Origin of the sequence: Erwinia sorbitola, assembly GCF_009738185.1 — a bacterium.
GTDB classification, from domain to species: Bacteria; Pseudomonadota; Gammaproteobacteria; order Enterobacterales; family Enterobacteriaceae; genus Erwinia; species Erwinia sorbitola.
Genome location: NZ_CP046509.1, coordinates 1 through 57,671 on the forward strand (window position 1 = coordinate 1; position 57,671 = coordinate 57,671).

Annotated in this window: 52 protein-coding genes (1 of these 52 running past the window's edge); 21 read left to right on the top strand and 31 right to left on the bottom strand. The window is 53.6% G+C overall.

The features are described 5' to 3' along the window. Positions 1 to 315: 315 nt before the first annotated feature. The 4 genes from dnaA (at position 316) to gyrB (ending at position 6,500) form a co-directional block, all read left to right on the top strand. On the top strand, positions 316 to 1,707 hold the full coding sequence (gene dnaA / locus GN242_RS00005; RefSeq protein WP_156286689.1) for a chromosomal replication initiator protein DnaA: 1,392 nt from the start codon (positions 316 to 318) through the stop codon (positions 1,705 to 1,707). Positions 1,708 to 1,709: 2 nt separating this feature from the next. Then, positions 1,710 to 2,810: a DNA polymerase III subunit beta gene (gene dnaN / locus GN242_RS00010; protein WP_154753259.1), complete on the top strand. Its 1,101-nt coding sequence runs from the start codon at positions 1,710 to 1,712 to the stop codon at positions 2,808 to 2,810. Between the two features lie 178 nt (positions 2,811 to 2,988). Next, the gene (gene recF / locus GN242_RS00015; RefSeq protein WP_154753260.1) at positions 2,989 to 4,074 is read left to right on the top strand and encodes a DNA replication/repair protein RecF; all 1,086 of its coding nucleotides are present in this window, start codon (positions 2,989 to 2,991) and stop codon (positions 4,072 to 4,074) included. 17 nt (positions 4,075 to 4,091) lie between these two features. Further along, complete coding sequence (gene gyrB, locus GN242_RS00020) at positions 4,092 to 6,500, top strand: DNA topoisomerase (ATP-hydrolyzing) subunit B (protein ID WP_154753261.1); 2,409 nt, start codon at positions 4,092 to 4,094, stop codon at positions 6,498 to 6,500. Positions 6,501 to 6,592: 92 nt separating this feature from the next. Here gyrB and GN242_RS00025 read toward each other — a convergent pair whose 3' ends face one another. Continuing rightward, positions 6,593 to 7,804 carry a CDP-glycerol glycerophosphotransferase family protein gene (locus GN242_RS00025; protein WP_154753262.1) on the bottom strand — a complete coding sequence of 404 codons (1,212 nt, stop codon included), beginning with the start codon at positions 7,802 to 7,804 and terminating at the stop codon, positions 6,593 to 6,595. A gap of 241 nt (positions 7,805 to 8,045) precedes the next feature. Between GN242_RS00025 and GN242_RS00030 the strand changes: the two genes are divergently transcribed. From GN242_RS00030 to GN242_RS00055, 6 genes are all read left to right on the top strand, one after another. Further along, positions 8,046 to 9,254, top strand: a complete 1,209-nt coding sequence (locus tag GN242_RS00030; protein ID WP_154753263.1) for a PfkB family carbohydrate kinase — start codon at positions 8,046 to 8,048, stop codon at positions 9,252 to 9,254. Between the two features lie 44 nt (positions 9,255 to 9,298). Further along, positions 9,299 to 10,222, top strand: a complete 924-nt coding sequence (locus GN242_RS00035; RefSeq protein ID WP_154753264.1) for a dihydrodipicolinate synthase family protein — start codon at positions 9,299 to 9,301, stop codon at positions 10,220 to 10,222. Positions 10,223 to 10,304: 82 nt separating this feature from the next. Further along, complete coding sequence (locus tag GN242_RS00040) at positions 10,305 to 10,796, top strand: NanQ anomerase/TabA/YiaL family protein (protein ID WP_154753265.1); 492 nt, start codon at positions 10,305 to 10,307, stop codon at positions 10,794 to 10,796. Further along, a complete protein-coding gene (locus GN242_RS00045) occupies positions 10,793 to 12,094 on the top strand; it encodes an MFS transporter (protein ID WP_154753266.1) in 1,302 nt (433 codons plus the stop codon). The genes GN242_RS00040 and GN242_RS00045 overlap by 4 nt, the downstream gene beginning before the upstream one ends. Before the next feature lie 92 nt (positions 12,095 to 12,186). After that, positions 12,187 to 12,996 (top strand): sugar-phosphatase, encoded by an 810-nt coding sequence (gene yidA / locus GN242_RS00050; RefSeq protein WP_156286690.1) that lies wholly within the window; start codon positions 12,187 to 12,189, stop codon positions 12,994 to 12,996. An 84-nt stretch (positions 12,997 to 13,080) separates the two neighbouring features. Continuing rightward, positions 13,081 to 14,349, top strand: a complete 1,269-nt coding sequence (locus GN242_RS00055) for a YidR family protein (protein WP_156286691.1) — start codon at positions 13,081 to 13,083, stop codon at positions 14,347 to 14,349. Here GN242_RS00055 and GN242_RS00060 read toward each other — a convergent pair. Further along, a complete protein-coding gene (locus tag GN242_RS00060) occupies positions 14,330 to 14,704 on the bottom strand; it encodes a YceK/YidQ family lipoprotein (RefSeq protein WP_154753269.1) in 375 nt (124 codons plus the stop codon). The genes GN242_RS00055 and GN242_RS00060 overlap by 20 nt on opposite strands. Before the next feature lie 430 nt (positions 14,705 to 15,134). On the opposite strand from GN242_RS00060, the gene ibpA reads away from it, so the two are divergent. After that, complete coding sequence (gene ibpA / locus GN242_RS00065; protein ID WP_154753270.1) at positions 15,135 to 15,557, top strand: small heat shock chaperone IbpA; 423 nt, start codon at positions 15,135 to 15,137, stop codon at positions 15,555 to 15,557. A 62-nt stretch (positions 15,558 to 15,619) separates the two neighbouring features. On the opposite strand, the gene GN242_RS00070 is transcribed toward ibpA, so the two are convergent. Continuing rightward, positions 15,620 to 16,870: a valine--pyruvate transaminase gene (locus GN242_RS00070; RefSeq protein WP_156286692.1), complete on the bottom strand. Its 1,251-nt coding sequence runs from the start codon at positions 16,868 to 16,870 to the stop codon at positions 15,620 to 15,622. 364 nt (positions 16,871 to 17,234) lie between these two features. On the opposite strand from GN242_RS00070, the gene GN242_RS00075 reads away from it, so the two are divergent. Further along, positions 17,235 to 18,443 (top strand): aldose 1-epimerase family protein, encoded by a 1,209-nt coding sequence (locus tag GN242_RS00075; protein WP_156286693.1) that lies wholly within the window; start codon positions 17,235 to 17,237, stop codon positions 18,441 to 18,443. A 59-nt stretch (positions 18,444 to 18,502) separates the two neighbouring features. On the opposite strand, the gene ghrB is transcribed toward GN242_RS00075, so the two are convergent. The 4 genes from ghrB to GN242_RS00095 all read right to left on the bottom strand — a co-directional run bounded on the left by ghrB (position 18,503) and on the right by GN242_RS00095 (position 22,566). After that, the gene (gene ghrB / locus GN242_RS00080) at positions 18,503 to 19,468 is read right to left on the bottom strand and encodes a glyoxylate/hydroxypyruvate reductase GhrB (RefSeq protein WP_156286694.1); all 966 of its coding nucleotides are present in this window, start codon (positions 19,466 to 19,468) and stop codon (positions 18,503 to 18,505) included. 39 nt (positions 19,469 to 19,507) lie between these two features. Next, complete coding sequence (locus GN242_RS00085) at positions 19,508 to 20,791, bottom strand: MFS transporter (protein WP_154753274.1); 1,284 nt, start codon at positions 20,789 to 20,791, stop codon at positions 19,508 to 19,510. A gap of 69 nt (positions 20,792 to 20,860) precedes the next feature. Further along, on the bottom strand, positions 20,861 to 21,814 hold the full coding sequence (locus tag GN242_RS00090) for a sugar kinase (RefSeq protein ID WP_154753275.1): 954 nt from the start codon (positions 21,812 to 21,814) through the stop codon (positions 20,861 to 20,863). Next, positions 21,811 to 22,566 carry a sugar phosphate isomerase/epimerase family protein gene (locus GN242_RS00095; protein WP_154753276.1) on the bottom strand — a complete coding sequence of 252 codons (756 nt, stop codon included), beginning with the start codon at positions 22,564 to 22,566 and terminating at the stop codon, positions 21,811 to 21,813. Before GN242_RS00095 ends, GN242_RS00090 begins: the two co-directional genes overlap by 4 nt. Before the next feature lie 247 nt (positions 22,567 to 22,813). Between GN242_RS00095 and GN242_RS00100 the strand changes: the two genes are divergently transcribed. Beyond that, positions 22,814 to 23,050, top strand: coding sequence for a hypothetical protein (locus tag GN242_RS00100; RefSeq protein ID WP_154753277.1), 237 nt, complete (start codon positions 22,814 to 22,816; stop codon positions 23,048 to 23,050). A gap of 61 nt (positions 23,051 to 23,111) precedes the next feature. Here GN242_RS00100 and GN242_RS00105 read toward each other — a convergent pair whose 3' ends face one another. The 11 genes from GN242_RS00105 to fdnG form a co-directional block, all read right to left on the bottom strand. Further along, entirely contained in the window at positions 23,112 to 24,143 is a 1,032-nt protein-coding gene (locus GN242_RS00105) for a LacI family DNA-binding transcriptional regulator (RefSeq protein ID WP_156286695.1), read from the bottom strand. A 59-nt stretch (positions 24,144 to 24,202) separates the two neighbouring features. Further along, positions 24,203 to 25,189 carry a LacI family DNA-binding transcriptional regulator gene (locus tag GN242_RS00110; protein ID WP_154753279.1) on the bottom strand — a complete coding sequence of 329 codons (987 nt, stop codon included), beginning with the start codon at positions 25,187 to 25,189 and terminating at the stop codon, positions 24,203 to 24,205. Positions 25,190 to 25,317: 128 nt separating this feature from the next. Beyond that, on the bottom strand, positions 25,318 to 25,977 hold the full coding sequence (locus tag GN242_RS00115; RefSeq protein WP_154753280.1) for an OmpA family lipoprotein: 660 nt from the start codon (positions 25,975 to 25,977) through the stop codon (positions 25,318 to 25,320). Positions 25,978 to 26,091: 114 nt separating this feature from the next. Then, positions 26,092 to 26,655, bottom strand: a complete 564-nt coding sequence (locus tag GN242_RS00120; protein WP_154753281.1) for a DNA-3-methyladenine glycosylase I — start codon at positions 26,653 to 26,655, stop codon at positions 26,092 to 26,094. A gap of 36 nt (positions 26,656 to 26,691) precedes the next feature. Next, positions 26,692 to 28,530, bottom strand: a complete 1,839-nt coding sequence (gene selB, locus GN242_RS00125; protein WP_154753282.1) for a selenocysteine-specific translation elongation factor — start codon at positions 28,528 to 28,530, stop codon at positions 26,692 to 26,694. Beyond that, the gene (gene selA / locus GN242_RS00130; protein ID WP_156286696.1) at positions 28,527 to 29,906 is read right to left on the bottom strand and encodes an L-seryl-tRNA(Sec) selenium transferase; all 1,380 of its coding nucleotides are present in this window, start codon (positions 29,904 to 29,906) and stop codon (positions 28,527 to 28,529) included. The genes selB and selA overlap by 4 nt, the downstream gene beginning before the upstream one ends. An 8-nt stretch (positions 29,907 to 29,914) precedes the next feature. Next, positions 29,915 to 30,526, bottom strand: coding sequence for a glutathione S-transferase (locus GN242_RS00135; RefSeq protein ID WP_156286697.1), 612 nt, complete (start codon positions 30,524 to 30,526; stop codon positions 29,915 to 29,917). 3 nt (positions 30,527 to 30,529) lie between these two features. After that, positions 30,530 to 31,456, bottom strand: a complete 927-nt coding sequence (gene fdhE / locus GN242_RS00140; protein ID WP_154753285.1) for a formate dehydrogenase accessory protein FdhE — start codon at positions 31,454 to 31,456, stop codon at positions 30,530 to 30,532. Further along, on the bottom strand, positions 31,456 to 32,106 hold the full coding sequence (gene fdoI, locus GN242_RS00145) for a formate dehydrogenase cytochrome b556 subunit (protein ID WP_154753286.1): 651 nt from the start codon (positions 32,104 to 32,106) through the stop codon (positions 31,456 to 31,458). Before fdoI ends, fdhE begins: the two co-directional genes overlap by 1 nt. After that, on the bottom strand, positions 32,103 to 32,990 hold the full coding sequence (gene fdxH, locus GN242_RS00150) for a formate dehydrogenase subunit beta (protein WP_156286698.1): 888 nt from the start codon (positions 32,988 to 32,990) through the stop codon (positions 32,103 to 32,105). Before fdxH ends, fdoI begins: the two co-directional genes overlap by 4 nt. A 3-nt stretch (positions 32,991 to 32,993) precedes the next feature. Beyond that, positions 32,994 to 36,041, bottom strand: coding sequence for a formate dehydrogenase-N subunit alpha (gene fdnG, locus GN242_RS00155; RefSeq protein WP_156286699.1), 3,048 nt, complete (start codon positions 36,039 to 36,041; stop codon positions 32,994 to 32,996). 174 nt (positions 36,042 to 36,215) lie between these two features. Between fdnG and fdhD the strand changes: the two genes are divergently transcribed. Continuing rightward, positions 36,216 to 37,010 carry a formate dehydrogenase accessory sulfurtransferase FdhD gene (gene fdhD / locus GN242_RS00160; RefSeq protein ID WP_374189550.1) on the top strand — a complete coding sequence of 265 codons (795 nt, stop codon included), beginning with the start codon at positions 36,216 to 36,218 and terminating at the stop codon, positions 37,008 to 37,010. Here the strand turns inward: fdhD and GN242_RS00165 are convergent. After that, positions 37,007 to 37,783 (bottom strand): DeoR/GlpR family DNA-binding transcription regulator, encoded by a 777-nt coding sequence (locus tag GN242_RS00165; protein ID WP_154753485.1) that lies wholly within the window; start codon positions 37,781 to 37,783, stop codon positions 37,007 to 37,009. The genes fdhD and GN242_RS00165 overlap by 4 nt on opposite strands. A gap of 181 nt (positions 37,784 to 37,964) precedes the next feature. Between GN242_RS00165 and GN242_RS00170 the strand changes: the two genes are divergently transcribed. The 5 genes from GN242_RS00170 to GN242_RS00190 all read left to right on the top strand — a co-directional run bounded on the left by GN242_RS00170 (position 37,965) and on the right by GN242_RS00190 (position 44,135). Then, positions 37,965 to 39,305, top strand: a complete 1,341-nt coding sequence (locus GN242_RS00170) for an aspartate aminotransferase family protein (RefSeq protein ID WP_156286701.1) — start codon at positions 37,965 to 37,967, stop codon at positions 39,303 to 39,305. A 324-nt stretch (positions 39,306 to 39,629) separates the two neighbouring features. Continuing rightward, the gene (sodA, locus tag GN242_RS00175) at positions 39,630 to 40,247 is read left to right on the top strand and encodes a superoxide dismutase [Mn] (protein ID WP_154753290.1); all 618 of its coding nucleotides are present in this window, start codon (positions 39,630 to 39,632) and stop codon (positions 40,245 to 40,247) included. Between the two features lie 289 nt (positions 40,248 to 40,536). Beyond that, entirely contained in the window at positions 40,537 to 42,042 is a 1,506-nt protein-coding gene (locus GN242_RS00180) for a sugar ABC transporter ATP-binding protein (RefSeq protein ID WP_156286702.1), read from the top strand. After that, entirely contained in the window at positions 42,039 to 43,043 is a 1,005-nt protein-coding gene (locus GN242_RS00185) for an ABC transporter permease (RefSeq protein ID WP_156286703.1), read from the top strand. The genes GN242_RS00180 and GN242_RS00185 overlap by 4 nt, the downstream gene beginning before the upstream one ends. A 24-nt stretch (positions 43,044 to 43,067) precedes the next feature. Continuing rightward, on the top strand, positions 43,068 to 44,135 hold the full coding sequence (locus GN242_RS00190; RefSeq protein WP_154753292.1) for a sugar ABC transporter substrate-binding protein: 1,068 nt from the start codon (positions 43,068 to 43,070) through the stop codon (positions 44,133 to 44,135). Positions 44,136 to 44,201: 66 nt separating this feature from the next. On the opposite strand, the gene GN242_RS00195 is transcribed toward GN242_RS00190, so the two are convergent. Both GN242_RS00195 and GN242_RS00200 read right to left on the bottom strand, forming a co-directional pair. Continuing rightward, complete coding sequence (locus GN242_RS00195) at positions 44,202 to 44,522, bottom strand: FidL-like protein (RefSeq protein ID WP_197094749.1); 321 nt, start codon at positions 44,520 to 44,522, stop codon at positions 44,202 to 44,204. A gap of 158 nt (positions 44,523 to 44,680) precedes the next feature. Continuing rightward, positions 44,681 to 45,481, bottom strand: a complete 801-nt coding sequence (locus tag GN242_RS00200) for a winged helix-turn-helix domain-containing protein (protein ID WP_156286705.1) — start codon at positions 45,479 to 45,481, stop codon at positions 44,681 to 44,683. A gap of 373 nt (positions 45,482 to 45,854) precedes the next feature. Here GN242_RS00200 and GN242_RS00205 point away from each other — a divergent pair, with 373 nt between their 5' ends. After that, on the top strand, positions 45,855 to 46,130 hold the full coding sequence (locus tag GN242_RS00205) for a FaeA/PapI family transcriptional regulator (protein WP_156286706.1): 276 nt from the start codon (positions 45,855 to 45,857) through the stop codon (positions 46,128 to 46,130). Positions 46,131 to 46,279: 149 nt separating this feature from the next. On the opposite strand, the gene GN242_RS00210 is transcribed toward GN242_RS00205, so the two are convergent. From GN242_RS00210 to GN242_RS00245, 8 genes are all read right to left on the bottom strand, one after another. Further along, positions 46,280 to 48,121 carry an FKBP-type peptidyl-prolyl cis-trans isomerase N-terminal domain-containing protein gene (locus tag GN242_RS00210; protein WP_156286707.1) on the bottom strand — a complete coding sequence of 614 codons (1,842 nt, stop codon included), beginning with the start codon at positions 48,119 to 48,121 and terminating at the stop codon, positions 46,280 to 46,282. Further along, positions 48,118 to 48,543, bottom strand: coding sequence for a YuaE family lipoprotein (locus GN242_RS00215; protein ID WP_154753297.1), 426 nt, complete (start codon positions 48,541 to 48,543; stop codon positions 48,118 to 48,120). The genes GN242_RS00210 and GN242_RS00215 overlap by 4 nt, the downstream gene beginning before the upstream one ends. An 80-nt stretch (positions 48,544 to 48,623) precedes the next feature. Continuing rightward, positions 48,624 to 49,121 (bottom strand): helix-turn-helix transcriptional regulator, encoded by a 498-nt coding sequence (locus tag GN242_RS00220; protein WP_230320719.1) that lies wholly within the window; start codon positions 49,119 to 49,121, stop codon positions 48,624 to 48,626. Between the two features lie 481 nt (positions 49,122 to 49,602). Continuing rightward, positions 49,603 to 49,965 (bottom strand): YibL family ribosome-associated protein, encoded by a 363-nt coding sequence (locus GN242_RS00225; protein WP_154753299.1) that lies wholly within the window; start codon positions 49,963 to 49,965, stop codon positions 49,603 to 49,605. A 73-nt stretch (positions 49,966 to 50,038) separates the two neighbouring features. Then, complete coding sequence (gene mtlR / locus GN242_RS00230; protein ID WP_230320723.1) at positions 50,039 to 50,575, bottom strand: mannitol operon repressor MtlR; 537 nt, start codon at positions 50,573 to 50,575, stop codon at positions 50,039 to 50,041. Between the two features lie 86 nt (positions 50,576 to 50,661). After that, entirely contained in the window at positions 50,662 to 51,810 is a 1,149-nt protein-coding gene (gene mtlD, locus GN242_RS00235; protein ID WP_154753301.1) for a mannitol-1-phosphate 5-dehydrogenase, read from the bottom strand. 98 nt (positions 51,811 to 51,908) lie between these two features. Then, positions 51,909 to 53,840 carry a PTS mannitol transporter subunit IICBA gene (locus tag GN242_RS00240; protein WP_156286708.1) on the bottom strand — a complete coding sequence of 644 codons (1,932 nt, stop codon included), beginning with the start codon at positions 53,838 to 53,840 and terminating at the stop codon, positions 51,909 to 51,911. A 461-nt stretch (positions 53,841 to 54,301) separates the two neighbouring features. Beyond that, on the bottom strand, positions 54,302 to 55,018 hold the full coding sequence (locus GN242_RS00245; protein WP_154753303.1) for a DUF3053 domain-containing protein: 717 nt from the start codon (positions 55,016 to 55,018) through the stop codon (positions 54,302 to 54,304). Positions 55,019 to 55,349: 331 nt separating this feature from the next. Between GN242_RS00245 and GN242_RS00250 the strand changes: the two genes are divergently transcribed. Then, positions 55,350 to 55,643 (top strand): HTH-type transcriptional regulator, encoded by a 294-nt coding sequence (locus tag GN242_RS00250; protein ID WP_154753304.1) that lies wholly within the window; start codon positions 55,350 to 55,352, stop codon positions 55,641 to 55,643. Between the two features lie 48 nt (positions 55,644 to 55,691). Here the strand turns inward: GN242_RS00250 and GN242_RS00255 are convergent, their stop codons facing one another. Then, positions 55,692 to 56,738 (bottom strand): NAD(P)-dependent alcohol dehydrogenase, encoded by a 1,047-nt coding sequence (locus GN242_RS00255; RefSeq protein ID WP_154753305.1) that lies wholly within the window; start codon positions 56,736 to 56,738, stop codon positions 55,692 to 55,694. A 136-nt stretch (positions 56,739 to 56,874) separates the two neighbouring features. After that, positions 56,875 to 57,671: the 3' end of a glycine--tRNA ligase subunit beta gene (gene glyS, locus GN242_RS00260; protein ID WP_154753306.1), read on the bottom strand. It continues 1,273 nt past the right edge of the window; 797 of the gene's 2,070 nt are visible here — the last part of the coding sequence; its start codon lies off the right edge, out of view; the stop codon is at positions 56,875 to 56,877.

Consider the following 57,671-nt stretch of genomic DNA (forward strand, 5'->3'; position numbering starts at 1 on the left):
TCGACGAATGCAGACGATCCTGAATGCCTTTTGCTCAGGGTGGCGTAAACTTATCCCCGCTGTACATGCCTGTGGATAAATTGGATCATTACTGTGTAGAAAGTGAAGATCTCTGCTGCGCTTTACGCTATGATCCGCCCTTCCGCTAACGATCCTCCGGGTCGATCCTACCCCTAAAGCATTAGATTTGCCGGGGACGGGCGGAGTAACCGTGGATAGCGGTTCGCATGTGTCTCATCGGCATGCGTCAACAATGATGAAATTATCGCTTCAGCGCTTTTATTTCTTATCGAATTTTTTCGAGTGGAGTCCGCCGTGTCACTTACGCTTTGGCAACAGTGTCTTGCCCGCCTGCAGGATGAGCTACCTGCCACAGAATTCAGCATGTGGCTGCGCCCCTTGCAGGCCGAATTGAATGACAATACGCTGGCCTTGTATGCACCAAACCGTTTTGTACTCGATTGGGTTCGGGATAAATACCTGAATAATATCAATGCCCTGCTAAATGAATTCTGCGGGTCGAATGCGCCTTTACTGCGTTTTGAAGTGGGCAGCAAACCGGTTGCGCAGACCATCAGCCAGCCGGCGATGGCTACGGCACATGCCAGCTCGCCAGGTATTATCAGCCGCCCGGCGCCAATGCGCCCAAGCTGGGATAACATGCCGGCACCCGCAGAGCTGTCTTACCGCTCAAATGTGAACACCAAGCACAATTTCGACAACTTCGTTGAGGGTAAATCAAACCAGTTGGCACGTGCGGCGGCACGTCAGGTGGCTGATAACCCGGGCGGAGCCTATAACCCCTTATTCCTTTATGGCGGGACGGGTCTCGGTAAAACGCACCTGCTGCACGCGGTAGGTAACGGGATCATGGCGCGCAAGCCAAACGCGAAAGTGGTGTATATGCACTCCGAGCGCTTTGTGCAGGATATGGTAAAGGCGCTTCAGAACAACGCAATTGAAGAGTTTAAACGTTACTATCGCTCAGTTGACGCATTGTTAATCGATGATATTCAGTTCTTTGCCAATAAAGAGCGATCGCAGGAGGAGTTTTTCCACACCTTTAATGCGCTGCTGGAAGGTAATCAGCAGATCATTTTGACCTCGGATCGTTATCCGAAAGAGATCAACGGAGTGGAAGATCGTCTGAAATCACGCTTTGGCTGGGGCCTGACGGTGGCGATCGAGCCGCCTGAGCTGGAAACCCGCGTAGCGATCCTGATGAAAAAAGCAGATGAAAACGACATTCGCCTGCCGGGTGAAGTGGCGTTCTTTATTGCCAAACGTCTGCGCTCTAACGTGCGTGAGCTTGAAGGTGCGTTGAACCGTGTAATCGCCAACGCTAACTTTACCGGCCGTGCTATCACGATCGATTTTGTGCGCGAAGCATTACGCGACCTGCTGGCATTGCAGGAGAAGCTGGTAACCATCGATAATATTCAGAAGACCGTTGCTGAGTATTATAAAATTAAAGTTGCCGATCTGCTGTCGAAGCGACGCTCCCGATCGGTTGCCCGCCCGCGTCAAATGGCGATGGCGATGGCCAAGGAGCTGACCAACCACAGCCTGCCGGAAATCGGTGATGCTTTCGGGGGTCGTGACCACACTACAGTGCTACATGCCTGCCGCAAAATCGAGCAGTTGCGTGAAGAGAGTCATGACATTAAAGAAGATTTCTCAAATCTAATCAGAACATTATCTTCCTGACTATGAAATTTATTGTAGAACGTGAGCGTTTACTCAAGCCGTTACAGCAAGTTAGCAGCCCATTAGGCGGTCGTCCGACGCTGCCCATTCTCGGCAACCTGTTATTGCAGGTTAATGAAGGTACGCTGCTGCTGACAGGCACCGATCTGGAAATGGAAATGGTTGCCCGCGTTGCGCTGACGCAAGACCACGAGCCAGGTGCCACCACCGTACCCGCGCGAAAATTCTTTGATATCTGCCGTGGTCTGCCGGAAGGCGCTGAGATCACGGTGATTCTGGATGGCGAAAGAATGCTGGTGCGCTCAGGCCGCAGCCGTTTCTCGCTCTCCACGCTGCCTGCCAGCGACTTCCCGAATCTGGATGACTGGCAGAGCGAGGTTGAATTTACCCTGCCACAGGCGACAATGAAGCGTCTGATAGAGGCCACGCAGTTCTCAATGGCGCATCAGGACGTGCGTTATTATCTGAACGGTATGCTGTTTGAGACAGAAGGCGAAGAGCTGCGCACGGTGGCTACCGATGGTCACCGCCTGGCGGTTTGTTCAATGCCGGTGGGCCAGCAGTTGCCAAGCCATTCGGTGATCGTTCCGCGTAAAGGGGTCATTGAGCTGGTGCGTCTGCTGGACGGTGGTGATACGCCATTGCAGGTGCAGATAGGCAGTAACAATATCCGCGCACATGTGGGTGACTTTATTTTCACCTCAAAGCTGGTTGATGGTCGTTTCCCGGATTATCGCCGTGTATTGCCGAAGAATCCGGATAAAACCCTCGACGCAGGCTGTGATTTGCTGAAGCAGGCATTTGCCCGGGCAGCGATCCTCTCGAATGAGAAGTTCCGTGGAGTTCGCCTCTATATCAGTGAAAATCAGTTGAAAATCACTGCAAATAACCCGGAACAGGAAGAAGCGGAAGAGATACTCGATGTGACCTATGGTGGCACCGATCTTGAAATCGGCTTCAACGTAAGCTATGTACTGGATGTTCTGAACGCGCTGAAGTGCGAGAACGTGCGGCTGCTGCTCACCGATTCGGTTTCCAGCGTACAGATTGAAGATGCGGCAAGTCAAAGCGCTGCCTACGTCGTCATGCCGATGAGGCTTTGATATATCGGGCTAACTTGCTTGCCATTTTGCCCCCGGGCAGTGCTCGCCATCCTCTCGTAATTCAGTACGCTGCGGTGGCTGTGCACTGGCCGTTAGCAAACTGCCTGCGCCGTTGACGCCCTGGCTGGTAGCGAAAAGCAAAAATCCTCTGGTTCACTGTTCGCGGAATAACTTCTTTATGGCTTTAACCCGCCTGCTTATCAAAAACTTCCGTAATATCGAAAACGCGGATTTGGCACTTGCCCCCGGATTTAACTTTCTGGTTGGGCCGAACGGCAGCGGTAAAACCAGCGTGCTGGAAGCGATTTACACCCTCGGCCATGGCCGCGCCTTCCGCAGTTTGCAGGCGGGCAGAGTCATTCGTCACGAGCAGGATGCCTTTGTACTGCATGGGCGCATTGCCGGGGCGGAAAGAGAAGTGTCAGTGGGGCTGACGAAAAACCGCGTCGGTGACAGCCGGGTGCGGGTAGACGGCAGCGACGGCCATAAAGTGGCCGAACTGGCGCAGATGCTGCCAATGCAGCTGATCACGCCGGAAGGTTTTACCCTGCTGAACGGTGGGCCGAAATATCGGCGCGCCTATATAGACTGGGGCTGCTTTCACAATGAACCGGGTTTTTTCATCGCCTGGAGCAACCTTAAGCGCCTGTTGAAACAGCGTAATGCTGCTCTGCGTCAGGTCTCGCGCTATCAGCAGATCCGCGCCTGGGATCAGGAACTGGCACCGCTGGCCGAACAAATAAGCCAGTGGCGTGCGGCCTACAGCGAGGCGATAGCGGCGGATATTAATGCCACCTGCGCGCAGTTTTTGCCGGAGTTCCAGCTGAGTTTCTCTTATCAACGCGGCTGGGACAAAGAGAGTGATTATGCCGAACTGCTCGAACGTCAGTTTGAGCGCGATCGCGCATTAACCTATACCGCCAGCGGTCCTCACAAAGCGGATTTTCGAATTCGCGCAGAGGGAACGCCGGTGGAAGATTTGCTATCACGCGGCCAGTTAAAGCTGCTGATGTGCGCCCTGAGGCTGGCGCAGGGTGAGTTTCTCACCCGACAGAACGGGCGACGTTGCCTGTATCTGATAGATGATTTTGCCTCTGAGCTGGACGAAACGCGTCGCCACCTGCTGGCTGCGCGTTTAAAAGCCACTCAGGCCCAGGTTTTTGTCAGTGCCATAGCATTCGAGCATGTCTTCGATATGACTGATGAAAAGGGCAAGATGTTCACTGTAGAACAAGGTAAAATAGTGGTTCAACCTGAAGATTAAACGAGCGAGAAAAGTTGATGTCGAATTCTTATGACTCTTCCAGTATCAAAGTTCTCAAGGGGCTGGATGCGGTACGCAAGCGCCCGGGTATGTATATCGGCGATACGGATGACGGTACCGGTCTGCATCACATGGTATTTGAGGTCGTGGATAACGCCATTGACGAAGCACTCGCCGGTCACTGCTCCGATATTGTTGTCACTATTCATGCAGATAACTCTGTGTCAGTACAGGATGACGGACGCGGTATTCCAACCGGTATCCATGAAGAAGAAGGCATTTCTGCCGCTGAAGTAATCATGACCGTGCTGCATGCGGGCGGTAAATTCGACGATAACTCGTATAAAGTTTCCGGCGGCCTGCACGGCGTTGGTGTTTCCGTGGTTAACGCCCTGTCGGAAAAGCTGGAACTGACTATTCGTCGTGATGGTAAAGTACATCAGCAGATCTACGTTCACGGCGTGCCTCAGGCCCCGCTGGCGGTTAGCGGTGAAACCGAGCTGACCGGTACACGCGTGCGTTTCTGGCCAAGCCATCAGACCTTTACCAATGTCAGAGAGTTTGAGTACGAAATTCTGGCAAAGCGCCTGCGTGAGCTGTCATTCCTGAACTCTGGTGTTTCCATCAGACTGGAAGATAAGCGCGATGGTAAAAGCGACCACTACCACTATGAAGGTGGTATCAAAGCGTTTGTTGAGTATCTGAATAAGAACAAAACCCCGATCCACCCGAATGTGTTCTATTTCTCCACTGAGAAAGACGGCATTGGTGTGGAAGTGGCGCTTCAGTGGAACGATGGTTTCCAGGAAAACATCTACTGCTTTACCAACAACATTCCTCAGCGTGATGGTGGTACTCACCTCGTCGGTTTCCGTACCGCGATGACCCGTACCCTGAATGCTTATATGGACAAAGAAGGCTACAGCAAAAAAGCCAAAGTCAGCGCCACCGGTGACGATGCGCGCGAAGGCCTGATTGCTGTTGTCTCAGTGAAAGTTCCGGATCCGAAGTTCTCCTCACAGACCAAAGACAAACTGGTCTCTTCTGAGGTGAAAACGGCGGTTGAGCAGCAGATGAACGAACGACTGGCTGAGTATCTGCTGGAACATCCGGGCGATGCCAAAATCGTTGTGGGTAAGATCATTGATGCAGCCCGTGCCCGTGAAGCGGCGCGTCGCGCACGTGAAATGACCCGTCGTAAAGGTGCGCTGGATCTGGCTGGCCTGCCAGGTAAACTGGCTGACTGTCAGGAACGCGACCCGGCACTCTCTGAAATCTACCTGGTGGAAGGGGACTCTGCGGGCGGCTCTGCCAAGCAGGGGCGTAACCGTAAAAACCAGGCAATCCTGCCGCTGAAAGGTAAAATCCTTAACGTGGAGAAAGCGCGCTTCGACAAGATGCTTGCTTCGCAGGAAGTGGCAACGCTTATCACCGCGCTGGGCTGCGGCATTGGCCGTGACGAATACAACCCGGACAAACTGCGTTATCACAGCATCATCATCATGACCGATGCGGACGTCGATGGTTCGCATATCCGTACGCTGCTGCTGACCTTCTTCTATCGTCAGATGCCAGAAATCATCGAACGCGGCCATGTGTATATCGCACAGCCGCCGCTGTATAAGGTGAAAAAAGGTAAGCAGGAGCAGTACATCAAAGATGATGACGCAATGGATCAGTACCAGATCTCCATCGCACTTGATGGTGCGACGCTGCACGCTAACGCCAGCGCTCCGGCACTGGGCGGTAAGCCGCTGGAAGACCTGGTATCAGAGTTCAACAGCACGCGTAAGATGATCAAACGTATGGAGCGCCGTTATCCGGTCGCCCTGCTGAATGCGCTGATCTACCATCCGACGCTGACTGAACTGGCCGCTGAAGCGCCGGTGCAGGAGTGGATGGACGGGCTGGTGAAATATCTTAACGACAACGACCAGCACGGCAGCAGCTACAGCGGTCTGGTACGTGAAAACCGCGAACTGCACATTTTTGAGCCAGTGCTGCGCATCCGTACTCACGGTGTGGATACCGATTACGCGCTGGATACTGATTTTATGCTCGGCGGCGAATACCGTAAAATCTGTGGCCTGGGTGAAAGCCTGCGTGGTCTGATCGAAGAAGATGCGTTTATCGAACGTGGCGAACGTCGCCAGCCGATTGACAGCTTCGAGCAGGCAATGGAGTGGCTGGTGAAAGAGTCACGCCGTGGTCTGACGGTTCAGCGCTATAAAGGACTGGGCGAAATGAACCCGGATCAGCTGTGGGAAACCACCATGGATCCGGACAGTCGTCGTATGCTGCGCGTTACCATTCGTGATGCAGTCGCTGCTGACCAGCTGTTCACTACCCTGATGGGCGATGCGGTGGAACCACGCCGTGCCTTTATCGAAGAGAACGCCCTGCGCGCGGCGAACATCGATATTTAATCGTCAGTGACGGTATCATCAGAGAAAGCAGACCTTCGGGTCTGCTTTTTTTTCGTCCGCGATCCTTAATAACCCCCCTTATGCTTAGTGCATCAATACTGTTCAACCGTAAACTGCTGGCTGGCATCAACTGCCGTTTTTACTTCACTCTGCAAGAATCGTATCAGCGATGAACTGGATTGCAGCACCTCGGTTTCATACAGCGCGGCGGCCATCTTTTGGCGATCAGCCTGTTTAACATCGTTTTCCAGAGCCTGTTTAAACACCTGTTCAATATTTTTTTTGTTAAACTGGTAGGCGAAGTCAATGTCTGGTACCAGACTGAAATCCGGCTCATACCTTCTATGTTCGCCGCTATTGATCTCTAGCCGAAGAATAGGTTTTTCGGTTAAAAGGAAATCGAACAGAATAGATGAGTAATCTGTGATCAATAAATCAAATTTATTTAAATGAGGGTAGATATCTAATGAAGCATTGAGGAATGTTATATTTCCTGGGAGTTTTCTTGTCTTGTCATCATTAATAATCATTGGGTGTGATTTAATAAATAGTTCCGCATTGTTTTTTTTACACAATATAGCCACCTTCTTCAGAAAATCGGGATCTGAAGTAATCAAATTCGACTCTTCACGCTGCCAGGTCGGGGCGAAAAAAACCTTTTTCAGCGTGCTGTTTTCCAGTGTTTTCAACACCGAAGGTGGCAGCTCACTGCCTATTAACTCATGCTCAGTGGCTGGCCTTTTGATCACTTCATTGCGTGGGTAGCCCGCTCTGACAATGCGTTTACAGCCAAAAAAGGCGTTAAAGTGGCGATCAAGGTGTGATGAAGTACTTAATATGCAGTCTGCTTGTGATGCAAAGTCAACTGACCTGCGGAAGTCATAATCCATTAAATTCAGATGTGGCGTTAAAGTTAATAAGAGATGTTTAACTGAAACGCCATGCCATAGCTGAAAGTGTTTCGCTCCCTGAAGGGCTGAAAATATCTCTTCACTACCATATAAACTCTGTGATGGATTAACAGAAAACAGTGCCACAGCGGCAGATAAAAATAAATTGATTGTTTCCTGGAATGTATCATTACTAATGAGGTGGCAGGGGAGGTTTTTTTCTTTTAACGTTGCTATTAAAGTTTCCTCACAGCTACACCATATGCATTGAAAGTCAGATTGTTCTTCCAGAGCCTTCAGATATAAGTATTTCGTGTTGTCACTAAAAGTCTCTCGCCCAAAAAAAAGCACGATTTTCTTTTTAACGGTCTTTTTAGAGATGTTGCTTATGCGAAGATAAAATTCATGGTTCATAACTATCCCGGGATTTAAACGTTAAGGTTAACCAGGAAAAGCGACCCAAAGAGGTAGAAAATTAAGCCTGCTGAAGTTTTTTTTGCATAGTCTGCCGTCTGTCTCACCTGTAATTGGCGCTGTCTGTGGATAACCTTTTGGTTTCTCTTCCGTTTGCTTCCGTTTTTACCCGTGCGCTATGACCGCTATCACTTTTAAACTATCCGTGCTCCCTTAGGCTACTCCTTAGCAAGAGGTCACTATGTATCTGGAACAACGGCGTAACAGCATTCTTGATTATCTCGACCAGCATGACAGCCTGAGCGTTGCCTGGCTTGCCACCGCGTTTAGCGTCTCTAAAGAGACTATCCGGAGCGATCTGGCGGCACTGGCAACGCAGGGGATGATCCAGCGCTGTCATGGTGGAGCGATGGTAATACGTCGCAACCTGCAGGCAAAACTGATTTCGGAAACCGGCGGCAACTTTGAGGTGCTGTTGCAGCGGCTGGAGGGCCAGCGTCAGCGGTCGGCACCGCGTGATAGCACCCGGACTAAGGGCCGGGTATGTATTCTCGGTTCATTTAACGTCGATATCGTGGCGAAAGTGGCGCGCTTTCCGAAAGGAGGGGAGTCGCTGCTGGCACTGGGGAGCACCCTGGGGCCGGGAGGAAAAGGGGCAAACCAGGCAATGGCAGCCAGCCGCGCCGGGGCGCGCGTGCACTTTGTCTCTAAAGTGGGCACCGATCAGTTCAGCCAGTTCGCTTTCGACCATCTGTCGGCGTCTGATATTCACTCTTTCAGGCTGTATCAAAGTGAAGTGGAGCCAACGGGTAACGCGATTATCTATGTGTCGCAGCAGGATGGCGAAAACATGATCGCTATCTATTCCGGCGCGAACAAAACCCTGACGGATGGGGAAGTGGCGGAGATGACCCACGAACTGGCCGCATCTGATGTGCTGCTGGTGCAGCTGGAAAACAATTTTTCCGCAACGCTGAATGCCATGAAACTGGCCACCACCCTCGGCGTGCGCGTGATTATGAATCCGGCACCCTTCTCAGCAGATGCGCTGGCGTGCCTGCAATATGTGGATGTACTTACGCCAAATGAAACCGAGGCCTCGCTGCTCTCAGGGGTGGAGGTTAATGACCTCGACAGTGCGAAAGAAGCGGCCCTGGCGATAGTGCGGCAGGGCGCAAAGCGGGTAATTATCACCATGAGTTCACGCGGCGCGCTGATCCTTGAGAACGGGCAGTTTCAGCATATTGCCGCGTTTCCGGCACTCAGCGTAGATACCACCGGTGCCGGCGATGCCTTTAACGGTGCTTTCGCTGCGGCCCTGGCGAACGGACAAACTATTGCGCAGGCGGCCACCTATGCCGCGGCGTTTGCTTCACTGGCGGTAGAACGCGAAGGGGCATCAAATATGCCCGATCACCCTCAGGTGGTTGCGCGACTGGCGCAGCGCTAAAGCCGACTGACTTTTATGCAGCATTGCTGCTTCAGGAGATCCAAATGAAGAAGATTGAAGGCATTGTTCCGGTCATGCTAACGCCGTTTACCCCTGACAACCAGATTGACTACCCGGGCCTTGAGCGGCTGATTAACTGGTATCTGACGCAGGGCGTGGATGCACTGTTTGCCGTTTGCCAGTCAAGTGAGATGCAGTTCCTGACTCTGAGCGAGCGCGTGGATCTGGCGAAGTTTGTGGTGGAAAAAGTGCAGGGGCGTGTGCCGGTTATCGCTTCCGGTCATATCAGCGATGCGCTGGATGCGCAGATTGAAGAACTGAGCGCAATGGCGTATACCGGCATCGATGCCCTGGTGCTGGTGACCAACCATCTGGATCCGAAAAATGAGGGCAGCGAGGTCTTCTTCTCCACGCTGAATGCGTTGCTGGAGGCGCTGCCGGTCAGTATGCCGCTGGGTCTGTATGAGTGCCCTGCGCCATATCGTCGTCTGCTGACCGATGAAGAGTTCAGCTTCTGTGCCAACAGCGGGCGCTTTGTGGTGCTGAAGGACGTGAGCTGCGACCTGCCAACCGTGCAGCGCCGCGTGAAACTGGCCGAAGGCACGCCGTTCAATATTATTAATGCCAACGCCGCCATTGCCTGGCCAGCCATTCAGTCCGGCTCAAAAGGGTTCAGCGGGGTATTTACCAACTTCCATCCTGAGCTGTATCACTGGCTCTACCATCACGGCGCAGAGCAGCCTGAGAAAGCCCAGGAGCTGTCGCTGTTCCTGTCGCTGTCTGCGGTAACCGAAACCCTCGGCTACCCGAAAAACGCCAAAGTTTATCACCAGCAGCTCGGAACCTTCAGCAGCGAGTTCTGCCGCGTCAACAAAGATAATGTGCTGGAAAAATTCTGGGGCCTTAGCGTACTGCTGGATCAAATCCGGCAGGGTACTGCGCTGTGGCAAAAGAAAATCGCGGGCTAACCTTCGCGCCGGGCAGCGCTACCAGGGCTGCCCGCTGTACCTCACAACCCGCTAATTAAATAACAATACGGGAATTACCATTATGATTTTTTGCGATCGCAACGACTGGGCGAGGGAGAGTCATACCCTGCATCCGGTGATTAACCAGGCTGTGGAATGGATTATCAAAACGGATTTTTCAACGCTTGAACCCGGTAAGTTCGAGATTCTGCCCGATAACAAAATGTTCTGCCTCTATCAGACAATGGAAACCGTTCCGGCCAGCGAGATGCGCGCCGAATCGCATTTTCAGTATGCTGATATTCAGTATCTGCTCTCCGGTGAAGAGACCATCGGCGTGGCGCGTGCGCATCCCGATCATGTAGTGGTCGACGATCGCGCAGCGCAGCACGATATTGTTTTCTATCAGCACACCCATAATGAATCGATGATTGCGCTGGAAGCTGACACTTTTGTGGTGCTGTTTCCCCATGATGTTCATCGCCCCTGTTGCCAGACCCACGGTGTTTCCCGCATCCGCAAAGCGGTTATAAAAATCCACCTGAGCCTGTTTACTGACGAGAAATCATCATGAAAGACACCTCTGTTACTGCCACCGGCGCACAGCCGCTGACCGCTAACCCGCCGCAGATCTCGCGCCTGCGCTGGGGCATTATTCTGATCCTGCTGCTGGCTGCGGTGGTGAACTACCTTGACCGCGCCAACCTCAGTATCGCCAATACCACCATCGCCGCTGAATTCGGTTTCTCGCAGACGGAGATGGGGCTGCTGCTCTCCGCCTTCCTCTGGCCCTATGCGCTGGCAAATCTGCCTGCGGGCTGGCTGGTGGATAAATTCGGCCCCAAACGGATGTTCTCCTGGGCGCTGGGGCTGTGGTCGGGCTTCACCTTCCTTGCTGCCTTTGTAAACAGCTACTCGGTGTTTTATGGCCTGCGCATGCTGCTGGGGATCTCCGAATCGCCGTTCTTTACCTCGGGCATTAAGATCACCCATCGCTGGTTTGGCGATAAAGAGCGCGGCCTGCCGACGTCGATCATCAATACCGGCTCGCAGATTGCTAACGCCGTAGCACCGCCAATCCTGACCGTGCTGCTGCTGAGTTTCGGCTGGCGCGGCATGTTTATGGCAATTGGGCTGATGGGCCTGCCGCTGATGCTGGCATGGTGGAAATTCTACCGCGACCCGGACGCTCGCGAAGATGCGCTGATTCATGCCGGTCACCGTAGCGTGACCGCTGCGGGGGAAAAACAGGTAAAAACCAGCTGGGGCGCCCTGTTTAAGCATCGCACTACCTGGTTTATGGTGATCGGCAACTTCTCAATAATGTTCACCATTTGGGTCTATCTTACCTGGCTGCCAAGCTATCTGGAGAAATCACTCGGTTTCAGCCTGAAGCAGACCGGCTGGATCGCCTCGATTCCTTTCTTTGCCGGGATTCTCGGCGTGCTGGTGGGGGGAATGCTCTCCGACAAACTGGTACGCAGCGGGATGAAAGCAATTCATGCACGTAAGATACCGATTGTTGCCGGTGCAGCGCTGGCAGCCTGCTTTGTGGCGCCAATTCCCTTCGTGGACAGCACGCCGCTGGCAATTACTCTGCTTTCGCTGGGCTATTTCTGTTCACAGATGCCGCAGGGCGCTATCTGGACGCTGGCAACCGATATTGCACCGAAAGATCAGGTTGCTTCGCTGGGGGCGATTCAGAACTTCGGCGGCTTCCTCGGTGCGGCAATGGCACCGATTGTCACCGGGGTGATTCTGGATATGACCGGTAAATTTACCAATGTGTTCCTGCTGGGGGCCGGGTTACTGATGCTGGGTGCTATCAGCTACGGCTTCTTTGTGAATAAACCGCTGGCGACGCGTCACTGATAAGCGCGGTACCGTTCATTCGGTTATCAGGCTGGTCTTCGTGAACTGAATCGCGCTAGCATGGTAACAAACTGTTAGCTAACGAGGGTGGTATGGCGATTAAACTGATTGCGATTGATATGGACGGCACGCTGCTGAACCCGCAGCACGAGATTACGCCGCGAGTTAAACAGGCCATTCAGGCGGCACGCGACAAAGGCGTGGCGGTGGTGCTGGCAACAGGCCGGCCTTTTATCGGTATCCAGCGCTACCTGGAAGAGCTGGGTCTGCGACAGGAAGGCCAGTATTGCATCAGCAATAATGGTGCGCTGGTACAAAAAGCCGATACCGGTGAGTGCGTGGCGGAAGTGGCGGTCAGCTTTGACGACTATCTTTATTACGAGCAGATGGCGCGCGATCTCGGGGTACATTTTCAGGCGCTGACGCAGACTCATCTGTATACCGCCAATAAAGATATCAGCCGCTACACCATTCATGAAGCCAGTCTGACCGGCATCCCGCTGCGTTATCGCCCGGTGGAAGAGATGGATGCGTCCATGACCTTCCCGAAGATAATGATGATTGATGAGCCGGAACTGCTGGATGCTGCGATTGCCCGGATCCCTGAGGAGGCGCGTTCGCGCAATACCCTGCTGAAAAGCTCGCCTTATTTCCTGGAGATTTTGAATAAACAGGTGAATAAAGGGGCCGGGGTAAAAGCGCTGACCGATCTGCTTGGTTTGCAGCCAGAGGAGGTCATGGCGCTGGGCGACCAGGAAAATGACCTCGCGATGCTGGAATTTGCCGGTACCGGCGTGGCAATGGGCAACGGTATCGACTCCGTGAAAGCCATTGCGCAGTTTGTCACTAAATCCAACCGTGAAGATGGCGTTGCTGTCGCCATTGAGAAATTTGTCCTGTAATTTTCCCCTGCCCGACAGACGGCGGATACCCTAAATCCGCCGAATGCATTACCCTGAACAAAACCGTGTTAAGGGCTTCCTGCCATGAAAGAAAAACAGCTTACCTTTGCTCCGCGTCATCATCAGCTGACCAATATTAACGTCTGGACAGCTGACAGCCAGTGGCTGGTTTACGATGTGCGCCCGAGCGGTGCCTCCTTTACCGGCCTGACTATCGAGCGGGTGAATGCCCGGACTGGAGTGACGGAAGTGCTGTATCAGGCGCGCGACGGTGCTCATGTGGGCGTGGTTACGGCCAGTCCCGACCTGCCTGCACGCTATGTCTGCATCCATGGGCCTGAACACCCGGACGCCCGGTGGAAATATGATTTTCACCACCGTCGCGGTGTGATTATTCAGCAGGGTGTGGCGGAAAATCTTGATGCCTGTGATATCACCCCGCCGTTTACTGCGGGTGCCTTACGCGGCGGTTCTCATGTGCATGTGTTCAGCCCGGACGGCTCGCGTCTGAGTTTTACCTACAACGACCATGTGATACACGAGTGGGATGCGACGCAGGATCTGCGTAACGTAGGGGTGGCGGTGCCGCTGCATGCGGTCTGCCCGCCAAAAGATCATCCGCGCGAATATGACGGCAGCCATTACTGTGTGCTGGTCAGCCGAACCACCGCGCAGCCGCAGCCGGGCAGCGATGAGATCAATCGTGCTTATGAAGAGGGCTGGATTGGCAATCAGGGCTATCTGCGCAGTGACGGCAGCCGCCAGCGCTGGGCACTGGCTTTTATTGGCGATACGCGGTCACCCGGCGGCGAAAAAGTCCCGGAGGTGTTTATTGTTGATCTGCCGGAAAATAACGCTGCGTTCGCCATTGCGGGTGATGAGCCGCTGGAAGGGACACCAACGCGTCTGCCCGCTCCCCCGAAGGGCGTACAGCAGCGTCGTCTGACCTTTACCAGTCATCGCCGCTTCCCGGGTCTGGCTAGCCAGCCACGCCACTGGCTGCGCAGCTCACCGGACGGTAGCGCTATAGCGTTTCTGATGCAGGATGATACAGGAGTGGTGCAGCTGTGGACGGTATCCCCGCTGGGCGGTGAGCCACGCCAGATAACCCATAGTGAGCATGATATTCAGTCGGCTTTTAGCTGGCATCCTGACGGGCACCAGTTAGCATTTGTCTGTGATAACAGCATCACCCTGTGCGATGTCGCCAGCGGAGCACTGCGGCGCATCACCGCACGCAGTGAGGTTGCGCCGGTAGCCGATGCGGTGGTGTTCTCCCCCGACGGACGCTCGGTGGCCTATCTGCGCGACGGCAGCGACTATCGCCAGATATTTACGGCGCAGGTGAATTAGCGGCGTAAGGTGCCATGGTCTGCGACATCACTTCGTCGGTATGATTCGCCTGCTCGCTGCGGCGAACACGTTCACGCGGTGAGTCGCTGTCGTTATCATTATTGCCCGCACGGAAATAATCCAGCGGCAGTAACAGGGTATCCAGCACGGCTGAGAAAGGCAGATCGATAGCGGCCAGCGGCTTCATCACCCAGCCGCTATCTTTTTCGGTCAGCACTCTGGCGCTGGCACGTGTTCCGGGATAATAGCCGTCGCTGGGGCCGCTGTGCATCATTACGCTTGAGCAACCGCTGCTACTGACCAGCGAAATACAGGCAACCATTCCGGCAATATGACACTTCTTCAATGCTTTCATCTCTATCATCCCTTCAGTCATGGCAAGCCTGGCTGAGATTCTTTACCGGCGTGTAGATTAACTCTGGCCACTCTGCGGCGGCTGACACGATGACCCGGTGAACTCATCCCTGAGTGTATGACATCCGCTGCATTCAGGTTAAAAAAATCGCAATTTTGACCCTTGAAAGTATTGGATTCATCACCATTTTATTTTTAAGGACAGCAAAACCTGTGCCGACAGGGCAGTGTTTTCTGATCCGGCGACCCGTCCATTGTGGAGGGCCGATAACACTAACAGTTACCCAAACTATTTTGGGTGGTAGACAGGCAATCAGGCTGCAAGCCCCGGGAAACATAGATAATTATGTGACCGGAGGCGAGTGAAACCAATGCCGCTACCACTTGAAACAGGACGGGTAGAAAACTCGCTGATTATCAGGAGCTATAATATGCGTAACTTTGATCTTGCCCCACTTTATCGTTCATCCATTGGCTTTGACCGTCTGATCGACCTGCTGGAATCCAGCCAGAGCCAGGGCAATAACAATGGCGGCTACCCACCGTACAACGTCGAGCTGGTGGGCGAAAACAACTACCGAATTACAATTGCTGTTGCTGGTTTTGCTGAGAATGAACTGGAGATTACTTCCCATGATAATCTTCTCAGCGTACGTGGATCGCATCCGGACGACCAGCAGGAGCGTACTTACCTCTATCAGGGCATTGCTGAACGCAACTTTGAGCGCAAATTCCAGCTGGCAGAGCACGTACATGTGCGCCACGCAAAACTGGAAAACGGCCTGCTGTATATCGACCTGGAGCGTGTAGTACCAGAGTCGCATAAACCTCGCCGTATCGAAATCCTGAAGTAACAGGGTGTTGCTACCGGGTCGCCTGCGGGCGGCCCGTGTTTTATCTGTTTCTCTTCAGCACGTTACCCTTCGCGGTGCGCCCGCTCAACCTCTTCTGCCAGAATCGTAATTCCCTGCTCTATTTTATCGCTCTCCGGCACATAGTTCATGCGCATGCACTGATGCGTATGCGGCCATGCCTGTTCCAGCCCCGGGAAGAAGAAGTGCCCTGGCACCATCAGTACGCCGCGTTTTTTCAGACGCTGGTAAAGCACTTCGGTGGTAATCGGCAGATCTTTAAACCATAGCCAGAGGAAAATAGCCCCTTCGGGTTTATGGATCAGGCAGCGTTCGGGTGACAAATGGCGACGAATAACCGCGATTGTCTCGGTAACGCGCTGCTGGTAGAACGGTTTAATCACCTCTTCTGACAGACGCAGCAGGTCACCGCGCTGGATCATCTCATTGGCGATTGCCGGCCCTACGCTACCGGGGGCCAGACTGATAATGCCGTTCATATTGCTGACGGCAGTAATGACCTTTTCATCCGCAATAATAATGCCGCAGCGCACCCCTGGCAGGCCGAGTTTCGACAGGCTCATACACAGAATAATATTCGGGTTCCACAGCGGACGCGCTTCGCTGAATATAATCCCCGGGAACGGTACACCGTAGGCATTATCGATCAGCAGCGGAATGTCATGCTGCTGTGCCAGCGCATCCAGCTTGAGTAATTCTTCATCGGTGATCACGTTACCGGTAGGATTGGTCGGGCGCGACACGCAGATCAGGCCTGTATCTTCTCCGATATGCAGGTGTTCAAAGTCAACATGATATTTGAACTGCCCTTCCGGCAGCATTTCGATATTTGGCCGCGTAGATACAAACAGGTCTTCATCCAGACCGGCATCGGCATAGCCGAGATACTCAGGAGCCAGCGGGAAGAGGACACGTTTTTTGCTGCCGTCTGTCCGATAGCCAGCGTAAAGGTTAAACAGATAGAAGAAGGCGCTTTGACTGCCGTTGGTCAGCGCGATATTTTCCGGTGCGATCTCCCAGCCCAGCTGTTCGCGCAGCAGAGCGGACAGCGAATCCAGCAGAGAGGTTTTGCCACGCGGGCCATCATAGTTGCACAAAGCCTCTGCCAGCTTGCCTTCATCCAGCATCTGTTGCAGCAGCTGATGGAAATAGTCGTTCATCTCCGGGATCTGGGCGGGGTTACCTCCACCCAGCATCACGGCGCCAGGGGTACGCAAACCTTCACCCATATCCTCCATCAGACGTGCGATACCTGAATGGCGTGTAAATTTGTCACCGAATGCCGAAAAGCTCATACCCTGTTAATCACTTGTTATTTACCACGGAAGACCACCTTAACGCCTGCACCCGTGGCATTGCAATATTCAGCGGATGGGATCGCATTTGTTCATGGTGGCCTCTCTCTTTTTTTTCCTGTGCTGCAAGCGCGGTAGCATCAAAGCTGAATCGTTTTAATTTCCGCTGGCAGATTACTGACGACTATCACGATAAATAATAATTCTTAGCCATATAACGCAAAATTTAGTGACCTGCTGCACGTTTAAATAAGTAAAAGCGCTGAAAAAAGCAGTCGGTGATGGCTGTCACGTTTTTATTGCGCGCTGGTTTGTAGTCTTAGCTCCCACAAAGCTTAATCAATTCAGCTAAAGGACGATAACCATGAAAAAAACACTTCTGGCAGGGGTAGTAATGGCGCTGATCAGCGGCCAGGCAGCAGCACAAACCTGGCTGCTGACGGATGCTGAAAGCAGTACGGAAAAGGGAAACTGGCAAATGAACAGCCAGCAGCTGAAGCTGGGGGGAGAAAGCTTCAGCATTGAGCAAAAAGTCCTGCACGGCGGCAAGCAGGAAGGTTCCAAAGTCCTGACAATCACCAGTAAAAATGGTCTCACCATCAGCCTTAGTCCGACCCGCGGCATGGATCTGTTAAAAGTCACCGGCCATGGCGTGCGCCTCGGCTGGGATTCTCCGGTACAGGAGGTGGTTAACCCGGCTTATATGAACCTTGAAAGCCGTAACGGCCTGGGCTGGCTGGATGGTTTTAATGAGATGATGGTGCGCTGCGGCTTTGAGTGGACCGGACACCCGGTAACTAAAGACGGCATGATCTATACGCTGCACGGTAAAGCGGGCAATACACCGGCATCAAAAGTCGAAGTGATCGTTGATGATAAAGCTCCCCACGAGATCCGTATCCGTGGGCTGCTGAAAGAGACCACCTTCAAAAAAGCGAAACTCGAAACCTGGACGGAGCTGCGCTATGTACCCGGTTCAGATGCTTTTACCGTGCATGATGTGCTGACCAACCAGGCGGACTACCCGCACGACTACCAGATTATTTATCACAGCAACTTTGGCACACCGATCCTCGAAAAAGACGCACGTTTTATCGCGCCGTTGAAATCCGTATCACCATTTAATGATTACGCGAAAAAAGGGTTGGATGGCTGGAATGTCTACGGTGCACCGACCAAAGATTTTGATGAGATGGTGTTTAACCTGACGCCGAAAGCAGACAGTAATGGCAAAACGGTAGCTGCGGTAATTAACAGCAAAGGAGATAAAGGGGCGTCGATTGAGTTTGATACTCACCAGCTTCCGCTGCTGACCATGTGGAAAAATACCGACACCCTGAAACAGGGCTACGTTACCGGGATTGAGCCAGGTACGAACTATGCTTATCCGGTCACTATCGAGAAAGAGCAGGGGCGTGTTAAACAGCTGCAACCGGGCCAGAGCACTGAATTTACCCTGACCTATACGCTGCTGAAAGATGCCAGCGCAGTGCAGAAAGTGGAACAGCGTGTGAAACAGATTCAGGGTGATGAAACCGTCGCCATCGACGAAACCCCTATCGCGAAAGAGTAACCTCAGGCAGATCCGGCGTGCCTGGCCCCTCACATTTTGCTGGGGCCAGGCAGGGCTTTCTAACGCGGATTAACGCAGTTTTTCTCTACTTTTCCGCTTAACGCGGCAATCAGATTCTCCACCGCATCCTGCGCCATACCGTAGCGCGTCTCATGAGTGGCCGAGCCGATATGCGGCAGCGCCACCACATTACGCAGCTGTAATAGCTCCGAGCTTACCGGCAGGGGTTCCTGCTCAAACACATCCAGACCAGCGGCATGAATAGTTCCGTCTTTCAACGCGGCAATCAGTGCCTGCTCATCAATAACCGGGCCACGTCCGGCATTAATCAGCACCGCGCTTTTCTTCATCTTCGCCAGCTGTTCGCGACCGATCAGATGATGAGTCTGCTCCGTCAGCGGCAGGCTGATGCAGAGGAAATCGGACTCAGCCAGCAGCGTATCGAGATCGCAATACTGCGCATCGAAACGCTGTTCAGCTTCCGCATGCTGTTTACGGGCGTTGTAAAGGATGGGCATACCGAAGCCGAGATGAGCACGCTGCGCCAGCGCCAGGCCGATGCGCCCCATGCCGAGGATACCCAGCTTCTTATGGTGAACATCTATGCCGAACCAGTCGGGGCCGATGCTTTTTTGCCACTCGCCAGCTTTAACGCGTTCCGCCATCTCAACCACCCGGCGTGCCGAGCTGAGTACCAGAGCCATCATGGTATCCGCCACGGTTTCTGTCAGTACCGTTGGCGTATGCATCAGCAGAACGCCACGGTCATTCAGCGCGGCCACGTCAAAGTTGTCGTAACCAACGGAAACTGTCGAGGCGACGCGCAGCTTTGGCATATGCTGCAAAAATGCAGCATCCACTTTGCCACCTGAACCCAGAATACCTTCGGCCTCGCTGAATGCAGCGGCGTGAGCTGAGATAGTCTCCGGGCTTAAGTCGTTCACTTCAGTAACACGACAATGTTCGTCCAGCCGTGCGCGCAGATCCTCAGGTAACGATTTATACAGCACTACATTCGGTTTCATTCGATTCTCTCTGTCTGTTCTGTTCAGGTCGTCGATGGATTAAGCGTGTTTCGCGCCATCGGGCAGCGGCGTCTGTTTATTCTGGGCCGGTTTCACAATCAGCGTCAGCCAGACGGCAACCAGTAATGCGCTGCCCATAAAGATATAAGAGGCTGACGGGTTGCCGGTGGCACCGTTGAGGTAGCCCACCACCCAGGAACCGAGGAAGGAACCCAGCGCACCCATCGCATTGATCAGCGCCATGGCCCCGCCGGAAACGTTGCGCGGCAGCATTTCCGGGATAATGGCAAAGAATGGCCCGTAAGGGGCATACATCGCAGCCCCGGCGATCACCAGCAGGGCATAGGAGAGCCAGAAATTACCCGGCCCTACCAAATATGAGCCTAAAAAGGCCAGCGCACCAATCAGCAGTAACGGCCAGACAAACAATTTACGGTTTTGTAACTTATCCGATGCCCAGGAGACCACAATCATGGCGATAGTTGCCGCCAGGTATGGCACCGCCGACAGCCAGCCCGCCTCCACCATTCCCATCTGCGTACCGTTACGCAGAATGGACGGCAGCCACAGTACAAAACCGTAAACGCCAATGCTCCAGGCAAAATACTGGGCACAGAGGATAATGACATTGCGTGATTTAAACGCTTCAGCATAGTTACGAACCGCTTTCAGGTTCTCCTGCTCTTTTTGTAACTGCGCCTGAAGTGCGGCTTTTTCGGCATCACTCAGCCATTTGGCCTGCGCCGGTTTATCCTGCACCAGGAACCACCAGGCCACAGCCCAGATCACCGCCGGGAAACCTTCGATGATAAACATTTCACGCCAGCCGAAAGCGTTAATCAGATAGCCGGAAACTACGGACATCCACAGCACGGTAACCGGATTACCGAGGATCAGAAAAGTATTGGCGCGCGAGCGTTCTGATTTGGTAAACCAGTTGCTGATGTAGATCAGCATCGCGGGCATTACAGCCGCTTCCACCACGCCCAGCATAAAGCGGATCGCCGCCAGCATCGGGATATTACTCACCAGCCCGGTCAGCGTGGCACAGACGCCCCATAAAATCAGGCACCAGAACACCAGTTTTTTAACGCTGCGTCGTTCAGCATAAATCGCTCCCGGGATCTGGAAGAAGAAGTAGCCGAGAAAGAACAGCGCACCCAGCAGCGAAGAGACGCCTTTGGTAATGCCCAGGTCTTCATTGATGCCCGCCGCAGAGGCAAAGCTAAAGTTTGCACGATCCAGGTACGCCAGGCTGTAGGTGATAAACACGATGGGCATGATATACCACCAGCGTTTCGGCGCGATTGTCTGATTTTTCATGAGTCTTCCTCGGTGGCCGCATTCTGTAGTAGGGGTCGATGCGGTTTGTTTTTCCGGGTCGTGATGGCGTTAGAAATCACCCAGCGCGGCGCGCGTCGGTAATCCTTCGCTGTCACCGATGGCCTGAATGGCCAGCGAACCAATTTTGTTCCCGCGCAGTATCGCCGCAGGTAACGATTTTCCTTCCAGTAAGGCGCTGATCAGGCCAACGGCAAAGCCATCTCCGGCACCCACGGTATCCACAACATTGTCGGTTTTGACTGCGGCAACCTGGCCGCTGTCACCGTCGGCGGTTTTATACCAGGCACCGTCGCTGCCGGTTTTAATCACCACCGCTTTGACGCCCATCGCCAGGTAAAAATCAGCAATGGCCTCTGGCTGAGTGAAGCCAGTCAGAATCTGTCCCTCTTTAATGCCCGGCAGCACCCAGTCAGCAAACTGCGCCAGGCCGTTGAGCTGTTTCACCATCTGCTCTTTACTTGACCACAGCACCGGGCGCAGATTGGGATCGAAGGAGATGGTTTTACCCTGCGCTTTCATCTCTTGCGCTGCCTGCTGTAACAGCGCCAGCGAGCTGTCGGAGAGGGCTGCTGCCACGCCGCTGAGATGCAGGTGACGCGCGGAGGTAAAGTAATCAACATCAAAATCGGCGGCGGAGAGATGGCTGGCGGCAGAGCCTTTGCGGAAGTACTCCACCAGCGGATCTGATCCATCGTCGACTTTAGATTTCAGTTGGAAACCGGTGGGATAACGCGAATCGGTGGTCACCAGACGACGATCGACGCCCTCCAGATCCAGCTGCTGACAGGTAAAGCGCCCAAAGGCATCATCACCAATACGGCTGACCCAACCCACTTTCATTCCCAGACGTGTCAGACCGATCGCCACATTGAGTTCAGCTCCGGCAATACGCTTGCTGAAATGGCTGGCACTGGCGAGATCGCCACACTCGTTGGCAACAAACATCGCCATTGCTTCGCCAATGGTGACGACATCCAGCGGGCTTTTAGCATCAATACTCATAATTTTTCCTCACGCAGCAGGTCAACATAGTGGCGGGTGACGGCCACCAGATCCGGCCCTTCCAGCGGAAATTCAATGGCGCGTGGTACGTCTGACGGCAGCAGGGCAAGCGTTTCGCGCCACAGGTTATCGGCCTCATCCAGCGCTACGGCGCGCCAGCCATCACCATGAGGGACGGCGGCTTTGACATGGATATAGCTGACGTAATTGCTCAAGTGCCGGGCGGCTTCCAGCGGTCGATCGCCGACCCAAAGCCAGTTCCCCATATCAAACGTCATGCCGTTACAGGTGCGGCTCTCTCCACACGCGTGAAAGAAGCGGTCAAGAGCTGAGAGTTTCCCGCAGTCTGTCTGATCGTTTTCCACCACCAGATGCACTTTCTTCCCGGCGAGTTTTTTACGCAGTTCGTCGCATTCGAAAGCAGGCTGGTAGTGGCCCAGTGAATATTTTAGTAGCTGGGCGTTAAGCTGCTCTGCTTCGGCAAAGTGCTGATCGAGCCGTGGATTTAATGAGCCATCTTCCATAAACAGTGCTTCGGGAACCGAATAGAAGGCCACCAGCCTGGCGTCGCGAATGGCCTGTGCCAGCGCGGGTAATGCTGTCAGCTGCTGTTCGCTAAACAGTTCACGGCGCAGTTCCACACCGTCGGCACCGGCGGCGGCAATAATCGGCAGCAATGCCTGCTGACCGCCCATGGCTGCAACCTGCTTTTGGCCATAGGCGGCGGTGACGACGATGACTTCTCTTTTCATGGAATCTCCTGGCATGTTCTGGCTGTCTGATCAAAACCTAGATGGAACCGGTTCCAAAAGAAAGCAGCAGGACAGGAATTTATGATCGTGCTCACGATGTGCACTTTTTTAGGCGGAGAAAAGTCTTAAAAGAGGAGGGTGCGCGGCGTAAATTGCACGGGCAGAAACGCAATTAAACACCAAAAAAGAATCAGGTCAGCGCTATGATATTAGCTCTTTTTTACCAATTAACATGGAAGGTAACATTATGAAGGAAAAGGATAAAAAGCTGAGATCTCTGCATCAGAAGATGGAGCTGCTTCATCAGCAGATTGAAGAGACATTATTTTACAGCCCGTTGATTACCGAGGAGAAGATGGCAGTCATCATGCGATTTAACTACTCTCTCCTGCGCGCCTGCCAATGTAGCACGGTACAAATGACGATTGCTGACGGGAGTAAATTAGTCCTGAAACTGGAACTGCCACCGCCGCTGGCGCACTGAAGGCTGAATTGATGCGAGGTCAAGCCTCGCATTCCTGGAGGCTTTAAGCAGAGTGGAGATATCAGGTCTGACTCAGTACCTGAGTTGATCCACGTACAATCAGTTCTCCGCTGAACACCCGTTCGTAGCGCGGATGATCCTCGCCGTCGATACGTTTAAGTACCTGTTCAAGGGCGCTGTAGCCTATTTGCCAGGTGGGTTGTTTCAGGGTAGTGATGCCCACCCCGGCCAGTTCGGCCCACTCCAGTTCATCAAATCCCAGCAGTCCAAGCTGCTCACCCCAGTTGAGATCGAGGCGACGCAGCGCACGTGCCACCTGAAGTGTTAACGCACCGTTGACCACCATAACTGCACAGGGTGCAGCGTGATGGCGCTGGTAAAAGTCATGCAGTACCGCTTCCAGCTGTTCGCTATTGCCTAAGGCAACTTCAGCCTGCTCCGCCACCAGCTCAGGCTGCTGCGCCATACGCTGCCGGAAGCTGTGGATGCGCTCGAGCCGCGTATTCACCAGCCCAAGCGGTTCGCTGATAAATAACAGAGCGCGATAGCCCTGCTCCAGCAGATGTTCAGTGGCCATCAGCGCCGCAGCGCGGTTATCCAGCCCCACCACATCGCAGTCAAAGTCCGGAATTTTACGGTCAATCAGCACCATGGGCAGCAGCGATTGCTGGAGCTGATTCAGCGCCTCTTCGCGCATACCCACCGCATTGACCACGATCCCTTCCACCTGATAGCTGTTAAGCAGGTTGAGATAGTGCCTTTCAAGGTCGATTTCGTTATTGGTGTTACACATCAACAGGGTGAAACCGCTGGCGCGGCAGGCTGCTTCGATGCCGCTTAATACATTCACCGAATAGGGGTTAGTGATATCGGCGATGATCAGGCCGATAAGCCTGGTTCGCCCGCGCTTCAGACCCCGGGCCATCTGGCTGGGGCGATAATTGAGCGCGGCGATAGCCTGTTCAATACGTGTTTTGAGGTCGACGGAGAGTGCGTTCAGTTCACCGTTAAGATAGCGCGAAACGCTGGTTTTTCCGGTGTTCGCAGCTTTGGCGACATCGCTGATGGTGGCTTTGGCGGCCTTACGGTTCATGAGGTTCCCTGATGGTGATGATTGCGCGAGACTACCACAACTGCCGCGCCAGGGCAGCATTACGGCAGTTTCAGCTCCGGTTGCCATAACACCTGCAAGCTGTTGACGTCCTCCCCCTGAATCAGCCTCAGTACCATTTCTGCCACCTGCTGGCCGACATCAGGGCGCGTGGCCTGGACAATGCTGGTCACCGGGTCGCTGATCACTGAATCCGCAGGCAGTCCGTCGTACACTACCAGCTCAATGCGCTGTGATCCGGTGATAAAACCTGCTTCCCGCAGGGCAATTGCCGCGCCGTCACCCAGCATATTACAGTCGGCCATCACCACCTGCGGTCGCCGGGCCTGCGCCAGCAGCTGCCGGGTCAGACGGTATCCTTCCCGGCGTGTAGGATCGACCTGCCAGCATGCATCCTGTGCCAGGCCGCGCTGTGCCAGCGTATCAAGAAATCCCTGACGGCGTTGATCAACAAACGTCTGATCGTGATGGCTGCCGAGCCAGGCAAAGCGTTGCAGCCCGCGATCGGCATAATGCGTTACCGCGAGTGCAGGCCCGTTATAGTTATCGAAATCGAACCAGGCATAAGGGCTGTCCAGCTCGCTGCGGCCTAAAGCCAGAAATGGAAATGCCAGCTGTTGCAGCTTGATCAGGCGGCTATCGTGACGGGCAGTATGGGCAACGATCAGCGCATCCACGCACTTGGTGCGCAGCATACGCTGCATACCGCGATGGTCGTCATGGGTATCGTCAGCGATGATCAGTAAATCCACATCCGCGCGCGCAAGCGATTGCGCGATAGCGCCCATCATTTCGACGAAGCTGATATCGTTAAACGGAAGGGGAGTGACGGGAAACAGCAGACCGACAGCGTTGGTGCGCCCGGTTTTCAGACGTCGCGCAACAGCATTGGGACGATATCCCCGCCGCCTGGCTTCCTGTTGGATCCGCTGACGAGTCTCTTCTGCCACATCATCATAGCCATTCAGGGCCCGACTGACGGTGGTCACAGAGAGACCGAGTGCGCTGGCAATAGCTTTGAGTGACATGTGTGCGTGTAGTGATCAATTTCTGCGCAGGGTAGCACATATTGCGCAGTCTCACTATGATACGGGAGTTTTATTCCAAAATACTGGAATAACCATCCCGGCGCTGAACTACCGGGATGGCGGAACAGTTACAGCGGGCTGAGAGTGATCTCAACGCGACGGTTTTGCGCTTTGCCTTCTGCGGTGCTGTTTGAGGCGATAGGATTATCCGGGCCCATACCCTGAGTACGCACGCGGCTTGCCGCAACGCCCTGGGTGATCAGTGCGCTGCCCACACCATCAGCACGCTGCTGGGAGAGGGACATATTCAGCTGGCGGCTGCCGCTGCTGTCGGTATAACCAATAACGTTAACCGCAGTTTTTGGATACTCTTTCAGCACCATTGCCACGCCGGTCAGGGTATTGGCACCCGCTGGTTTCAGCGTGCTGCTATTGGTGTCAAAGGTGACGTTATTAGGCATATTCAGCACAATATTATCGCCGTTACGAGTGACGCTAACGCCCGTGCCTCTCATTTTATCGCGCAGTTTAGCTTCCTGCACATCCATGTAATAACCCGCACCGCCGCCCAGTGCAGCACCGGCCGCAGCGCCGATCAATGCCCCTTTACCCCGATCTTTCTTGGAGGAGGAGAGCATGCCAACACCGGCACCCAATGCAGCACCGATGCCTGCACCAATGCCAGATTTACCCGCTTCGCGTTCGCCGGTGTAAGGGTTAGTAGTACAGCCAGCCACGGTCAGGGTGCCGCACAGCACCAGGGCGAGTGTGATGACGCTTTTCTTCATGGGGGGATCCCTCTCTTTCGCTGCAATTGGACAAAGTTGCCCGTAAACGCGGCCATTATGCCGCTGAAATGTGGAGGAAATACCCAGGCTTATTCCCAAATTTGTAAGCGAAAGCTACTTCTGGTTATCAGGGTGGCAAAAACAGGTGGTGGTATGTTCGCTGATCAGCCCGCAGGCCTGCATAAATGAGTAACAGGTGGTTGAACCAACAAATTTGAAACCGCGTTTTTTCAGCGCTTTTGACATGGCGTCGGAGACAGGGCTGGTCGCAGGAGCAGTACGATAGTCAGTAAAACGGCTGACCTGTGTCTGATTCTCCACAAAGTTCCAGATAAAGCTATTAAATGCTTCTCCGGCTGCTTCCATCGCCAGCAGCGCACGAGCATTGGCGATTATGGCGCTAATTTTGCCTCGGTGGCGGATAATGCCACTCTCCTGCATCAGACGCTCAATATCGGCCTCATCCATCGCTGCTACCGCCCGGACATCAAAATGATGAAACAGACGGCGGTAATTTTCGCGCTTTTTCAGCACGGTCAGCCAGGATAATCCCGCTACCTGACCTTCAAGGCAGATCATTTCAAAGAGTGCCTGGGTGTCAGTGTGGGGAACGCCCCATTCACTGTCGTGATAGGCGATATATAACGGATCTGCGGAAACCCAGCCACAACGTTGCATTGCACTCTTCCCTTTACTGGTTATTTATCCAGCATATTAACGGAACATCTGACCGTCGCGCAACAGATGTTCGTTACCTTTACGGCGGGTAAAACCGCAGTTGTCGAAAAATTCGAGGATCTGCACAGCCAGCTTACGGCCAACGCCCAACCGGTCGCGGAAATCTCCGGCACTGGTTCCCTCTCCGTCGCCCGCCCGATCGCAGATGATTGCGGCAAAGCGGGCAAGCTGCTCATGGCTGTAGTAGCGGTCGTTTACAATCGCGGTGATGGCACCGCTCTGCGACGCTTTACGCAGCGTCTGGCGCATCAGCTCTTCGCTGCAACCTACTTTATTTGCCAGGTCGCGCACCCACCAGGCTTCAGCGGCAAAGAGCGGCGCTGCCTGCTGCCAGATGGCAGCCTCCCGATCATCAAAACTGATCTTAAAATCGGGCAGATGCAGCCAGCCGTGGTTGTTAATCAGCTTCTGCTGCTCGATTAACCGATCGATAATGGCCAGCACCAGTTCTGCCGGCTGAGTGGGGAATGCCATGCGGCGCAGACGATCGCGGCCAATCCCTGGACGATCGCTATGCTGCTGGTGATAATTTTCCAGCGTGCTGAGTAATGCTGACTGCCAGTCGAGGGCTGTTTGCGGCAGCAGCAGGTAGCCTGCGGCCTGAATAAACTTTGCATCATTCAGCGTGGCGATCAGGGCGCTGCCGCTGCGCTGGAAAAACCAGTTAAGCTCCTCCATGTGCCAGGGATGCCGCTGCAACAGTAGCTCCAGCCTGTCAGCCGAATTTGTGGCCGCTTCCAGCTGGTGCAGCCAGTTAAGGAAGGCGGGCTGGCGTTTGCCCCTTTTAGGTGATGTCAGCAGCAGCACTTTGGCCCCGGCCAGCGTCTGACGGGCGCTGATATCCCGCAGAATCAGCCGGTCATTACCCGCCAGCCACAGCGGGCTGTCGAGCAGCAGCTCGGCCAGACGGTCGTCCAGCAGAGAAATACGCCCGGTGATATGTCTGGCACCGTGATGAATATGCAGCGGCTGGCCCTGATGCAGCGGCTGGTGTGATTGCAGACTGACAATAACCCGCTCATAGGGCTGTTCCGGGGCGGCAGTCAGCAGCCAGTCGCCGCGGCTGACCCCTTCTTTTTCAACACCACCGCTAAGATTCAGTGCAATGCGCTGCCCGGCGCGGGCAAATTCCGTCGGCTGGTTCTGCGCATGAAGGTTGCGCACCCGCACCGGTTTGTTCATGCCGGTCAGCCACAGCGAGTCTCCGATGCGCACCTCACCGGACAGTGCGGTGCCGGTGACGACGACCCCGGCGCCTTTAACGCTAAACACCCGATCAATCGCCAGGCGGAACAGCTGCTCCTGCTGATGCTGGCGTGCGGAGAGCTGACGCAGATGATCGCTCAGTTCAGCAATGCCGGTTCCGGTGAGGGTGCTGGTGGTAAACAGCGCGATGTTTTCCCAGCCGAGCTGCCGGGCAAGCTGGCGAATCTGTTGCGCTACCGCGTCCTGTCGGGCGGGTTCCACGCCGTCACATTTAGTAACTGCGACGGTCAGCGCGGGCTGCCCGCTCAGTTGCAGGATCGCCAGATGTTCCTGGGTTTGCGGCATCACGCCGTCATCGGCGGCGACAACCAGCAGGGCGTGATCGATACCGCCGATGCCGCACAGCATATTATTCAGGAATTTTTCATGGCCGGGGACATCGATAAAGCCGGTTATCTGACCATCGGCCTGCGGCCACCAGGCATAACCGAGATCGATACTCATCCCGCGTGATTTTTCTTCCGGCAGGCGGTCGGCATTCATGCCGGTTATCGCCTGAATCAGAGAGGTTTTGCCATGATCAACATGGCCGGCTGTGGCAATAATCATCCCGTAATCATCCTGATAAGTAGTGCTTCATCTTCCAGTGTTCGCAGATCGAGCCACAGGCTGCCATGGTGAATACGCCCGATAACCGGAACCTCACCCGTACGCAGCCGTGCTGCCAGCGCCAGCAGCGTACTGCCGCTGCCGTCGCATGGAGTCAGCGTGAGCGCCACGGAGGGCAGCTGTTCTACCGGTAGTGAGCCGCTGCCAATTTGCGACAGGCAGTCGGCGCACTCCACGGAAAACTGCCCCTCAAGAGCGGTTTGCAGCAGCGGTGCCAGCCGCTCTGCCTGGCGGGCGATATCGGGCAGAGTACGCGTCAGCAGCCGCAGAGTGGGGAGCTGCTGCGCCAGTTTTTCTGGATGCAGATAGAGCTGTAATGTGGCTTCCAGCGCCGCCAGCGTCATTTTATCGACGCGTAATGCTCGCTTCAGCGGATGCTGTTGCAGGCGCTCAATCAGCGCTTTTTTACCGATGATTATCCCCGCCTGTGGCCCACCGAGCAGCTTGTCACCGGAGAAGCTGACAAGGCTGACGCCTGCGGCAATCAGCGCCTGCGGCATGGGTTCAGGAGGCAGGCCGTACAGGGAAAGGTCAATCAGCGATCCGCTACCGAGATCGCTTATCACCGGCAGATTCAGCTCGTTCCCCAACGCCACCAGCTCTTCCTCGCTGACCGCTTTGGTAAAGCCCTGTACCTGGTAGTTGCTGGTATGTACCTTCATCAGCAGCGCGGTCTCTGCCGTGACTGCCTGGCGATAATCTTTCAGGTGGGTGCGGTTAGTGGTGCCAACCTCGTGCAGCGTACAGCCTGCCTGGGTCATCACATCGGGAATGCGGAACGATCCGCCGATCTCTACCAGCTCACCCCGTGATACCACTACCGATTTATCCGGTGCCAGCGCCGCCAGCATTAGCAGCACGGCCGCTGCGTTATTATTAACAATGCAGGCATCTTCCGCGCCAGTCAGCTGGCACAGCAGGTCAGCCAGCGCCCGGTCACGGTGACCACGTCCGGCATCATCCAGCGCATACTCCAGCGTGACGGGTGAGCGCATCACGCGGCTCACCGCACTGACGGCAGGCTCGGCCAGGAGCGCCCGGCCCAGATTGGTATGCAGCACGGTACCGCTGAGGTTCAGCACGGATTGCAGGCCGCTGACGCGGGTTTGTTCCAGCAGGCTGCTGGCGTGTTCCGCCCAGTTATGACTCCATTCGGGGAGCTGTTGATGTTGCTGGATATACTGGCGCGCCTGCTGTTGCAGCAGGCGCAGCAGGGTGACCAGCTGGCGATGGCCCCAGCGGTCACTCAGTGACTGAAAATCTGCCTGGCGCAACAGACTGTCAATGGCGGGAAGTTGGCTAAACAGTGTTTTCATTGGTTAACTCAGGCTGCGGGCGGCTCTGTGCGGGCAAAGCTGTCGCGCTGGAACAGGGTTGTTGCCAACTGCACCAGAGCAGGCCGCTGAACGTTCCAGCCCGGCGCCACGCGGCGGAAATTCAGGTAGCCCAGGGTACAGGCGGTGGCGATGTCTGCCAGCGTCATCTGTTTGCCGTTCAGCCATTTCCCTTGCGCTGCCGCCGCTTCCAGCGCATCCAGTCCGCGCTGAATTTTATCGCGCTGACGCAGCATTTCACTGGCAGACTGCTGATCCGGATCTTTCTGTTGTTCACGAACGATCAGCAGGGCGGCATCACAGACCCCGTCGGCCAGGGTTTCCAGCTGACGTACCTCAAGCTGCGCGCGTGGATCGACAGGCAGAAACGCCGGGTCGAGGTGCAGCAGTTCCAGGTATGCGGCGATGATCGACGAGTTGTACCAAACCGTCTCATCGTCACCAATCAGCGCCGGGACTTTCCCCAGCGGGGTATAGTCTTTGACATGGCTGCCTTCGTGCCAGGGGGATTCATTGACGAATTCGAAGGTCACTCCCTTTTCCAGCAGCATCACTGAAATTTTACGCACATACGGACTGGTGTAATTGCCGATCAGCTTCATGGACTACTCCCCGGGAAATAAAAATGGATTGAGACTGCTGCGGGCAAAGCCTTCTTGCTCCATACGTGCATCGAGGATCAGCGATGCCAGATCGTCTGCCACCGGCTCGACCGCCGGGTCTTTATCCTGGTAAAGCATCTTCAGATAGGTGCCACAGTCGCCGCAGCTTTCGGCTTTGATCGCCGGGTTCTCGCTGTCGAGCGACCAGTAATGGAGGTCGTGCGTCTGTTCACAATTGCTGCATTTGGCGCGCACCACATGCCACTCACTTTCACACAGATTGCAGTGAAGGTAACGTAACCCTTCCCGACCGCCGCCCATGTGGATGATGCTGGTGACCGGAACGCTGGCGCAGACCGGGCAAAACTGACGCTGCTCACCCGCTTCGGCACGGGCTTTTCCTGGGATCAGCGCGGCCATCTGCGCCCAGTAAAGGGAGAGTGCCGCCCAGATAAACGGCGCTCTGTCGCTGCTGACGCGGGAAAACTCATTAGCAAACAGCGCGCTGGCCATGCCTTCAAGTTCCGCTGAGGAGGCTTTCTCCAGATTTTCCAGCACCGACAGCGCCTGGCCGGTCATCTCGGGCTTCAGTTCGGCGATCAGTGAATGCAGCAGGCGCTGCCAGTGTGCGTCACGCGGCAGCGTGTTGATATCCAGCGGCGGCTTACCCTGCTGCGCGCTCTCTTCCAGGCGCTTGCGCAAATCCATCTCTAGCGGGTGGTCGTAAAGAACGATCTCCTGAGCGGTGGCGATCACCGCGGCAAAGCGCAGATAGTCACCTAACGGATTTTTCTCCGCCAGCTGCCGCAAACGAGCGGCGCGGCGCGTGTAGAGCTGTTTCAATCTGGGGAAAAGTAACGGCGGAATGGTCTCCGCCGCCATAAGATCGCTTTTCTCCAGCCGCTCCTGCGGGATAATGCGAATGGTCATCAGGGGCCTTTTTCCTGTTGTTTTTGCCGGTGTTGCTGCTCTTGCTCGCTACGATACCAGCGCGGATGGTGCTTTCTGGCCCAGGCTGCGGTAACCCAGCCTTCAACCATGGCCGTTATCGTGCCTTTTACCCACAGCGCGGCATACACATGCATCATAATTATCGCAATCAGTAGCACCGCAGCGACAGAGTGCACCACCAGCGCTGCACGGATCAGCGGGATGCTGAAGGCGGGAGCAAAATAAGGCCGCCAGATAACAATGCCGCTGGCAAGCAGCAGAATTAAGCTGGCGATAGCAGCCCAAAATACACACTTCTGTCCGAAATTATAGCGCCCGGTATCGCCGACTTCTTCGTTTTGCACAACTTTATGAATGTTTTTTGCCCAAATCAGGTCTTCTCTGTCGAACAGATTGTGCCGCCAGTAGCGTAAAAACATCCGCAGGAAGGCAATAAACATCACTACCCCGATAAAGGGGTGCAGAATACGTGCCAGCTGCGGCGTGCCGAAGATATTCATCAGCCAGTTAAACGACGGGAAGAAAAAACCCAGCCCGCTGACGGAGGCAAAGATAAAACAGAATGCCACCAGCCAGTGGTTGATGCGCTCAGGTGCGCTGTAACGCTGAATACGCTGACGTGGTTTCATCGGTTTTCCTCCTCATCCTGCTCATCTTCATCGGCCCGGTTCGGCCCCACCCCGATATAGTGAAATGCCATTGAAGCAAAGCTGGCAGCAAAGCCCAGCGCTGCCAGGGGTTTCCAGATCCCTTTCCAGAACGTTACCGCCGGGCTGATGGCCGGATCCTGCGGTAGCCCGTGATAGAGCGCTGGCCGGTCAGCATGATGCAGCACATACATAACGTGGGTACCGCCAACACCTGCCGGATCGTACAGACCGGCATTGGCGAAGCCCCGCGTATTCAGCTCGCTGACGCGTTCTGCCGCCAGCGTTTTCATCTCTTCTTTGCTGCCGAAATGAATTGCGCCGGTGGGGCAGGTTTTCACGCAGGCCGGCTCCTGGCCAACGTTCACGCGGTCAACGCACAGCGTGCACTTATACGCCCGGTTATCCTGGGCGTTAATGCGCGGCACGTTGAACGGGCAGCCCGCGATACAGTAGCCGCAGCCAATGCACTGCTCGGACTGGAAGTCGACGATGCCGTTGGCATACTGAATAATCGCACCCTCTGACGGGCAGGATTTCAGGCAGCCAGGGTCGGCACAGTGCATACAGCCGTCCTTGCGGATCAGCCACTCCAGCCTGCCGTTCTCCTCCACTTCAGAAAAGCGCATTACCGTCCAGGATTTGGCGCTCAGATCGGCGGGGTTGTCATACACCCCGACATTACTTCCCACTTCGTCACGCAGGTCGTTCCACTCCGAGCAGGCTACCTGACAGGCTTTGCAGCCAATGCAGGTGGTGACATCAATCAGCTTTGCCACCTCCAGCTGATGGTCACGGGCCTGTGGTGGAGGCGTCAGGCCGCTGGTGGCCGAGCGGCGAATGATGTCCTGTGATTGATAAGCCATCGGTTATACCTTCTCCACGTTAACCAGGAACGCCTTAAACTCCGGCGTTTGCGTGTTGGCATCGCCAACAAACGGCGTCAGGGTGTTGGCGAGGAAGCCTTTCTTCGCCGCGCCCAAAAAGCCCCAGTGAATCGGAATGCCGATGGTATCGACCTCTTTGCCATCCACTGCCAGAGTCCGCAGTCGTTTAGTCACCACCGCTTTGGCTTTGATGTAGCCGCGCTGTGAACTGACTTTGACCGTGTCTCCGTGGCTGATGCCGAGTTTGCCCGCCAGCGTTTCGCCTATTTCGACAAACTGCTCCGGCTGCGCGATAGCATTAAGCCGTGCGTGCTTGGTCCAGTAGTGGAAATGCTCGGTGAGGCGGTAGGTGGTTCCGACATACGGGAACTGCTCTGCCTTGCCCATGGAGGCGAGATCGCCGGGGAACACGCGCGCCGCCGGATTGGATACCACCGCAGGATGCAGCGGGTTAGTGCCAAGCGGGGTTTCAAACGGCTCATAGTGTTCCGGGAACGGCCCTTCCGCCAGCTTGTCGAGCGCAAACAGCCGCCCCATGCCTTCCGGCTGCATGATAAACGGCCCGGCATCGCTGCCCGGCGGTGCAGTACTGTAGTCGGCAATATCCTGTCCGGCCCATTTCGCACCGTCCCAGTGCAGCAGCTGGCGTTTTGGATCCCACGGTTTACCCTGCGGATCGGCAGAAGCGCGGTTATAGAGGATGCGGCGGTTAAGCGGCCATGCCCAGCTCCAGCCTGGGGTATTGCCTAACCCGGCGGGATCGCTGTTATCGCGCTTCGCCATCTGGTTGCCTTCCTGCGTCCAGCTTCCGGCGAAGATCCAGCAGCCGCTGGCAGTGCTGCCGTCGCTGCGCAGCTGGGCGAAGCTGCTGAACTGCTCCCCTTTTTTCACCACCACATGGCCGCTGTCATCCAGCAGATCCTTCAGCGCCCGGCCGTTACTCTCTCTGGCCACCTCTTCGGAGGTTGGAGAGTCAGGAGTCTGGTAGTCCCAGCTCATATTCAGAACGGCTTCCGGCAGCGCTCCGCCTTCCTGCGCATACAGCTGGCGCAGGCGGCGATAAATCCCGGCGAGGATTTCGCCATCATTGCGCGATTCACCCGGGCCATCTGCCCCTTTCCAGTGCCACTGTAGCCAGCGGGCGGAGTTGACGATTGACCCGTTTTCCTCGGCAAAGCAGGTGGACGGCAGGCGGAACACTTCCGTTGCGATCTGAGATGGTTCGGTGCGATTAAATTCGCCATGATTTTCCCAGAAGCTGGCGGTTTCGGTGGTGAGCGGATCGATAACCACCAGGAATTTCAGCTTCGCCAGCGACTCTGCCACCTTCTGCTTGTGCGGGAATGAAGCCAGCGGATTAAAGCCCTGGCAGAGATAGCCGTTGACCTCGCCGCGATGCATCATGTCGAAATACTGCAACACGTCGTAGCCTTTATCCCACTTCGGCAGCCAGTCGAATCCCCAGCTGTTTTCCGCCTGTGCATGCTCGCCGTAGAAGGCTTTCATCAGGCTGATAAAGAACTTTGGATAGTTACTCCAGTAGTTCACCTGACCTGGCAGCAGTGCTTTCGGCGTGTTTGCGCTCAGGTAGCTGTTGAGATCGGTCTGATGCTCTGAGGGCAGCGTCATATAGCCCGGCAGGCTTTGCGAAAGCAGACCGAGATCGGTCAGCCCCTGGATATTGGAGTGGCCGCGCAGCGCATTGATACCGCCACCCGCCATACCCATATTGCCCAGCAGCAGCTGGATCATCGCCATGGTGCGGATGTTCTGTGCGCCGATCGAGTGCTGCGTCCAGCCAAGTGCATAGAGGAACGAAGCCGTGCGATCCGGAGCGCTGGTGGCCGCCAGCAGTTCACAAACGTGCAGGAAGTCCGCCCGCGGCGTGCCGCAGATACGTTCAACTATTTCAGGCGTGTAGCGACTGACATGGGTTTTCAGCAGGTTCCACACACAGCGTGGATGCGTCAGCGTGGTGTCACGCTGTGCAAAACCCTGCTCATCCAGCGCATAGTGCCAGCTGGTTTTGTCATAGCTTCGGGTTGCCGCATCGTAGCCGCTAAACAGGCCGTCATCGAAGCTAAAGTCATCGCGCACAATGAGGCTGGCGTTAGTATAAGCCGCCACATACTCATGCTGGATGGTGTCATTTTCGATCAGATAGCGCAGCACGCCCGACAGGAATGTAATGTCGGTGCCGGATCGAATAGGCGTGTAGAAATCAGCCACCGATGCCGTACGCGTAAAGCGCGGATCGATAACGATCAGTTTCGCATTGTTATGGATTTTGGCTTCCATCGCCCAGCGGAATCCTACCGGATGCGCTTCAGCGGCGTTGCCACCCATCACAATAATCAGATTGGCATTGCGGATGTCGACCCAGTGGTTGGTCATCGCACCGCGACCGAACGTTGGAGCAAGACTTGCTACCGTAGGTCCGTGTCAAACGCGCGCCTGGTTGTCGACGGCAAGCATGCCGAGGGAACGGGTCATCTTCTGGGTGAGATAGCCGGTTTCATTGCTGGCAGCGGAGGCACACAGCATTCCGGTACTGAGCCAGCGGTTGACGGTGACACCATCTTTATTCTGCGCGATAAAATTGGCGTCACGATCGTCTTTCATCAGCCTGGCAATGCGGGTAAAAGCATCATCCCAGCTGATACGCTGCCATTTATCAGAACCGGCAGCGCGGTATTCTGGATATTTCAGGCGGTTTTCACTTTGAATAAAGTCGAGCAGTCCAGCCCCTTTCGGGCACAGGGCACCGCGGCTCACCGGGTGATCGGGGTCGCCTTCAATGTGGAATATCTGCTCTTTAACATTTTTTGCACCGTCGCCGAGGCTGTACATCAGCAGGCCGCAGCCCACCGAGCAGTAGGTGCAGGTGTTGCGTGTTTCACGGGCGCGCAACAGTTTGTACTGGCGGCTTTCTGCCAGCGCAGCGGTAGGCACAAAGCCCAGAGCGGCAGCGGTGGTTCCCGCCATTCCTGCCGCACAGATTTTAAAAAATCGTCTTCTGCTGACTTTCATAACGTCATTCCTGATTCGACACGGGTCAATTTTTTTGCGCAGCAAAGGTGAGAGGTTCACAATGAGCACAGGCGCCTTTTTAAACGCGCACGAGTTTAAATAATACCACAAAAAAAATAGGGTTGATGGGGCAGGCTAAATTCAGTGAGTGAAAAACAGCACAAAAAAGAGGGAATTCTGTCACCGGTATCTGGCGCACGTCAGATTGCGGTATGGCAGCGCGATGCCTTGCAACAGCCGCAGCCGGACTGGCTGGCAGAGGAAGTTCCGGTGGCGCTGGTGTACAACGGTATTTCTCATGTGGTGATGATGGCGACGCCGAAAGATCTGGAGGCATTTGCCATCGGCTTTTCGTTATCGGAGGGTATTATTGCCTCGCCGGCGGATATTTTCGGTATCGACGTAGTCACGGTTTGCCAGGGAATTGAGGTGCAGGTGGAGCTTTCCAGCCGCCGTTTTATGGCGTTAAAGGAGCAGCGCCGTGCTATGGCCGGCCGCACCGGCTGCGGGGTGTGTGGCGTGGAGCAGCTGGCGGAAATTGGTAAGCCAGTCGAGCCGCTGCCATTTACCCACTCATTTGCCTTAGAGCATCTTGACCATGCGCTGAATCAGCTGAAGTCATTCCAGCCCGTAGGCCAGCTAACCGGCTGTACTCATGCCGCCGCATGGGTTACCCCTGCCGGAGAGTTAAGCCTCGGCTGTGAAGATGTGGGCCGGCATGTGGCGCTGGATAAGCTGCTGGGAATGCGCAGCAAAGAGCCAGCGGCGGCGGGCGCGGTGCTGGTCTCCAGCCGCGCCAGCTATGAGATGGTGCAGAAGTCTGCCATGTGCGGTGTTGAGATTCTGTTTGCCGTCTCCGCCGCTACACAGCTGGCGGTAGAGGTGGCGCAGCGCTGCAATCTGACGCTGGTAGGTTTCAGCAAGCCGGGACGCGCCACGGTGTATACGCATCCGCAGAGGTTGCTTTAAGCCAGCACCACCTGGGTGAGCACCTGCTGTAGAGCGATGCAGGCGGGCAGAGTGGCGGCGCTGCTGTCGGTAACCAGCGTGCTGACCTGCTCAATGCTGGCATAATTCATCCGGCTGTTAACACCGAGCTTGCTGTGATCGGCCAGCAATATCAGCCGCCCGGCCTGGCGCGTCATGGCGCGCGCGATGGCCGCTTCGTGCGGCTGGAAACTGCTGGCACCGTGTTTGGCGTCCAGTCCGACCGGAGAAAGCAGCGCAACGTCAGCGCGGAAGCGGTAGATCTCATCGATGGTCAGCTCTCCGCGTGTCTCCTGTGCGCCAGCCTGCATATTACCGCCCAGCAGAATCACCTGATTATTCAGTGTCTCATGCTCTTCAGCCGCACAGAGTTTTAATGCCGCGTTGAGGCTGTTGGTGACGATGGTCAGACCCGACATAGAACGCAGCTCTTCCGCCAGCATGGTGGTAGTGCTGCCCGCATCCATAAATACCGTCTGCCCCGGCTGTAACAGCTGTACCGCCGCGCGTGCAATCGCCCGCTTCTCTTTGGCCATTACCGAACTGCGCACCGTCAGCGGTGGTTCCGGTGTGGCATTCAGCGCCACCAGGCCACCGTGAACGCGTTTTGCCAGCCCTTCAGCTTCCAGCTCAATCATGTCGCGGCGGGCCGTTTCACGTGAAATACCCAGCTCTTTGATGATTCGTTCGGTGCTCACCTGGTTGAGGGTACTGAGCAGCGCCCGGATGCGATGTAAACGTGTTTCCTGCAACATCATTCTGCTTTCCTGTAGATGATTCACCGACATAGCCTAACCGACATTAACGCGCCGTGCATGTGTATTTTATTGCGTTTGTGTATTTGGTTGCATTTCACAAAAAAGTTGCCATGATGAAGGTCAGACATTGCTGACTGCCTGTCTCCGGGTAAACCTCAATTTAGCAACGGGAGTGATTATGGCCACACGTTCAACCATCATGGATACCAACAGTTTCCGCGCCGAACATGCCGACGGCCTGGACGCTGATGTGCGTAAGCTGACCGATAAACGCAGTAAGGTGTTGGGTGAGTCTTACCGCCTGTTCTACCGTAAGCCGGTACATCTGGTACGCGGTAAAGGCCAGTATCTGTGGGATGCCGCCGGGGAGAAATACCTCGATGTGTATAACAACGTGGCCAGCATCGGGCATTGCCATCCGGCGGTGATTGAGGCGGTTTATCAGCAGATGAATCAGCTGAATACCCACACCCGTTATCTGCACGAAGCCATTCTCGACTACTCCGAACAGCTGTTAGCTACCGCCCCGGCGGAGATCGACCGCGCGATGTATATGTGCACCGGCTCAGAAGCCAATGACCTGGCGATCCGCGTGGCGCGTGCTTACAGCGGCGGCACCGGGATTATTGTTACCCAGGAGTCCTACCACGGCACCAGCGACCTGACATCCGGCGTTTCTCCGGCGCTGGGCAGCGGTCAGCCGCTGGCTGCAACTACCCGTCTGGTGCTGCCGCCGGATCGCTACCGCGTTGATGCTCCCGATCTTGGTGCCTGGTTTGCCAATGAAATCCAGAAACAGATCGATGATATGGCGGCACACGGTATTAAATTTGCCGGTTTCCTTGCGGATTCGATCTTCTCCTCCGATGGTGTGCTGCCGGGGCCAAAAGGCTTTCTCAAGCAGGCTATCGACGTGGTGCACAAAAACGGCGGCATCTTTATTGCCGATGAAGTACAGCCAGGATTTGCCCGTACCGGAGAAGCATTCTGGGGCTTTGCCCGCCACGATGTGGTGCCGGATGTGATTACCACCGGTAAGCCGATGGGTAACGGGATCCCGGTGTCTGGCCTGCTGGCGAAAAGCGACGTGCTGGCCGCGTTCAGCGATGAAATCCCCTATTTCAATACCTTCGGCGGCAATCCGGTAGCGATGGCAGCAGCGCAGGCGGTACTGAAAGTGATTAAAGAGGAAGGATTACAGGAACACAGCCGGGTGGTTGGGGCGAAATTGCTTTCAGAGCTCTCCTCGCTGAAAGATAAGTATGAGTGTGTAGGCGATGTGCGCGGCGCAGGTCTGTTTATTGGTTTTGAACTGGTAAAAGATAAAGCCAGTAAAACGCCGGATAAGCAGCTGGCGCTGGATGTCACCGAAATGCTGCGGGAAAATCATGTACTGACTTCAGTGGCTGGCCCATACGGTAATGTGTTGAAGCTGCGTCCGCCGCTGGCATTCCAGGAGAGTGATATTGACTGGCTGGTGGGGGCGCTGGATAAATCACTGGCGGCGCTGGGACGCTGACCCCGGGTTGGGGATGGAACGGGTCGGGCATGCCCGACCCCTACGGGGGCAACTGTGATGAACGCAGATCCAGATCCCAATATGTTCCCGTAGGGGCGAGGCATGCCTCGCCCTGGCTGATGAAACAATCGCTTAGATCATTTGGTTGTAACGCAACAGGTTAATGATATAACTCCCCTCTGACGCCCGCTGGTAAAGATACCCTTACTAACACCGGGGCATTGATATCCCTTTTCCCGATCATTTATTTAACTATAATGATCCGACTGCTTACGCGGTGCTGAACAGCGAGCGCCGCCCATAATCTGAATGGAGACGATGAACATGAGTTATTCACTGCCATCCCTGCCTTATGCGTATGACGCACTGGAACCGCATTTTGACAAGCAGACCATGGAGATCCACCACACTAAGCACCATCAGGCTTATGTGAACAACGCGAACGCAGCGCTGGAAGGAACCGAGTTTGCCAACCTGCCGGTTGAAGAGCTGATCGCTAAACTGGATCAGCTTCCGGCTGACAAAAAAGGCCCACTGCGTAACAACGCGGGCGGTCATGCTAACCACAGCTTCTTCTGGAAAGGTCTGAAAATCGGAACCTCTCTGGGCGGCGACCTGAAAGCAGCCATCGAGAAAGATTTCGGCAGCGTTGACGCGTTCAAAGCTGAATTCGAAAAAGCGGCAGCGACCCGTTTCGGTTCTGGCTGGGCGTGGCTGGTCAAGAAAGGCGACAAACTGGCGGTTGTATCAACGGCTAACCAGGACAGCCCTCTGATGGGCGAAGCGATTTCTGGCGCATCCGGCACCCCGATCATCGGCCTGGATGTGTGGGAACACGCCTACTATCTGAAGTATCAGAACAAACGCCCTGACTACATCAAGGCGTTCTGGAACGTGGTTAACTGGGACGTGGCTGCTGAGAATTTCAAAGCAGCTAAATAATCACAGTTAGCGATGACCTCAACCGGCGACCTGTTCGCCGGTTTTTTTATGTCTCTCCCCCGGCAATGTGTTTTTCTGTGCAGCATAACTACGCAGTATCTGACAGTTATTCCCCTTTTATTAACTGGTTATAAGCAGCATACCAGCGCTTCCCCCTGTAGTATCTGGACATCTGGATGGCTAATAACATTTTGTGTTAGCTTATGTCCTTTCGTTCGTTGCCTGCCGTGACAATCCGTTAAAAAATGCGGCGCACCCCTTTATTTATTGAGCTTGAGAAAACACGCCCATGACCGCGATAAATCGCCTTGAAATGCGCCAGATCTCCATCGCTTTTGGCGGTTTTGCGGCGCTTAAATCCGTCGACCTTACTCTGGAAGGGCACTCTATCCATGCGCTGACCGGGGCCAACGGTGCCGGAAAATCAACGCTGATGGCGGTGCTCTCGGGCGCATACGATCACTACAGCGGTGAGATCTTGCTGGATGGTCAGCCTGTGACCATTCGCTCCCCGCGCGATGCAAAACAATTGGGTATTCATCTGGTACAGCAGGAAGTGGATGTGGCGCTGGTGGCGGGACTGAGCGTGGCAGAGAATATTATGCTGGATCGCCTGGCTGAAGGTGGTCAGCTTTATCGCTGGGGCGAGATGCGCCGTCAGGCACGGGCGCTGCTGGCGCAGTTAGATGTACAGATTGATGTGAAGCGCCAGGTGGAGCAGTGCACGCTGGCAGAAAAACAGCAGATACTGCTGGCGCGTGCGCTGTCGCACCACTGCCGTTTTCTGGTGCTTGATGAACCCACCGCTCCGCTTGATCAGCATGAAAGTGAACGTCTGTTTGCCGTAGTACGCCGTTTGCAAAGTAGCGGAATCGGCGTGGTGTTTATCTCGCATCGTATTCATGAGCTGAAGGCTATCTGCGATCGTCTGACGGTGCTGCGCGACGGTGAGCTGATTGAAAGTGGCCCGATGCAGGGATTAAGCGGTGAGCAGATTGTTGAGAAGATGCTCGGTCATCAGCTTGACGATATCTACCCGCCGCAGCGCCCGCCGTTCAGTAACGAGACGCTGCTGCATATTGCCGGGCTGCATGACGAGCATCTGTTAAAAGATATCACCCTGACGCTAAATAAAGGCGAGATCCTGGGCATTGCGGGGCTGGCAGGCGCGGGGAAAACCGAGCTGTGTAAAGCGCTGTTCGGTGCCAGTAAAAGCCGGGTGCAGCATGGTGAACTTCACGGAAAACCGTGGAAACCTTCATCTCCTCACGCCGCCGTCGACAATCGGATGGCGCTGATCCCGGAAGAACGCCGCAAAGAGGGCATCTTTATTGAGGAGTCTGTGGTGATGAATCTCAGCGTAACGGCAGATAACAGCTTCTCCCGCTGGAGCTTATTTGGCCATCGTCAGGCGTGGCGCTGGGCGGAAGAGGTGATTGCAAAGCTGGGGATTAGAACCACCGGGCCGCGACAGACACTGCGTCGTTTATCCGGAGGCAATCAGCAGAAGGTAGCAATTGGCAAATGGCTGCGTAATGACGCCGATGTACTGATTTTTGATGAACCGACCAAAGGCGTGGATATCAAGGCTAAAACAGACCTGTTCGAACTTATCGACGGGCTGGCTCGCCAGGGAAAAGGGGTGATTTATGCCTCTGGCGAATTTTCTGAGCTGGTCGGCCTGTGCGACCGCATCTGCGTACTGTGGGACGGGCGCATTGTTGCCGAAATGGCTGCTAATGACGTTGATGAAGAGACACTTTTACTTTATTCCACCGGAGGAACGCCTGCGTGAGCAGCAAAGAAATTTCCCTGAAGGCGGCACCGTCCGTCCGACACCAGCTGTTTGATTTTCTCTATAAATGGGGGATGTTGCTGACGGTAGTGGCGCTGATCGCTGGCTTTGGCCTGGCATCGGACAGCTTCCTTGAGCCGACCAATATCATCAATATCTTACGTTCGATTGCCATCGTCACGGTGATCGCGATTGGCGTATCGATCTCGCTGACTATCGGTGGTTTTGACCTGTCGGTCGGATCGACCGCGTCGCTGGCTAACTCGCTGGTGATCTCGATGTTTGTCTGGTACGGCCTCGGCCCGACGCAGGCTATCGCCCTGACGCTGCTGCTGTGTACTCTGGTCGGTCTGTTTAACGCCTTTATGATTGTCGTGCTGAAAATACCGGACATGCTGGCAACGCTTGCCAGTCTGTTTGTGGTGCAGGGTGTGGCGATGACTTACAGCTTTGGCGGTTCAATTACCGAGAATATGGTGCTGCCAAGCGGTGATATGGCGGAAGGCACTATTCCTGCGGTGTTTTCACTGCTGGGCCAGGTGCCGATTATCGTGATTGTGATGCTGGCGGTGACGGTGGTGGCGCAGCTGCTGCTGTCGCTGACTAAGCATGGTCGCCGCATGTATGCCATTGGCGGTAACCCTGAGGCGGCACGCTTGTCCGGGATCCGCACCACGCGCTACCGCGTGCTGGCCTATGTGATCTCGTCGTTACTGGCAGGCATGGGCGGTATTCTGCTGGCTTCGCGTATTGGTTCCTCACAGGTTAATGCGGGCGGCGGCTATCTGATGGATGCGGTGGCAGCGGCCTGGATTGGGCTGTCGCTGGCGGGTGCAGGAAAACCTAATGCACTGGGTACGCTGCTGGGCGCAGTGATCCTCGGTGTCTTACAAAATGGCCTGGTAATGCTCTCCGTACCGTATTACGCGATGGACATTATTAAAGGCCTGGTGCTGGCCGTTGCACTGGCCATTACATACGTACAGCGCCGTCAGGCGTAAAATTTTCAGACAGGGTAAATAATAATGAAAAAAATCACGACATCGCTGCTGGCTCTGAGCCTGCTGACTGCATTACCTGCTTTCGCGGCTGATACCGCCGTTCCTGCTGCTATCGCCAACCATGAGGGGCCGGTGCGTATTGCGGTGATCCGTAACCTCGGTTCTGACGATAACACCACCCAGTTTGTAGCCGGAGCCATTCAGGAGGGGCGTAAGCTGGGCTTTAAAGTCAGCACCTTCCTCAGTAACGGCGATGATGCGCGCTTCCAGGATTTCGTTAATCAGGCCATCAGCCAGAAATATGACGGGATTATCCTGTCACACGGGAAAGACCCTTACTCCACCGCACTGGTAAAACGCATTACAGATGCGGGTATCAAAGTTTCCGTATTTGATACCCCGGTTAACCAGCCTGTCGACGGCGTTACCGTCACCGCGCAGGACGATGCTTCTCTGGCACAGCTCTCACTCGACCAGCTGGTGAAAGATACCAACGGTCATGCAAATATCGTCAAGCTGTGGGTTGCGGGCTTCCCGGCAATGGAACGTCGTCAGGTGGTGTATGAAAAAGTCCTGAAAGCGAACCCGGGCATTCACCAGCTGGAGTCAATTGGCGCCGTTTCCTCAGATGTGCAGGGTGATACGGCCAATAAAATTGGCGCCATTCTGGCGAAGTATCCAAAAGGTAAGATTGATGCCATCTGGGGCTCATGGGATGCTTTTGCCCAGGGTGCCTATAAAGCCTTGCAGGAAAACGGCCGCACCGAGATCAAGCTTTACAGTATCGACGTGTCTAACCAGGATTTGCAGCTGATGCACCAGAAGAACAGCCCATGGAAGCAGACCGTGGCTGTTGACAGCAAGCTGATTGGCGCAACAAACATGCGCCTGGTGGCGAACAAGATCGGCGGTGAAACCACCCCGGCAACCTATCAGTTTACCGCCTCAGCCATTTCTCAGCAGCAGCTGGCTGCGCAGACTGGCGCTGTCAACGTGGCAAATCTGAACAAAATTATCCCTGGCTGGGGTACATCAAATGACTTCGTCGCACCGTGGTTCGCTACTCTGGAAGCGAAATACGCTAAACAGTAATCCTCTTTACGGCTGAATAATAATGGCTTAACTGCACAGGTGGTTAAGCCATTTTTTTATCTGGGTTTACTGGTTAACACAGGCGTAGAGCGGGGTGGTGGCATCTGAGATGAGCAGCGTGTTATCGCTCAAGCGGGACAGCTTCAGGATAAACAGACGACCTTTAAGAAGCGCATGAAAGAACACGTCCTCAGGAGCAGTATCCACGTTCGTGGCATGACTGGCTGCATAATTGAGCTCCAGAATATTATTTTCCGCGTGATAGATGTAGTCCATCATCAGCGTCCTGCTCAGAGTAAAGCTGCCTTTATCCGTGTGCAGCTTACCTGAGAATCCCAGCGCCAGCCGTTTATTGCCAAGCGTGGTCAGGCTCAAATTCCCATCCATCGTTGCAGCTGCATCCGGCTGCTGAATATAAAAGTGTACATCCCCTTTGCATGCCAGAGAGAAACTGGATCTGTCTACATCCGTTTTATCACGAGGCAGAATAATGACACATATAGCGGTCAATAAAATGATGGCTCCACTGGTTAAAAGGATATGTCTCATGGTTTTTTTATAGTGGTTGAAAGGAAACTCTCACAGTGGGTGAGTCTGTTTTTTTTATTTTTTCTGCATGTAGCAAGAAAAACACTGCTCTGATCGTAATCCTTTATTGGGAACAGGTTAGAAAACCTGAAGTAAACAGTGCTGTTATTACTTTTACAGTTAATGTGTTTTTCTTTAATCAGGGAGGCTAATAGCTTAAGTTTTACCTCTCTATTTCTATCGCTGTCACTATCAAGATCAATTATATGACATGAGTTTATGTTAATAGTGCCAGGGGTTTTTGAATGGGATACGTAAGTCGTTAAGCTAAAATAAATTACCAGTAAGGTTATGACGATAGTCAGGCAGATAATGAGATTTTTTTTGAATGTATCTCTGCCGTGAGAGGATTTTAGTTGAATTGCGGGGAGGTTATTCTTTTCATTTTTACTATTGCGATCGGTCGCTTTACTTGAACCAGATGAGGGTCTGATGAGCGTTACTTCTGCATCAAAGCGGAATCCCTGTTTTGGTACAGTAATAATGATGTTCTGATTCACACCGAGCTGTGAGAAAACTTTTCTCAGCAGGCTAATGTGGTTACTCAAATTACTTCCCGAAGGTCTGAGCCCATGCTCCTCCCATACGGTTCGGAGTAACTCTTCCCGCGTTAAGGTATTACCGGAATGAGTTATCAGTTCAGTTAATAGTCTTGAGCCTGGCCTGGAAAGTTGTACGACAGAGTTATCATTACCGATAAGGTTTAGTAATCCATTTATGGAGTCAAAATGGATGGTCTGATTAATAAAATAGTCCATTTTTATTTTTCAATTATTTCCCATTATCTACCGCCCGATTATCTTAATACTAAACAGCCATGTCAATGATTACCCCACCGCACCTGATTGTGGTTTTTTTGATAAAACGTGCTTACTTTTTATTATTAATTTCAAGTTAAGATTATTTGTTACAGGTTAATGATTTAAGGCTATTCAGTACTTTACTTAAAATTAGTTTTTTATCCTGTTATTATTTAACTTTATGGTTCTTTATATTGATATTACTTAATAATTGATATTAAGTTTCGCTTAATGTGCTTGCGTACTATCATGGAGTCTCTGTGATTTACGTAGTTTATATCTTTTATATATTCAATCGGCAGGAGCCGTACATACCATAAGGAGCAATGCCATGAGTGAATCTATTGCTAAAAATATTCAGCGTAAAACATCTGTCGATAAGGTGATTACAGCACTGAATGATTTCTTCAAAGAGAAAGGTGCTGCCAGTTCAGATTCATCATCAGTGCTGGCCAGTACCAGAGATGTGGCTAACCGATCTGAATTAAGCATTTATAATGCACGACATATCTTAATAAAACTGGAGAAAGAGGGTGTTATCACCTCGATCAGGAAAGAAAACAGTAAGAGCCTGTATTGGAATAAGACTGAGTCATTCAAGATGTAAGCGGTGGCTTCATCATATAAGTGGCGTATCATCTAAGCAGATACGCCACTTATCCATTTGTTACTACAGGTTGCAAATACATACAGAGCAATAAGATAGATTTTACGCTACCGGTTAAAGGTACGCATCTGCAATTCTCAGGTTGAAAATTATCGTGGCATTCGGCGGGATTTTCGGCGGTGAACCGATATCCTTATATGCCAGCTCTGGCGCGGTACCACGATAGTAATTGAACCATGATTTTTTAATTTCTTTAATGCTTCACGGAACACCGGAGGGAAACCAGATAGCGGCTGCGTTAACATTGTACCTCTGGCATCCATATCAGTGATCACTTCACCGTTGGTAAGACTCTCTTTAACTACGACATTGTAAGTAGCATTTTCTGCTATTGGCGTATCACCTTCATAGGTAATATTATACCAAAATCCGGAAGGAGACTTTTTCGTGTTTTTCATTTTGGTAAATTTTTGCAGATACTGCTTTGTCGCCTGATCTAGATTTGAGATTAATTTCTTTTGCTCTTGTGTTTCTCGATGACTGACTTCCGTTAATGTTTTCTCTAACGCATCCACTGAGAGTTTGGGTTTCCCCTGGAATGCATCTACGATTCCGGCCAGTACAATATTTTTTTCTGCATCTTTGCCCCAGCTATTATTTTCCGCCTGCATTTGCAAAATTTCATCCCCGAGGGACATCCCAATTGCATAGCCTTCACGAGCGCTCTTTTTATTCAGCTGTTCTGGTGTAACGTGCGGCAGTTCAGGACTGGCTTTGACGTCTGCTTTCTGTTTTTTGGCCTCTGCCAGCTCGACCAGTGCCGCATCAAGCTTCGCCTGAAGTTCTTTGTCATTTTCTGCTGGCGGTGTTCCCGGTTTATCAGTTGCTGTGGCAGCGGTATCCACGGGAGCTTTTTGGCTTAGTTGCAACAGATCTACTTTAGCCATCAGTGATTTCGCAATCAGCTCACTTTCAGCAAGCTGTTCAGCGGTTGGGCGTGCAGCAAGCTCAGTTTTTAGCTGTTCAGCTTCAGTTTGCAGCTTATTTTTTGTTTGCTCTGCTTCAGAGAGCTTCTTTTCAAGCGCGAGCTGCTGCTGTTTACTGGCTTCATCCTGACCACTGGCACCCTCCTGGCTTTGGGCAATCTGTTCCAGCAGCTGCTGTTTCTCTTTAGTCAGCTTCTCTTTTTCCTGGGCACTATCAGCGGCTAATTTTTGCTCTTTGGATTTTATTTCATCCCGTTCTGCTGTGATTTTCTGAATATCATCACGACTGGTTGACAGGTTTGTTTCCAACTCAGCGATTTTTTTATTGTACTCTTCGATCTGCTGGTTTAAAGCTGCCTCGTGCGCGCTGAGAACGTGCTCTTTCCCCTCATTAAGGGCCTTGAGCTGGCCGCGCAGGGCAGTTTCAGCTAGCTGAACCTCTTTAAGCTGGTCTTTCGCCTGAGTCAATTTCTCGACAAGTGTGTTGTGGGTTGGATGTAGGCTGAAAATCTGGCGTAAGTTCTGTGCCATATCCAGCATTGCCTGTTTATCCGCCTGGCTTAACTGAGACGTTTCTTCAACCACGGGTGCCACAGGTGGTGACTGCTGTAGAACGGCGATCTGCTCTTCAAGGGAGCGGATTGTCTTAGCCTTTTGTGAGATTTCTCGGTCTTTATCAGCGATGTCTCGCCGCAACGCTTTTAGCTGTGTGCGATCAACGCGTGGGGCAGGCGCAGGCGCAGCCTGAACCCGCCGCCGTGGTGGCGTGACGGTGTTGACTGCTTCACTAGTAACACGAGGAGGAGTAAGCCTCTCCTGAACAGGCGGAGCCAGAGGTGCCTGCGGAGTCTTATGCTGTTGCTCCTGATAAGAAGTGGCAAATTGTAAAACGGCAGGAGCTTCCAGCTCCGCTGCATACACTTTACTGTGCATTGCGCCCAGGCAAGTCATAACCACCAACGCGGCGGCAGACAAAGCAAAAGGAGCAGGGTATTTACCAATCATGGCCGTGCTTCACCCTTCTTGGTTAGGCTATCCATCAGTGCTTGTGCAATCCGTGCACAAAGCTGATTCGCGCGGTAGTGATAAAGGGAGTCAACCGTATCCTGAGTATTCTCCCCAACGTTTTTTCGCACCCCGGTATACTGAGCTGCATTGCTCATCAGCGCGTCAAATGTCGTTTGCATTGAGCGGTGCTCCGACGAATTAACGACTTTTAGCGCTTCAAGCTGCGCCTGACACAGTTTCAACTTATTACTGTCTTTAATATATTTTTCGCTCTGGACAACCTGCGGCTCTTCTGCGGATTGGGCAGGAGCAGGGACGGGTGTTGTTTTTGGTTTCCCCTGACAGCCAGCGAGTACAAAAACAAACAACACGGCGATCATATTAATAGTGCAAGGTAATGAGAATTTACTAATTGCCATAATAAAGATAACTCTGAATAAATAACGTTTCTAATGATGTTTAATCACGTTACGGTGTTAGAAGTTGCATCTTGCCAATGCTAATGGAACTGATCGACAGTACGTATTGATTCACACCATCCTTCCTGAATTAACCAGTAGTTAAGTTCAGCAGGGCGGATCATATTGAGCTTTGACATAATATTACGTTTATGCGCACTAACGGTTTTCTCGCTAATCTGAAGGAAACGAGCGACGCCGCCATTGCTGATGCCACGCGCCAGATAGCGGAGGATCTCAGTTTCACGTCTGGTCAGATTATTGGTGGAACGAGTCATCGTTGAACAGGGTTGAATCATAATATTACGCATATTGTTGAGCTGTTCCATTTGCTCATTAATAACTGACAGCATGCTCTCCACTGACTGATTGCGGTAGAGCGGGGTATAGTGGCTGATATGTGGCGCTGTGGCGTCGTTTTCCTCAGTTTCAGAGGAGCCATTCTTGATGATAAATATACACATCGGGCGCATTGACATACGGCGATTCAAATAATGTATATTAGCAACTGACAGCGACTCTTCTGCCAGGAAAATCATCTTCGCCCTGCTATTGAAGGCGCAATCAGTGAAGTCAGCATGAATTCCACGGCGAGAAAAATCTTCAGACAGACAATCCGTTAACCCTCTCATATAAAAAAGATTCGGGTCGTGTATTACGATCGTGATGTAGTTGTTTCTCATGATTTAATACCTGAAATTATCCTTAACCGGAGACGCAATATCAACGTCCTGCAAGCGTCTCTCCGTGACTCCTGAACAGCATACCTATGACACATTATATTGGATAACAAACATTATCGGTATCAAAGTTACTTATATTTCCTTATTGCGATATATAATTCTGTCATCGAATTTAATTCGACTCTATAAATCGCGGGAATTAATTAATACGTTTTTTTTCGATACTTAATATCGACGTAATGTATTTATCTGAGGGGGGTAATATCAATAATTGTAAATTATTTATGCATAAAAAAGACAGGATCACCGATCCTGTCTTTTTTGTGTAAGCGGTTATTTAAAATGCAGTTTTGGCGAAACCGGTCATCTCTTTTAAGCCCATTTCGCGGCCAAGCGCCGTGGTTGGATGAACCACCACGATACCGCGCACGCTTTTTTTCAGCGCACCCATATTCGCCTGCTCTTTTTTGGTAATAGCGCGGCTGAATGGCAACTTTTGCAGCTCCTGAGCTTCTTTGCTCAGATTCTCGGCGCGAACGCCGCGCAGACGTTCGATTTCTGCCTCTAATTTGTCTTTTTCTTTCAGCAGCTCACCGAGCTTCTCGCTGTCACCGGAGGCCAGCAGAACCGGCTCTTTATGATTAAGCGCATCCAGCTTGTCGCTGAGATCTTTGATTTCTGACTTTACTTGTTCTTTCATAACGATTGACCATTAAATTGATTCATTACTGCAAAGGATACACGAAAGCGGGGCAAAGAGGGAAAAGGGCGGGTTACTTTTTGAAAGCCTGCTTCAGACTGATTTGTGAGATCAGCGTAGTCAACGACAGCACCATGGTGGAGCGCACTACCTGCTGATAACGCTGCTGCTGCATGGCGCGCAGCTCCGCATCGTCGTGGGCGAAGTCGGGGCAGGGCGGCAGGGCGCTGACGCAGTGCAGTTCGCCAAAAGGCCCGAGAATTTCGTCGTCCGTAAAACGATATTCGCTGCCGTCGTGGTTCAGCTCTTCACGCAGGGCCATCAGCAGTTCGCAATCTTCATATTCACTGCGATTAATCACGCCGAGACCATAAATCAGCTTCAGGCGCACCGAGAGTTCACCCAGTGGGCCATCGCCGAGCAACAGTGGCTCCACCGCATATTTCACGGCATAGTCATCCTTGCGAAATACCTGTACCACCAGAATGTTTACTGCTTCTGTCAGCAGCTCAACCGTGGCGATAAGAAAGCTTCTTACCGATCGTCCGGCATTCAGGCGTTCGAGCACCCGATTTTCAAAAGCCTGAGGTTGTTCCATGAGAGCCTGCATATCGTTCGTATGGCGTAATAACGCCTGCGCGGGCACAGCAGTGCTGTGCCCTTCTTGTTCGTCCGTGAGGAGCGCTTGCGCCGACATTATGCCATAGCGTTCCAGGCCTTCACTACTGCCTTAACCACATCGCTGTTGATATCCAGACCGGAGATTTGCGCCAGAGTGGTAGCGACGTCCTGGCTGGCCAGCAGTGCAGCCAGTTCCTGCGCCTGCGGATCCTGGTCGCTACGGTAATGCAGAGCGGCGGCAATCCCGATGACGAGGTTGTCGTGCGGTAACTGATATTCCAGCGTGCCCAGCGTTGGTTTGATCAGACGATCGCCAGCGCTTAATTTACGCAGCGGCTGACGGCCTACGCGCTCAACGTCATCTTTCAGATACGGGTTTTCGAAACGGCTGAGGATTTTCTGGATATAGGCTGCGTGTTTCGCCGCGTCAAAACCGTAACGCTTAATCAGCACCGCGCCGCTCTCTTCCATTGCGCCCTGTACCACTGCACGCACTTTTTCATCAAGAATCGCTTCACGGATAGTTTGATGGCCCGCGAGCTGACCCAGATAGGCAGTAATGGCGTGGCCGGTATTGAGGGTAAACAGCTTACGCTCTACAAACGCCATCAGATTATCAGTCAGCTCCATGCCGGGAATGGCCGGCAGGTTACCTTTAAACTGTGTTTTATCGACGATCCATTCGCTAAAGGTTTCTACTGTGACTTCCAGCGGATCGCTGCTGCCGGCTTCTGATGGCGGTACGATGCGGTCAACTGCGGAGTCAACAAAGCCAACATGCTCCTCGACCCAGGCATGATACTGTTCCGGCAAAGCTTTCAGTACATGACCCTTTAACTGCGTGGTACCGCGTACCATATTCTCGCAGGCGATAATGTTCAGCGGACGGGTATTAGCGCTATCACTGCGTTTGGCCAGCCCTTTGGCAATGCTACCGGCAATGCGTTCGAGGATCTGCGGGCCAACCGCAGTGGTAACGATATCAACCTCTGCTACCAGCGCGATAATATCGTCGCTGGTGCTGTTAACGGCGTTAACCCCTTTGACGATCTCAACCTGCGCCTGCTCACCGACCACATGGACCGGATACTCCCCGCGTGCGTTCAGCGCGTCCAGCACCACCTGATTTACATCTGCGAAGGTGAGTTGAATACCCGCATCGGCCAGCAATTTGCCGATAAAACCACGGCCGATATTACCGGCGCCAAAATGTAATGCTTTCATAATTATTCCCGTATCAATGATCCAAGAGTCGGACATGCCCAAACCAGGAAAGGGCCGGGCATGCCCAGCCCTTCAAAGAGGTGTGATGGATAGTCCGCTTACGCGCTGGTTTTTCCTGACAGAATGTCGAGCACTTCCTGCACACTGGTGGTGGTGGCCAGTCGGGCAATCACGCTGTCATCGTCCAGGGCATTGGTCAGGCTGGTAATTACCTGAATATGTTCGTTATTACGGGCAGCAATACCGATGACCAGGCGGGCGATATCATCCGGCTCTTCACCGAAGTGAACGCCGTCCGGGTACTGGCAGAACACCACGCCGGTTTTCAGCACGCGGTCTTTGGCTTCCACGGTGCCATGCGGTACGGCGATAGACTCGCCCAGGTAGGTGGGCGTCAGTTTTTCGCGCTCCAGCATGGCGGCAACGTATTCCGGCTCAACGTAACCCCCCTTCACCAGCTGCTCACCGGCAAAGCGAATCGCCTGCTCTTTGTTCGTCGCATGGTTGCCGAGGAACACGTTGGCAGCACTCAGTTTGAACAGGTGTTCCTGGCCCTCATCAAAGCTATCACTCAGCGTACTGCTGACTTTTTCGCGGTGACCGGCGCTGCGCCCGGCTTCGACCAGACGGGCTGTCAGGTCGGTATACAGGCCGCTGTCGAGGAAGTTGGTCAGTGAGATATGTTGCGCATGTGGTGCCTGGCGCATTGCACGTTCGGTCAGGTCGCGGTGGGTAATGACCAGGTCGACATCGCCCGGCAGGCTGTTAATGGCGGTATTGGTCACGGAAATACTGCTCAGTCCGGCATCGTTTACCTTCTTGCGCAGTACGCCTGCACCCATGGCGCTGGAACCCATACCGGCATCGCAGGCCACGATGATTTTGCGTACATGGCTCAGGTCGCTGTGCAGGCCATCAGCAGCGCCAGCAGGTGTAGCGGACTGGCCTTTAGACTGCGCTTTCATCTCCTGCACACGGCGGGATGCGGCTTCGATATCGTCATCTTCTTTCACTTTGCTGGTTTTCAGCAGAATGGCAGAAACCACGAAGGAGACGGCAAAAGCAGCGACGATCGCAGCGATGTTAGCGAAGTAAGCCCCTTTTGGCGTCATTGCCAGTACCGCAAGGATGGAACCTGGAGAAGCCGGAGAAACCAGACCGCCGTTCAGCAGAGTCAGGGTGAATACGCCGGTCATTCCGCCGAGGATTACCGCCAGAATGAGGCGCGGGTTCATCAGCACATACGGGAAGTAGATTTCGTGAATACCACCAAGGAAGTGGATAATCGCAGCGCCACCGGCAGACTGTTTAGCGTTACCACGGCCGAAGAACATATAAGCCATCAGCACGCCCATACCCGGACCTGGGTTGGCTTCGATCAGGAAGAAGATCGATTTACCGGCTTCGCTAGCCTGCTGGATACCCAGCGGCGAGAAGATACCGTGGTTAATGGCGTTATTCAGGAACAGGATTTTCGCCGGTTCGACGAAGATGGAGGTCAATGGCAGCAGGTTGTTCTGCACCATCAGATTCACGCCGGCGGCGAGAATGTGCGACAAGCCTTCCACCAGTGGGCCGATTGCCATGAAAGCAAGGATAGCCAACAGCATGCCGATGATACCGGCAGAGAAGTTGTTAACCAGCATCTCAAAGCCGCTTTTGATTTTACCGTCAACCTGGCGGTCGAAGGTTTTAATCGCCCATCCACCCAGCGGGCCGGCAATCATTGAGCCAAGGAACATTGGCATATCGGCACCGACGATAACGCCCATGGTGGTGATAGCACCAACCACACCGCCGCGATCACCACCGACCAGACGACCACCGGTAAAGCCGATCAGCAGCGGCAGCAGATAGGTAATCATTGGGCCAACCAGCTTCGCCATCGTTTCGTTTGGCAGCCATCCGGTTGGAATAAACAGCGCGGTGATAATACCCCAGGCAATAAATGCCCCGATATTTGGCATTACCATATTGCTCAGAAAGCGACCAAAGTTTTGTACCTTGATCTTGATATCTGATGAGGACATAAAAAACACCCCTTATTGGTACGCGCCGACGAATAAGAGAGCGCGTTGAATTTTTGTTTTAGACCCGGCAGCGGTAACCGTCAGTATCACTGTATGCAGGCGGACTCTATCACGCGGATTTTATGCTGCGTAGCTGTCGCAAGAAGTGTGATTTAGATCACCATGCCAGGTGGGGGTAGAGGGGGGTTTTAGTGACGGCGATCACATTTGTGACGTGTAGAAAAACGACTAAGGCGTTTTTTTAAACGAAAAAGGCGGATTGGTGTGATGAATATCACATTTTAATGTTGTTGTTTTGTGTGTTATTTGTGATCTGCATCACAAATTATTTTCGACCAGAATGCGTCCGATCACACTTCTTTCGTCGCCGAAATCTTAAGAATAGTCTTATGTAAGAAAATTACACGATATGAGGGGAGAGGAGAAAAAAGAGCTGACGAATGCCAGCTCTGATTGATTGCTTACTGGAAACTGCCCTTCAGCGCAGTTTGCGCCTGAGACAGCGCCTGAGCGTTGGCACTCAGATTACTCATCAGCGTATTGTACTGGCTGGCCTGTGCCTGGGTCGGGAACTGAATCGCCGATCCATTAAAGCTGACGTTAGCCCCCTGCTGTTGCAGGAAGTCACCGGTCTGCACCGCATCCTGGCTCAGAGTCTGTAATGCTGGCAGCAGCGGCATCAGCGTTGCAGCAGGTTGAGTCACCACTTTGGTGTACACATTGTCATAGACGGTCTTCAGCGCTTCAGGCTGTTTCAGAGCGGCTTTGCTGCTGTCGGCCTGAGTTTTCGCTGTCTGAATCTGCTGGGCAAGAACGCCAAGAGAACCGCTCGCCTGGCGCAGGGCATCACGATGCGTCAGATAATCCTGTGGGGTGCGAATAGCGGAAAGCTCATCCACTACCGGCTTCAGGCCGGAATCTACTGCGCGGTTAACCTGCTGTGAGAAACCATAAAGAATGGCGTAGTCGCTGACGTAGGGGCCAAATTTCTGCTTTTGGTCTTCACTCAGACTGGGAAGGTGTTCACCGCTGCGCATCACGGTGTTTTGCAGGAAATCGATAAACGCTTTGCGCTGATCGGCTTCGTTATCGCCACAGCCAGTAAGCTGTAATACCAAAAACAGCGCCATAACCGGCACCAGCAGACGCGTCAAGATGCGTGATGATCCTGTCATCATAAGAAATTAACTCCTGTTAACAGATACTTATCGGTTTAATTCAAACAACTAATCTTGCGTAAAGAATAGTCGAAATCACTTTTGATGGATAGCAGAGTCTATGTAACTTATTTTTGCGCCTCGTTTTTTGGCTGATACCAACGCAGGATGAAAAAATAAACAAAAAATATGATCCGGATCTCACAAAATGATCTAATACTTATGATCCTGGCGTTACCCTGTGCTGCCCCAAAAAGCGCCCCAGTGGCTGATGTATGCCAGCATTGAGAACCTGGACTTAAGGTTCTTTCCCTCTGGTTGTTCACGTTTTGTGAGTTTTCGAGGAGTGCTTATGGAGACTATAGATCCAATGTCTGAACTGCTTTCCAGTCTGGAGCAGATTGTCCTTACCCGTAACATCATGCACGCTATTCCGGCCCTGAAAGATGATGTGGCGCCACCCGAGCCAAAAAGAGTTCGGGAAATTACCGGCATGCAGATTGATGAGTTTGCTCAGGCATTAGGAGTCAGTGTTTCGTCAGTGAAAAGCTGGGAAGCAAAAAGAACCAAACCGTCTGGAAGTGCACAGAAGTTAATGCAGTTGATTCAATCGAATCCTTGTCTCAGCAGACAGCTGCTGGGCTGACAGAAAAAACCCGCCATCAGGCGGGTTAATGTTTTTCAGGGGGGCAGTTTACTTCCCGGCTTTCATATCAATGACAAAGCGGTACTTAACATCCCCTTTCAGCATTCTTTCAAACGCCTGCTCCACCTCATCCAGACGGATCACTTCCACGTCGGACACGATATTGTGCTGGCCACAAAAATCGAGCATCTCCTGCGTCTCTTTGATACTCCCGATAGAAGTACCGGAAATGCTCAGACGCCTGAACACGATTGGTGTGACATCCGGTGACTTATGCGGTGAGTCAGGGATCCCCACCAGCACCAGATGACCATTCGTTTTCAGCGCGCTGAGGTACGGGTCAAGGTCGTGCGGGGCGGCTACGCAGTCGAGGATCATATCCAGGCTGTTTCTCACTCCGGCCATCTGTTCTGCGTCTTTCGAGACAACCACCTGGCTGGCACCCAGGCGCAGGGCATCAGCCCCTTTCGCTGGGGAGGTGGTGAACAGCACCACTTCGGCACCCAGCGCTGCCGCCAGCTTTACCGCCATATGGCCGAGGCCGCCGAGGCCGATCACGCCCACACGCTGGCCCGGCTGGATATTCCAGTGCTTCAGCGGTGACCAGGTAGTCACGCCCGCGCACAGCAGCGGTGCTACGGCGCTGAGTTCCAGGGTTTCCGGCACGGTAACCACAAATTTACTATCGACCACAATGCTGTCGGAATAACCACCAAAGGTTTTCCCTCCGATGACCTTTTCATCGCTGTTATAGGTCGCGGTGAAGCCCTCTTCACAATATTGCTCTTCGCCGTCGTGACACTGGGCGCAGTGGCCGCAGGAGTCGACCATGACGCCGACGCCGACCAGATCCCCGGCTTTAAAGGCGCTGACTGCGCTACCGGTGCTGATTACGCGGCCAACGATTTCATGGCCCGGCACCAGTGGAAACTGGCTGACACCCCATTCGTTGCGCGCCATATGCAGGTCGGAATGGCAGACGCCACAGTAGTGAATATCGATATGTACATCGTCAGCCTGTAGCTCACGACGGGTAAATTCGAAGGGTTCCAGCGGGGTGTTTGCTGCTTTAGCAGCGAATCCATAGGATTGCATGATGACTCAACCTGGTTGGCGAAAACCGCACAGGGTAGGGAAAGGGCGCTCTGAGGGCAAGGCGGAATTGTAAAGCGGGGTAACCAGAAAGGGTTACCCCGTAAGCAGGGATCGGACAGACCCGACCCGCGCTGGATTACTGTAGCAGAGAGATATCGGCAACCTGGAGGAACAGCTCGCGCAGTTTCGCCAGCAGCGTCAGACGGTTGATACGCACTTCTTTCTCTTCGGCGTTAACCATCACTTTATCGAAGAAGTTATCTACCGCTTCACGCAGCTGTGCCAGCTCAATCAGCGCATCCTGGTAGCGACCTTCTGCAAAGAACGGCTGCAATTTGCTGCTCAGGGCGGAAACATAGGTCGCCAGTTTGATCTCTTCATTCTCTTTCAGCAGAGACGCCTGGACGCTGTCGTTCAGCGGCTCGGTCGCTTTGGCGAGAATGTTGGAGACGCGCTTGTTAGCGCCAGCCAGGCTTGCTGCCTGCTCCAGGGTGCGGAAGTGAGAGACTGCCTTCATACGTGCATCGAAATCTGCCGGACGCGTTGGACGACGAGCCAGCACCGCCTGAATGGTATCGACACTGTGGCCCTCTTCCTGGTACCAGGTACGGAAACGGCCGAGCATAAAGTCGATCACTTCATCAACCACTTTAGCGTTAGAGAGCTTGCTGCCATACAGGCGCACGGCTTCTTCCGTCAGGGTTTGCAGATCGAGCGGCAGATTCTTCTCGACGATAATACGCAGCACGCCCAGCGCAGCACGGCGCAGAGCAAACGGATCTTTATCGCCTTTCGGATGCTGACCAATACCGAAGATTCCCGCAAGGGTATCCATCTTGTCAGCGATAGCCAGCGCACAGGCCACCGGATTGGACGGCAGATCGTCACCGGCAAAGCGAGGCTGATACTGCTCGTTCAGCGCGATTGCTACAT

Bases quoted from the DNA above. Each gene is read 5' to 3' on its own strand.
- GN242_RS00210 (WP_156286707.1), bottom strand. From the start codon at position 48,121: ATGATTGGTAAATACCCTGCTCCTTTTGCTTTGTCTGCCGCCGCGTTG.
- fdhE (WP_154753285.1), bottom strand. From the start codon at position 31,456: ATGACCATTCGCATTATCCCGCAGGAGCGGCTGGAGAAAAGCGATCTT.
- GN242_RS00115 (WP_154753280.1), bottom strand. From the start codon at position 25,977: ATGAAGAAAAGCGTCATCACACTCGCCCTGGTGCTGTGCGGCACCCTG.
- GN242_RS00060 (WP_154753269.1), bottom strand. From the start codon at position 14,704: ATGAAAGCATTGAAGAAGTGTCATATTGCCGGAATGGTTGCCTGTATT.
- GN242_RS00035 (WP_154753264.1), top strand. From the start codon at position 9,299: ATGAAGAAGATTGAAGGCATTGTTCCGGTCATGCTAACGCCGTTTACC.
- GN242_RS00025 (WP_154753262.1), bottom strand. From the start codon at position 7,804: ATGAACCATGAATTTTATCTTCGCATAAGCAACATCTCTAAAAAGACC.
- GN242_RS00220 (WP_230320719.1), bottom strand. From the start codon at position 49,121: ATGATTTTCCTGGCAGAAGAGTCGCTGTCAGTTGCTAATATACATTAT.
- GN242_RS00240 (WP_156286708.1), bottom strand. From the start codon at position 53,840: ATGTCCTCATCAGATATCAAGATCAAGGTACAAAACTTTGGTCGCTTT.
- GN242_RS00225 (WP_154753299.1), bottom strand. From the start codon at position 49,965: ATGAAAGAACAAGTAAAGTCAGAAATCAAAGATCTCAGCGACAAGCTG.
- sodA (WP_154753290.1), top strand. From the start codon at position 39,630: ATGAGTTATTCACTGCCATCCCTGCCTTATGCGTATGACGCACTGGAA.
- GN242_RS00195 (WP_197094749.1), bottom strand. From the start codon at position 44,522: ATGGATGGGAATTTGAGCCTGACCACGCTTGGCAATAAACGGCTGGCG.
- fdxH (WP_156286698.1), bottom strand. From the start codon at position 32,990: ATGGCTTATCAATCACAGGACATCATTCGCCGCTCGGCCACCAGCGGC.
- GN242_RS00255 (WP_154753305.1), bottom strand. From the start codon at position 56,738: ATGCAATCCTATGGATTCGCTGCTAAAGCAGCAAACACCCCGCTGGAA.
- GN242_RS00070 (WP_156286692.1), bottom strand. From the start codon at position 16,870: ATGAGCTTTTCGGCATTCGGTGACAAATTTACACGCCATTCAGGTATC.
- ibpA (WP_154753270.1), top strand. From the start codon at position 15,135: ATGCGTAACTTTGATCTTGCCCCACTTTATCGTTCATCCATTGGCTTT.
- GN242_RS00180 (WP_156286702.1), top strand. From the start codon at position 40,537: ATGACCGCGATAAATCGCCTTGAAATGCGCCAGATCTCCATCGCTTTT.
- GN242_RS00075 (WP_156286693.1), top strand. From the start codon at position 17,235: ATGAAAAAAACACTTCTGGCAGGGGTAGTAATGGCGCTGATCAGCGGC.
- GN242_RS00120 (WP_154753281.1), bottom strand. From the start codon at position 26,655: ATGCAACGTTGTGGCTGGGTTTCCGCAGATCCGTTATATATCGCCTAT.
- GN242_RS00200 (WP_156286705.1), bottom strand. From the start codon at position 45,481: ATGGACTATTTTATTAATCAGACCATCCATTTTGACTCCATAAATGGA.
- GN242_RS00170 (WP_156286701.1), top strand. From the start codon at position 37,965: ATGGCCACACGTTCAACCATCATGGATACCAACAGTTTCCGCGCCGAA.
- GN242_RS00045 (WP_154753266.1), top strand. From the start codon at position 10,793: ATGAAAGACACCTCTGTTACTGCCACCGGCGCACAGCCGCTGACCGCT.
- GN242_RS00105 (WP_156286695.1), bottom strand. From the start codon at position 24,143: ATGAACCGTAAGGCCGCCAAAGCCACCATCAGCGATGTCGCCAAAGCT.
- GN242_RS00165 (WP_154753485.1), bottom strand. From the start codon at position 37,783: ATGTTGCAGGAAACACGTTTACATCGCATCCGGGCGCTGCTCAGTACC.
- GN242_RS00190 (WP_154753292.1), top strand. From the start codon at position 43,068: ATGAAAAAAATCACGACATCGCTGCTGGCTCTGAGCCTGCTGACTGCA.
- dnaN (WP_154753259.1), top strand. From the start codon at position 1,710: ATGAAATTTATTGTAGAACGTGAGCGTTTACTCAAGCCGTTACAGCAA.
- yidA (WP_156286690.1), top strand. From the start codon at position 12,187: ATGGCGATTAAACTGATTGCGATTGATATGGACGGCACGCTGCTGAAC.
- GN242_RS00100 (WP_154753277.1), top strand. From the start codon at position 22,814: ATGAAGGAAAAGGATAAAAAGCTGAGATCTCTGCATCAGAAGATGGAG.
- GN242_RS00245 (WP_154753303.1), bottom strand. From the start codon at position 55,018: ATGATGACAGGATCATCACGCATCTTGACGCGTCTGCTGGTGCCGGTT.
- GN242_RS00095 (WP_154753276.1), bottom strand. From the start codon at position 22,566: ATGAAAAGAGAAGTCATCGTCGTCACCGCCGCCTATGGCCAAAAGCAG.
- GN242_RS00135 (WP_156286697.1), bottom strand. From the start codon at position 30,526: ATGAAGCTGATCGGCAATTACACCAGTCCGTATGTGCGTAAAATTTCA.
- GN242_RS00250 (WP_154753304.1), top strand. From the start codon at position 55,350: ATGGAGACTATAGATCCAATGTCTGAACTGCTTTCCAGTCTGGAGCAG.
- gyrB (WP_154753261.1), top strand. From the start codon at position 4,092: ATGTCGAATTCTTATGACTCTTCCAGTATCAAAGTTCTCAAGGGGCTG.
- GN242_RS00110 (WP_154753279.1), bottom strand. From the start codon at position 25,189: ATGTCACTCAAAGCTATTGCCAGCGCACTCGGTCTCTCTGTGACCACC.
- fdoI (WP_154753286.1), bottom strand. From the start codon at position 32,106: ATGAAACCACGTCAGCGTATTCAGCGTTACAGCGCACCTGAGCGCATC.
- GN242_RS00215 (WP_154753297.1), bottom strand. From the start codon at position 48,543: ATGGCAATTAGTAAATTCTCATTACCTTGCACTATTAATATGATCGCC.
- mtlD (WP_154753301.1), bottom strand. From the start codon at position 51,810: ATGAAAGCATTACATTTTGGCGCCGGTAATATCGGCCGTGGTTTTATC.
- selA (WP_156286696.1), bottom strand. From the start codon at position 29,906: ATGAAAACACTGTTTAGCCAACTTCCCGCCATTGACAGTCTGTTGCGC.
- GN242_RS00085 (WP_154753274.1), bottom strand. From the start codon at position 20,791: ATGAAAAATCAGACAATCGCGCCGAAACGCTGGTGGTATATCATGCCC.
- GN242_RS00055 (WP_156286691.1), top strand. From the start codon at position 13,081: ATGAAAGAAAAACAGCTTACCTTTGCTCCGCGTCATCATCAGCTGACC.
- GN242_RS00030 (WP_154753263.1), top strand. From the start codon at position 8,046: ATGTATCTGGAACAACGGCGTAACAGCATTCTTGATTATCTCGACCAG.
- mtlR (WP_230320723.1), bottom strand. From the start codon at position 50,575: ATGCAGGCTCTCATGGAACAACCTCAGGCTTTTGAAAATCGGGTGCTC.
- selB (WP_154753282.1), bottom strand. From the start codon at position 28,530: ATGATTATTGCCACAGCCGGCCATGTTGATCATGGCAAAACCTCTCTG.
- GN242_RS00040 (WP_154753265.1), top strand. From the start codon at position 10,305: ATGATTTTTTGCGATCGCAACGACTGGGCGAGGGAGAGTCATACCCTG.
- GN242_RS00205 (WP_156286706.1), top strand. From the start codon at position 45,855: ATGAGTGAATCTATTGCTAAAAATATTCAGCGTAAAACATCTGTCGAT.
- GN242_RS00090 (WP_154753275.1), bottom strand. From the start codon at position 21,814: ATGAGTATTGATGCTAAAAGCCCGCTGGATGTCGTCACCATTGGCGAA.
- recF (WP_154753260.1), top strand. From the start codon at position 2,989: ATGGCTTTAACCCGCCTGCTTATCAAAAACTTCCGTAATATCGAAAAC.
- ghrB (WP_156286694.1), bottom strand. From the start codon at position 19,468: ATGAAACCGAATGTAGTGCTGTATAAATCGTTACCTGAGGATCTGCGC.